The organism is Burkholderia sp. ABCPW 111, from assembly GCF_000773065.1.
Lineage (GTDB): Bacteria > Pseudomonadota > Gammaproteobacteria > Burkholderiales > Burkholderiaceae > Burkholderia > Burkholderia savannae.
In genome coordinates this window covers 1-49,916 of record NZ_JPWT01000082.1, presented here as the reverse complement: position 1 = coordinate 49,916, position 49,916 = coordinate 1, and the positions used below count along the sequence as shown (strand labels likewise).

Sequence of the window (49,916 nt, the reverse complement as noted above, 5' to 3'; positions counted from 1 at the left end):
GTTGATCAGCGCGCGGCTCGCGCGCTGGACGAACCTCGTCGATCTGTACCGCGCGCTGGGCGGCGGCTGGATCGAGCGCGCGGGCGACACGCCGCGCCCCGCGGATGCGCCCGTCGACTACGGACGTGCGGCCGTGCCCGCGGCGGCGTCGGCCGTGCCCGCCGCGTCCGCCGGCGCGACGACGGCCGGCTAAGCGGTCGCCCGCGCCGCTCGGCGAGCGAACGCGGTTGGTTCGCCCGTCGCGCGGTGCGTGAGCGGCGACGGATGCGTCGCGGCGTGAATGAAAGAACCCCGCGTTCTTCGGAACGCGGGGTTTTTGTTTGGCGGTCGCGATCCGATTCCCGCCGCCGTCGCGCCGCGTCGTCGATGCAACGTCGGCGCGGCCGCTGCGCGCGCAAGCGGCACGCCCGTATGTTCGATCGGCGCTTCGACTGCCGCATGGGGCGAAAACGAGAAACGCCGCGAAACGAGCCGCGCCATGAAGACCGGATTGCTCGCGGGCTTTTCGCCGCGCGCTTCACGAAGCGGGGTAGTCGTTCGATTCGCGGCGCGCGGCGCCGTACGCCGTGCAATCGCCACGCGATGATCGGATCGAGGCCCGACTTCGGCGAGGCGATTCAACGCGCGGCGTTCGTGTTCGATTGCCTGCACGGCGGCACGGCGGCACGGCGGCACGGCGGCACGCCGCGCGCCGCGCGCCGTCGATTCAATGCAGATCGGCGGGCCTTCCGTCGAAGTCGCGGCCTGCGCGGCGGATGTCGCAGCGCGCGTCCTGTTCGCCCTTCATCCCGTTGAACACGAGATTGAGCACGACGGCCGACACCGACGCGAGCAGGATTCCGCTGTGAAGGATCGGCGCGAGCGCGGCGGGCAGCTTCGAGAAGAAGTTCGGCGACACGACGGGCACGAGGCCGAGGCCGATGCTCACCGCGACGATGAACAGATTGTGATGGTTGCGCACGAAATCGACTTTCGACAGCACCTTCACGCCGTTCGCGGCCACCATCCCGAACATCACGATGCCCGCGCCGCCGAGCACGAAGGGCGGCACCGACGCGACGAGCTGCGCCATCTTCGGAAAGAGGCCGAGCAGCACGAGGATCATGCCGCCCGTCGCGCAGACGAAGCGGCTCTTCACGCCGGTCACGCCGATCAGCCCGACGTTCTGCGAGAACGACGTGTGCGGAAACGAATTGAAGATGCCGCCGATCAGCGTGCCGAGCCCGTCGACGCGCAGGCCGCGCACGAGCGTGTCCTGATCGACGGGCCGCTCGACCATGTCGCCGACCGCGAGGAACATCCCGGTCGATTCGATGAACGTGACGAACATCACGATCACCATCGTCGCGATCGCCAACGGATCGAAATGCGGGAGTCCGAAATGGAACGGCGCGACGAAGCCGAGCCACGGCGCCGCCGCGACGCCGTCGGTGTTCACGCGGCCCGCGGCGAACGCGATCGCGAAGCCGGCGACCATGCCGAGCAGCACCGAGATGTTCGCGACGAAGCCCCGGCCGAACTTGTTGATGAGGAGAATCAGCGCGAGCACGAGGAGCGACAGGCCGAGGTAGACGGGGTCGCCGTAGTTCGGATTGCCGACGCCGCCCGCCGCCCAGTTGATCCCGACTTCCATCAGCGACAGCCCGATCACCGAAATCACGGTGCCGACGACGACGGGCGGGAAGAATCGCAACAGCTTGCCGATCATCGGCGCGAGCACGATGCCGATCGCGCCCGCGGCGATCGTCGAGCCGAAGATGTCGAGGATGCCGAGGCCGGGGTTCGTGCCGATCGCGATCATCGGGCCGACGGCCGCGAACGTGCAGCCCATGATGACGGGCAGGCGGATGCCGAAGATCCACACGCCGAGCGTCTGGATCAGCGTCGCGATCCCGCACGCGAACAGGTCCGCGCTGATCAGGAATGCGATCTGGTCTTTCGGCAGCTTGAGCGCGCCGCCGACGATGAGCGGCACCGCGACGGCGCCCGCGTACATGACGAGAACGTGCTGTAGCCCGAGCGTCAGCAGCTTGCCGGAAGGCAGCAGCTCATCGCACGGATGGACCGTGTTCGATTGCATCTGTCTCACTCCATGATCTTGTTTTGAAGATGGTTCAACGTTATGCGCATTGACGAATCGCAACAAGAGCGCTGGTTTCTATTCCGTGCTTTGCTGCGTCGATATGCGCGCCGTGCGTCGGACAGCGGTGCGTTCATCACGGGGGCCTGCGGCTGGAGTGGGTGTCCCGGTTTTATCGCCGTTCAATATTGATCGGTCGACGTCGCCAAATATCGTCTGGTTTATGGTCTGTATCGGCTGGCCGGCATAGTGGCCGCGCGCGATGCGCGAAAGCCGCACTGGGTTAACCCGCGACGAGCCGCTTCCAGCCGGCTTGAACGCGCATCCGGGCCGCGGATGCCGATCGTGCGGGCGCGGCCGGGCAGGGCGGTTATCATCGGCGTCGGCTCATTCGAATCCATGTTCCGTTATGCGATTTCTCGGCATCGATCTGGGGACCGGTTCTCTCAAGCTCGCGATCGTCGACGGCGACGGCCGCGTGCGCGCGTCGTCGGGCGCCGCGTATGCGGTCGCGACGCCGCAGCCCGGCTGGGCGGAGATCGACGTCGCCGCGTGGTGGCGCGCGCTCGTCGACGCGGCCAGGCGGCTGCCCGAGCACGAGCGCGCGCAGGTGCGGGCGATCGGCTTGTCGGGGCAGATGCACGGCGTCGTGCTGGCCGACGCGTGCGGCCGCGCGCTGCGGCCCGCGATGCTGTGGCCGGACGCGCGCGCGACCGCGCTCGTCGCGCGCTGGCCCGCGTCGCCGAATCCCGTGTCGCCGGGCATGGCGGGGCCGCTTCTCGCGTGGCTCGCCGCGCACGAGCCGGATGTGCTGCGCGCCGCGCGCTGGGCGCTGCAGCCGAAGGACTGGCTGCGCGTCGCGCTGGGCGGCGACGTCGCGAGCGATCCGTCCGACGCGTGCGCGACCGCGCTCGCCGGCCCGGACGGAGACTGGGACGATGCGCTGATCGCATCGCTCGGCCTGCCGCGCGCGCTGTTCGCCGCGCCGCGTGCATCGGATGCGCGGTGCGGCGCGTTGTCGGCCGACGCGGCGCGCGCGCTTGGGCTGCCGGCAGGCGTCGCGCTCGCGACGGGCGCGGGCGACACGCCGTGCGCGGCGCTCGGCAGCGGCCTCGCGCGCGACGGCGACGCGCTGCTGACGACCGGCACGGGCGGCCAGATTGTCGTGCTGACCGCGCAGGGCGCCGCGCCGCGCGCGGGCCTGCACCGTTATCGTGCGGCGGGCGGCGCGCGCTATTACACGATGGCCGCGATGCAGAACGTCGGGATCGCGCTCGAATCGGCGCGCGGCTGGCTCGTCTATCCGGATTGGCGCGCCGCGTACGACGATGCGTTCGGTGCTCACGCGGCCGCGCAGATCAGCTTCCTGCCGTACCTGACGGGCGAACGCTCGCCGTGGATGAATCCCGCCGCGCGCGGCGGCTGGCTCGGCCTGTCGCTCGGCGATTCGCGCGGCGCTTTGATGCGCGCGGCGTTCGAGGGCGTCGCGTTCGCGCTGCGCGCGGGGCTCGATGCGATCCGCGCGGACGGCTCGCCCGTGCGCGCGCTGCGGCTCGCGGGCGGCGGCTCGGTCGATCCGCGCTGGCGGCAATTGCTGGCCGACGCGCTCGACGTCGAACTGCACGCAGTCGACGGCGCGGACGCCGCCGCGCGCGGTGCGGCGCTGCTCGGCGGCGTCGCCGCGGAACACTGGCGCGCGACGGAGCTCGTCGCGCTCGGGCCGGGCGCGACATGCGTCGCCAAGCCCGGGCACGATGCCGCGCTCGCCGCGCGCCATGCGCGCTTCGTCGATCTGTATCGGCGGACCGAAGCGTGGTTCGACACGGGCATTTGAATATGGCCGCCGCTGCGGCGGGCGGCGATGCCGATTCGGTCCGTGCGATGTGATCGTTGTCGTGAACGCGATGCGTGCGCCGCGTGCGCCGCGTGCGCCGCGTCGACGCGGTGCCGCGGGGAAGGCCGGGGTACCGCGGCGGCGCAGGCGTTTTTGCCGGCAGCATGCTCGGAGATCGGTGGTTCGGCACGGGCGCGCAAGCGTTGCCGGGGTGTTGCCGGTGCGTTGCGGTTGCGTTGCGGTTGCGTTGGCGGGGCGGCGACGGCGATGCCGGTCGGCGCGACACGCGCGTCGTCGTCGAATCGACGTATGCGCCGCGCGAATTGCATCGCCGCCGCGCCGCCGTCCGGGATTCCGGGAACCGTCGCCGCGCTCGCCGCGGCCCGTGCTTCAGTCCGTGAAGTCCGCGCCTTCGCTCGCGGCCGCGTCGCGCACGCCGGTGCCCGAGAAACGTTCGCGGTAAGCGCCGGGCGTCACGCCGAGGCGGCGCACGAACACGCGCCGCAGTTGATCGTCGGAATGGAACCCGCTGCGCACGGCGACCGTCTTGAGCGGCAGTTCCTCCTGCTCGAGCATGCGGCGCGCCTTTTCGAGCCGTGCGATTTCGATGAATTCGGCCGGGCGATAGCCGGTTTCCCGCACGAAGACGCGGATGAAGTTGCGCTCGCTCATCGCGGCGCGCTTCGCGAGTTGCGCGACGCTCAGACGCTCGCCGAGCGAATTCAGAATCCAGTCCTGAACGTCGCGGATCGACGAATGCGCGGTCATCTGGCTCGCCAGATACACGCTGAACTGCGATTGTCCGCCGGGCCGCTTCAGATAGATCACGAGATCGCGCGCGACGGCGAGCGCGATGTCGCGGCCGAGATCCTCCTCGACCATCGCGAGCGCGAGATCGAGGCCGGCCGTCACGCCCGCCGACGTCCACACGTTGCCTTCCCGCACGAAAATGGCGTCGGGTTCCACCTTCACGGCCGGATAGCGCGCCTGCAGCGTGTGGGCGACGCTCCAGTGCGTCGTCGCGCGGCGGCCGTCGAGCATCCCGGACTCGGCGAGAAAGAAGCAGCCCGAGCACAGCCCCACCATCCGGCCGATCCTGCCCGACACGTCGCGGCACCATCCGACGAGCATCGACGTGTCGCGCAGCGCGCGCTCGATATCCCGCGCGCCGACGACGATCGCCGTGTCCGGCACGGCGAGGGTGTCGATCGCCTTGGTCGCTTCGAGCACGATGAGGGTGTCGGACTTGACCGCGCCCTTCGCGGGCGCGGCGATCTGCAGATCGTAGACGGGCGGGAGCCCGGCGGCCGCGAGCCGCGCGTTCGCGTAATCGAACACGTTGATGACGCCGACGGCCTCGATCGCCTTGAATCCCGGATAGATCACGACATCGACGGTCGTCGTGCGATGTCGGAGGGGAATTTCCGCTGCCATGCTGCTTCACCATCGACTTGCCGAGACCGCGCCGATCTTAACCCACTTCATCGGTCGGGACGATCGCTTGCCGCGCCGCGCCACGCCACGCCACGCCGCGGCGCGTAGCGTAGCGGCGCACGGTTGCCTCGCTCGCGATTGCCGTCGCTCGCGAGCATGTCCGGCCGGCGGGCGCGGCCGGGGCCGGCGTTGGGCGCGATGCGCGCTTCGTCCGGCGCGCATCGCCCCTTGATCGCCGGCGCGCATGCGCGGGCTGCTCGTGCGCCTTCGCCGTCTGCCGCGCTCGTCCGCGTTCATTTCGTTCGCCCGTCTTTGCGCCGTTCAGCCGTATTGTGCCGATCACGCCGCTGACGGCCGGCCGCGCATTCGCGAGTTGGGGTGCAATCACCGGCCGCGCCTCCGGCCGGCGGGCGCGCGCGCTCGGCCGCACGCAGGGCGGCGCGAGCGGAACGGCCGCCGCGACGGCCGCCGGGCCCTGACAACTTTCCGCCGATTCCTGCCAATTTCCCACCCGCTGCCGCCGGGCCGGCCGCGCATGCGGATACACTTTGGGGCACTCAACCCAGTTATTTCTCCGGAGAACACGCATGAAAACGAAAGCCGCGATCGCCTGGAAGGCGGGCGAACCGCTGACGATCGAAGAAGTCGATCTCGACGGTCCGCGCGCGGGCGAGGTGCTGATCGAAGTGAAGGCGACGGGCATCTGCCACACCGACTACTACACGCTGTCCGGCGCGGACCCGGAAGGCATCTTCCCGGCGATCCTCGGGCACGAGGGCGCGGGCGTCGTCGTCGACGTCGGGCCGGGCGTCGGTACAGTGAAGAAGGGCGATCACGTGATTCCGCTCTACACGCCCGAATGCCGCGAGTGCAAGTTCTGCCTGTCGCGCAAGACGAACCTGTGCCAGAAGATCCGCGCGACGCAAGGGCGCGGCCTGATGCCGGACGCGACGTCGCGCTTCTCGATCGGCGGCAAGCCGATCTTCCACTACATGGGCACGTCGACGTTCTCGAACTACATCGTCGTCCCCGAGATCGCGGTCGCGAAGGTGCGCGAGGACGCGCCGTTCGACAAGATCTGCTACATCGGCTGCGGCGTGACGACGGGCGTGGGCGCGGTGGTGTACTCGGCGAAGGTCGAGGCGGGCGCGAACGTCGTGGTGTTCGGCCTCGGCGGGATCGGCCTCAATGTGATCCAGGGCGCGAGGATGGTGGGCGCGGACAAGATCATCGGCGTCGACATCAACCCGAAGCGCGTCGAGCTCGCGAAGAAGTTCGGGATGACGCACTTCGTCAATCCGAACGAGGTCGAGAACGTGGTCGATCACATCGTGCAGCTCACGGACGGCGGCGCGGACTATTCGTTCGAATGCATCGGCAACGTGAAGGTGATGCGCCAGGCGCTCGAGTGCACGCACAAGGGCTGGGGCCAGTCTTTCATCATCGGCGTCGCGGCGGCGGGCGAGGAGATCAGCACGCGGCCGTTCCAGCTCGTGACGGGCCGCGAATGGAAGGGCTCGGCGTTCGGCGGCGCGCGCGGCCGCACCGACGTGCCGAAGATCGTCGACTGGTACATGGAAGGCAAGCTCAACATCGACGATCTGATCACGCACACGCTGCCGCTCGAGAAGATCAACGACGGCTTCGACCTGATGAAGACGGGCGAATCGATCCGCTCGGTGGTGCTGTATTGATCGCGGGCTTCGGATGGGAGCGGGCGCGGCGCACAAGTCAGCGCAGCGTCCGTTCGGCATCCGAGCGACGGCTTCGCATGGGAGCCGCGCGCGAAGCGCTGGGCTGGAGCCGACGCCGACGCGCTCCCGGCTTTGCAGGGGCCGGACCCGGCGCTCGGTCGCTCGCTTCGGCCGACGTCCGGCCGATATCCGGCCGATATCCGGCCGACATGGGCGCTGCGGCGCCAACCGCTCTGAACGGGATCGGACTCGGCGCTCGAGCGCCGGGTCGACAGGAGAGAACGATGCTTGAACTCGTTTCGTCGCATGCATGTCATGGCGGCGAGCAGCGCTTCTATCGGCACGAATCGAAGACGATCGGACTGCCGATGAAGTTCTCCGCGTACCTGCCGCCGCAGGCGGCGCACGGCCGCGTGCCGGCGCTGTTCTACCTCGCGGGGCTCACGTGCACGGAAGAGACGTTCGCGATCAAGGCGGGCGCGCAGCGTTTCGCCGCGCAGCACGGGATCGCGCTCGTTGCGCCCGATACGAGCCCGCGCGGCGCGGGCGTGCCGGGCGAGGCCGACGCGTGGGACTTCGGCGTCGGCGCGGGCTTCTACGTGAATGCGACCGAGGCGCCGTGGGCCGCGCACTGGCGGATGGATTCGTACGTCGTCGACGAGCTGCGCGAGATCGCGACGGCCGAGCTGCCGATCGACGGCGCGCGGCTCGGCATCTTCGGCCACTCGATGGGCGGCCACGGCGCGCTCGTGCTCGCGCTGCGCAATCCGCACGTGTATCGGTCGGTGTCGGCGTTCGCGCCGATCGCCGCGCCGTCGCGCTGCCCGTGGGGCGAGAAGGCGTTGTCCGGCTATCTGGGCGCCGATCGCGCAGCGTGGAAGCAGTACGACGCGAGCGAACTCGTCGCGCGCGCGGGCGCGAAGCGCTTCGACGAAGGCATCCTGATCGATCAGGGGCTCGCCGACCAGTTCCTGCCGACGCAACTGAACCCGGACGTGTTCGAAGCCGCGTGCCGCGCGGCGGGACAGCCGCTCACGCTGCGCCGCCACGAAGGCTACGACCACGGCTATTACTTCATCTCGACGTTCATCGCCGATCACATCGCGCATCACGCGCGCGTGCTGGGGCGATGAACCGATGAGCGCGCGATAAGCTCAATAAGCCCAGCCCGATCGCGCGCCGCGATGCGGCAACGAAAAGCCCGCACGGCTCGAAGGAGCGGTGCGGGCTTTTTTCATCGGCCGGGCGCGGCGCGTGACGGCACGGCAGGACACCACGCGTGACGGCACGGCGCGCGCCGCCGCGCGCGTCATCGCGCGCCGTCGCGCGTCACGCGTGACGCCGTCTTCCGACGAGGCTCGCGCCGTACACGGCCGCCGACAGCGCGGTGATCCAGAAGCTCGTCGGCCAGTCGGTGTAGTACGCGAGCGTGATGCCGAGCCATGCCTGGCCGAGCGCGAACGCGGCCGCGAGCCAGACGCCCGTCGACAGGCGCGCCGCGAGGTTTTGCGCGGCGGCGGCCGGCCCGACGAGCAGCGTGAACACGAGCAGCACGCCGACGATCTGCGTGCACGCGGCGACGGCGAGCGCGCAGATCGACAGGAACAGGATCGACACGAGCCGCAGCGACACGCCTTTCGCCTCCGCGAGCTCCGGCTGCAGCGACGCGAAGAGGAGCGGGCGCGCGATCGCCGCGAGCGCGGCGAGGCTCACGGCGCCGATCGCGGCGAGCACGACGAGCGTCGCGTGGCTCACGCCGAGCACGTTGCCGAACAGGAGCGCCGTGACCTGCGTCGCATAGCTCGTGTAGAAATGCAGGAACAGCAAGCCGCACCCGAGCGCGACGGACAGGGTCACGCCGATCGCGACGTCGCGGCCCGCGAGCCGCTCGCCGAGCGCGCCCATGCTGATGCCCGCGGCGAGCGTGAAGCCGATCATCCCCCAGATCGGCGACAGGCCGAAGAGCGCCGCGCCCGTCGCGCCGGTGAAGCCGACGTGCGACAGCGCGTGGCCCGCGAACGTCTGCCCGCGCAGCACGAGGAAATAGCCGACGACGCCCGCGAGCACGGCGACGATCCCCGCCGCCGCGAACGCGTTGATCATGAATTCGTATTCAAACATCGTGTGTGCGCCTGCCGCCGTGTGAACGCGCATGCCCGCGGCCGTGCGCGTGATCGTGGCCGTGGCCATGATCGTGGTCGTGCTCGTCCTCGTGCCCGTGATCGTGCTTCTCGACTTCGACGTCGCCCGACATCACGAAGATGCGGCCGTTCACGCGCATCACGTCGATCGGCGAGCCGTACAGGCGCGACAGCACGGGCTTCGTGATCACCTCGTCGACGGTGCCGAGCGCCGCGACGCCGTTGCCGAGATACAGCACGCGGTCGAGCGCGTTCAAGAGCGGATTGAGCTCGTGCGCGGAGAACAGCACGGTGATGCCGAGCTCGCGCTGCACGCGCCGCACGAGCTCGACGACGCCGCGCTGATGGTTCGGATCGAGGCTGATGAGCGGCTCGTCGAGCAGCAGGAGCTTCGGCGCGCCGAGCAGGCATTGCGCGAGCAGCAGGCGCTGGCGCTCGCCGCCCGACAGCTCGGACAGCGGCCGCTTCGCGAGCGCCGTCGCGCCGACGAGCTCGAGCACGCGGTCGACGTCGGCGGCGATCGCGGCGCTCGCGTGGGGCAGCCCCCAGCGATGGCCGTCCGCCGCCGTCGCGACGAAATCGCGGCCGCGCACGCGGCGTCCGGCGAGCGCGCTGCGAACCTGCGGCATGTAGCCGATCGCCGGATTGCCGCGCGCGACGGGCTCGCCCGCGACGCGAATCGAGCCGGATTGCGCGGGCACGAGGCCGAGCAGCGCGCGCATCAGCGTCGTCTTGCCCGCGCCGTTCGGCCCGAGCACGCCGACGAATTCGCCCGGCTCGACGGCGAAGCTCGCGTCGCGCAGGATCGTGCGGCCGCCGAGCGCGAGCGTCACGTGATCGAGTTCGAGCGCATGCCTGGGGTGGGTCATGTCGTGGCCGTTGCTAGACGTTCGTTACGGGCGCTGGCCGAGCGCCGCCGCGAGCGCGTCGAGCTGGGCGAGCATCCATTGCTGGAAGGTCTTGCCGGCGGGCTGCGTCTCGGTGACGCTCACGCTCGGCACGCGCGCGTCCTGCGCGAGCTTCAACATCCGCTTCGTCATCGGCTCGACCGCCTGGCTGTTGTAGATCAGCACGCGCACCTGGCGCTTCTTCAGATCGTTCTCGAACGCGGCGACGTCGGCGGGGCTCGCCTCGGTATTGTTCATCGTCGCGAGCTGGAAGCGCTGATTGCGCATGTCGAGCCCGATCGCGTCGGCCATGTAGCCGAACACGGGCTCCGTCGCGGTCACGGGCGCGCCCTTGTAGCGTGCGCGCAGCTCGGCGACCTTCGCGTCGACCGGCTTCATCGACGCGACGAACTTCGCCAGATTCGCGTCGTACTCGGCCTTGTGCGCGGGGTCCGCCGAGCCGAGCGCCGCGGCGAGCGCGCGCGCGGCGGCGGGCATCGTCGCCGGGTCGTACCACAGGTGCGGGTTGTCGCCCGCCTTCCTGCCGACGAGCTCGGCGACGACGACGATCGTGCGCTTCGCGTTCTTCGACGCGGCGAGGAGCTTCGCCATCCACGGATCGTAGTCGGCGCCGTTGTAGATCACGAGGTCCGCGCGCTGCAGCTCGCGCGCGACCTTCGGGCTCGCTTCGAACAGATGCGGGTCCTGATCCGGATTGCTGAGGACGCTCGACACCGCGACGTGCGCGCCGCCGATCTGCTTCGCGACGTCGCCGTAGAAATTCTCGGCGGCGACGATCTTGACGGCCGCGTTCTGCGCGAACGCGGCGCCCGCGAACGCGAGCGCGGCGGCTCCGGCGGCGAGCGCGCGCGCCGCGCGCAGCAGCGGCGACGAGCGAAGCGTGAGCGGCGAGCGCGCCGGGCGCGATGAAGGGGCAAGCGCGCGCAGCGGCGCGCGCGACGTGGCGGCAAGGGTCATGCGGTCGATCCTCGATTCGGTTGACGAGATGAAAAGCCGGAAAAACAGCCGGAAAGCGCGGCGCAAGGACGCGGCGGACGGCTCAGCCGTGGGGCGCGTGCTTCGTCTTGCACTGCCCGCACAGGCCGGTGAGCTCGACGACCTGCCGGTGCACCTCGAAGCCGTGCGCGGGCGGGCTCGCCGACAGCTGCTTGGCGAGATCGCCGCCCGGAATCTCGACGGTCTCGCCGCATTCCTCGCAGATCAGGAACTGCCCTTCGTGCGGCTTGCTGATCTCGCAGCAGGCGATGAACGCGTTCTTCGATTCGATCCGGTGGATGAAGCCGTGCTCGACGAGAAACTCGAGCGCGCGGTAGACGGTCGTCGGCGGCACGCGGCCGCGCTGCGGCTCGAGCTCGGCGAGCAGATCGTATGCGCCGATCGGCCGGCCGGCGGCGAGCACGTGCTCGTAGACCTGCCGGCGCAGCGGCGTCCACGCGAGCCCGTGCTCGGCGGCGAACGCGTCGGCGCGGGAAAGGCGGGCGGCGAGGGAGTGGGTCGAGGCCATCGTGCGAACCGGTCGGGCGGGAGATGCGTGATGATATAACGTATCCGGGCGCGCTGCATCCCCGCGCCGCACATCCCGCCGCAACCCCTGCAAGCCTTGTCCCGTCTGGGCCGCCCGCCTCCGCGATGCGGCGGCGCATCATCGAAAGACCGATTTTCCGCCTTGACAGTGCCGGCTTCGTGGCCGATCATTCGTTCGCAATCAGAGCAAATGATCGGTTAATGAGCGAACGCTCGGTTTCGCGGCCGGCGGCGCGACGTATAACGAATCCGAATCGGAGACACCAGTGAGACTGCAGCGGAAAGTCGCGATCCTGACGGGCGCGGCAAGCGGTATCGGCGAAGCGGTGGCGCGACGCTATCTGGCAGAGGGCGCGCATTGCGTGCTCGTCGATCTGAAACCGGCCGACGGCTCCCTCGCGCGGCTCGTCGACGCGCATCCCGGCCGCGCGGTCGCCGTGCCGGCGGACGTCACGCGCCGCGACGACATCGCGCGCATCGTCGCCACGGCCGTCGAGCGCTTCGGCGGCGTCGACATTCTCTTCAACAACGCGGCGCTGTTCGACATGCGCCCGCTCCTCGACGAATCGTGGGACGTGTTCGATCGCCTGTTCGCGGTCAACGTGAAGGGCATGTTCTTCCTGATGCAGGCGGTCGCGCAGCGCATGGTCGAGCAGGGGCGCGGCGGCAAGATCATCAACATGTCGTCGCAGGCGGGACGCCGCGGCGAGGCGCTCGTGTCGCACTACTGCGCGACGAAGGCCGCGGTGCTGAGCTACACGCAGTCGGCCGCGCTCGCGCTCGCGAAGCACCGGATCAACGTGAACGGGATCGCGCCCGGCGTGGTCGACACGCCGATGTGGGAGCAGGTCGACGCGCTCTTCGCGCGCTACGAGAACCGTCCGCTCGGCGAGAAGAAGCGGCTCGTCGGCGAAGCGGTGCCGCTCGGCCGGATGGGCGTGCCCGATGATCTCGCCGGCGCGGCGCTCTTTCTCGCCTCGGCGGACGCCGACTACATCACCGCCCAGACGCTGAACGTCGACGGCGGCAACTGGATGAGCTGACATCATGGCCGCGATCGTCGTCGCGGGCGAACTGCTCGCCGAATTCGTCGCCGCGAAGCGCGGCCAGGGCTTCGACGCGCCGGGCGAGTTCGCCGGCCCGTTCCCGAGCGGCGCGCCCGCGATCTTCGCCGATCAGGCGGCGCGCATGGGCGCGTCGGTCGCGTATGCGGGCTGCGTCGGCCGCGATGCGTTCGGCGACGCGATCGTCGCGCGGCTCGCGGGCCACGGCGTCGACGTCGCGCGCATTCGCCGCGCCGCGCGGCCGACCGGCATCGCGTGCGTCGCGTATCGCGCGGACGGCGGCCGGCAATTCGTATTCAGCATCGAAGGCAGCGCGAGCGCGCTGCTCGAGCCGGCCGACGTCGATGCGTCGATGTTCGCCGGCTGCCGCTATTTCCACGTGATGGGCTCGTCGCTCACGAGCGAGAACGCGATCGCCGCGGTGAAGCGCGGCGTGATCGAGGCGGCGCGCGTCGGCGCGAAGATCTCGTTCGATCCGAACGTGCGCGCCGAGATGCTCGCCTTCGAGCCGATGCGCGCGGCGCTTCACGAGCTGCTCGACGCGTGCCACCTGTTCCTGCCGAGCGAAGTCGATCTGCCGTACTTTTGCGGGCCGCAGCCCGCCGAGCGCGCGATCGCGGGGCTGCTCGCGACGCATCCGCTGCTCGAGCGCGTCGTGCTCAAGCGCGGCGCGGCGGGCAGCGCCGCGTTCGACCGCACGGGCAGCGTCGCCGCGCCCGCGTACGCGACCGCCGAAGTCGATCCGACCGGCGCGGGCGACTGTTTCGGCGGCACGTTCGTCGCCGGCGCGATCGCGGGGCTGCCGGTGGCGACCGCCCTCATGCGCGCGAACGCGGCGGGCGCGCTCGCGGTGTCGCGCATCGGGCCGATGGAGGGCAACAGCATGCCGGACGACATCGACCGTTTTCTCGCCGAGCGGGGTGTGCGATGCGCGGCGTGAACGCGATCGCGCAACGTCCGCGCGCGAGCGGCCACGTGCAGCTCTTGCGCGAGATCTTCGACGCGAACCGCGCAGGCCGCGCGAGCGGCATCTATTCGGTGTGCAGCGCGCATCGCCTCGTGCTCGAAGCGGCGCTCGAGGCGGCGCGCGCCGACGAATCGCCGCTGCTCGTCGAGGCCACCTGCAATCAGGTCAATCACCGCGGCGGCTATACCGGGATGACGCCCGCGGATTTTCGCCGCGACGTCGACTCGCTCGCGCGTGAAGCGGGCTTTCCGGCGCAGGCGCTGATTCTCGGCGGCGATCATCTCGGCCCGAATCCGTGGCGGCACCTGGCCGCGCGCGACGCGATGCGCGAGGCGCGGGCGATGGTCGCCGCGTATGTGGCCGCCGGCTTCACGAAGATTCATCTCGACGCGAGCATGGCGTGCGCGGACGACGCCGCGCCGCTGCCCGACGCGACGATCGCCGAGCGCGCCGCGCAACTGTGCGCGGCCGCCGAAGAAGCGGCGGCCGGCGCCGGCGTGTCGCCCGTCTACGTGGTCGGTACCGAAGTGCCGACGCCGGGGGGCGAGGTGAGCGCGGCGCAGACGGAAACGGCAAACGATCCGGATGACGAAGCAAATCCGCCTGCGCGCCATGCGCGCGGCGGCGCGGCGGCCGACGACGGCGCGTTCGCGCGGATCGACGTCACGCGCGCGGCGAGCGTGAGCGCCACGCTCGCCGCGCACCGCGACGCGTTCGCGCGACATGGCTTGCTGGACGCGTGGTCGCGCGTGATCGCGATCGTCGCGCAGCCGGGCGTCGACTTCGACGATCGCCGCGTGCTCGACTACGATCCGGTGCGCGCGGCCGAGCTCGGCGCGAGCGTGCTGCGCGCGCCGGGCCTCGTGTTCGAGGCGCATTCGACCGACTATCAGACGGAAGGCGCGCTCGCCGCGCTCGTGCGCGATCACTTCGCGATCCTGAAGGTTGGCCCGGCGCTGACCTTCGCGCTGCGCGAGGCGTTGTTCGCGCTCACTTACATCGAGGATGCGCTCTTCGACGACGCGTCAGAGCGCTCGCAGCTGCGCGACGTGATCGACGCGGCGATGCGCGAGCGCCCCGAATACTGGGCGCCTTACTACCGCGGCGACGCGCTCGCGCAGCGGCTCGCGCGCCAGTTCAGCTACAGTGACCGGATTCGCTATTACTGGCTGCAGCCCGCCGTCGCGGCGGCGCTTGATCGCCTGCTCGACAACCTCGCGCGCCGCGCGCCGCCCGAGACGCTCGTCGCGCAATGGCTGCCCGACGCGTACGCGGCATGCCGGCGCGGCGAGCTCGCGCGCGAGCCGGTCGCATGGGTGCGCCATCGCATCCGGGACGTGATCTCGCGCTACGCGCGCGCGTGCGCATTGCAGCAAGGCGCTTGAAGCAGCCTGCCCGACAGGCGGCAACACGAAATCAAAACAGGAGACATGCCATGCAACGAAAGCCGTTCATCGCCGCCGCCGCCCGCGTTGCCGCCGGCGCCGCGCTCGCGTCGTCGGCGCTCGCCGCGCACGCGGCGACGCTGACGATCGCGACGCTCAATAACCCGGACATGATCGAGCTGAAGAAGCTCTCGTCCGCGTTCGAGAAGGCGAACCCGGACATCCGGCTCAACTGGGTGATCCTCGAGGAGAACGTGCTGCGCCAGCGCGCGACGACGGACATCACGACGGGCAGCGGCCAGTTCGACGTGATGGCGATCGGCACGTACGAAGCGCCGCAGTGGGGCAAGCGCGGCTGGCTCACGCCGATGACGAACCTCTCCGCCGATTACGATCTGAACGACGTGATCAAGACGGCGCGCGACTCGCTGTCGTACAACGGCCAACTGTATGCGTTGCCGTTCTACGTCGAGAGCTCGATGACGTTCTACCGCAAGGACCTGTTCGCGGCGAAGGGCCTGAAGATGCCCGAGCAGCCGACCTACGACCAGATCGCCGAATTCGCCGACAAGCTCACCGACCGCGCGAGCGGCACGTACGGAATCTGCCTGCGCGGCAAGGCGGGCTGGGGCGAGAACATGGCGTACGTGTCGACGGTCGTCAACACGTTCGGCGGCCGCTGGTTCGACGAGAACTGGAACGCGCAGCTCACGTCGCCCGAGTGGAAGAAGGCGATCAACTTCTACGTGAATCTGCTGAAGAAGAACGGGCCGCCCGGCGCGAGCTCGAACGGCTTCAACGAGAACCTGACGCTCACCGCGTCGGGCAAGTGCGCGATGTGGATCGACGCGACGGTCGCGGCGGGCATGCTGTACAACAGGCAGCAATCGCAGGTGGCGGACAAGATCGGCTTCGCGGCGGCGCCCGTGGCCGTCACGCCGAAGGGCTCGCACTGGCTGTGGGCGTGGGCGCTCGCGATCCCGAAGACATCGAAGCAGCAGGACGCGGCGAAGAAGTTCATCGCGTGGGCGACGTCGAAGCAATACGTCGAGATGGCCGGCAAGGACGAGGGCTGGGCGTCGGTGCCGCCCGGCACGCGCCAGTCGACGTATCAGCGCGCCGAGTACAAGGCCGCCGCGCCGTTCTCCGACTTCGTGCTGAAGGCGATCCAGACCGCCGATCCGAACGATCCGTCGCTGAAGAAGGTGCCGTACACGGGCGTGCAGTATGTCGGGATTCCTGAATTCCAGTCGTTCGGCACCGTCGTCGGCCAGGCGATCGCGGGCGCGGTGGCGGGGCAGATGAGCGTCGACCAGGCGCTCGCGGCGGGACAAGCCGCGGCGGATCGCGCGGTGCGCCAGGCCGGCTACCGGAAGTGAAGCGCCGCGCGCGCGGCGTGGCGCTCCTCGCGGGCGCGGCGCGCACGGCATCGCAGCAACGCGGGCGCGCGGCGGTGCGCTCGCCCGCGCATCGAAAGAGGTGGTTCCGATCATGCGTCACTTACGTCTTCCTCTCGCTCACTCGGCGCCGCTCGGCGATGCGGGGCCCGCCGCCGACGAGCGCGCGCGCGGCAAGCCGGCGCGCTGGCTCGTGACGCCGTCCGTCGCCGTGCTGTTCCTGTGGATGGCGATTCCGCTCGCGATGACGATCTGGTTCTCGCTCACGCGCTACAACCTGCTGAATCCCGACGTCAAGGGTTTCGCCGGCCTCGACAACTACCGCTTCCTCGCAACCGATCCGTCGTTCTTGCCGGCGATCTGGCACACGCTCGCGCTGATCGGCTCCGTGCTCGCGATCACGGTCGCGGGCGGCGTGCTGATGGCGGTGCTGTTCGATCGCAAGTTTTACGGGCAGGGCGTCGCGCGCCTGTTCGCGATCGCGCCGTTCTTCGTGATGCCGACGGTGTCGGCGCTCATCTGGAAGAACATGATCCTGCATCCGGTGTACGGGCTCGTCGCGCGCGCGATGCGCGCGCTCGGCATGCAGCCGATCGACTGGTTCGCGCAGTATCCGCTCGCGTCGATCGTGATGATCGTCGCGTGGCAGTGGCTGCCGTTCGCGTTCCTGATTCTGTTCACCGCGATCCAGTCGCTCGACCAGGAGCAGAAGGAGGCCGCGCGGATCGACGGCGCGGGCCCGATCGCGATGTTCTTCTACATCACGCTGCCGCACCTGAAGCGCGCGATCGCGGTCGTCGTGATGATGGAGACGATCTTCCTGCTGTCGATCTTCGCGGAAATCTACACGACGACGGGCGGCGGCCCGGGCGACGCGACGACGAACCTGTCGTACCTGATCTACGCGCTCGGCCTGCAGCAGTTCGACGTCGGGCTCGCGTCGGCGGGCGGCATTCTCGCCGTCGTGCTCGCGAACGTCGTGTCGTTCTTCCTCGTGAGAATGCTCGCGCGGAATCTGAAAGGGGAGTACGAAGCATGAGCGATCTGACCGCATCGACCACACACGGCGCGTCGCGCGGCGCGGGCGGCGGGCTGCCCGCCGCGCTCGGCGCCGCGAAGCGCGCGCTGCCGGGCGTGCTCGCATGGCTCGTCGCGCTCGCGCTGTTCTTTCCGATCTTCTGGATGGCGATCACCGCGTTCAAGACCGAGCAGCAGGCGTATTCGTCCGCGCTCTTCTTCGTGCCGACGCTCGACAGCTTCCGCGAGGTATTCGCGCGCAGCAACTATTTCGCGTTCGCGTGGAACTCGGTGCTGATCTCGGCGGGCGTCACGGTGATCTGCCTGCTGCTCGCCGTGCCCGCCGCGTACGCGATGGCGTTCTTTCCGGCCAAGCGCACGCAGAAAGTGCTGCTGTGGATGCTGTCGACGAAGATGATGCCGTCCGTCGGCGTGCTCGTGCCGATCTATCTGATGTGGAAGAACGCGGGCCTGCTCGACACCGTGTCCGGGCTCGTGATCGTCTACACGCTGATCAATCTGCCGATCGCGGTGTGGATGACGTTCACGTATTTCAACGAGATCCCGAAGTACATCCTCGAGGCGGGGCGCATCGACGGCGCGTCGACGTGGCAGGAAATCGTCTATCTGCTGATGCCGATGGCGCTGCCCGGCCTCGCGTCGACCGCGCTGCTGCTCGTGATCCTGTCGTGGAACGAAGCATTCTGGAGCATCAACCTGTCGAGCTCGAACGCCGCGCCGCTCACGGTGTTCATCGCGTCGTACTCGAGCCCCGAAGGGCTCTTCTGGGCGAAGCTGTCGGCGGCGTCGCTGCTCGCCGTCGCGCCGATTCTCGTCGTCGGCTGGCTGTCGCAGAAGCAGCTCGTGCGCGGCCTCACGTTCGGGGCGGTCAAATGACGGCGCATGCGAGCGGCGCGCGCGCGCTCGTCTGCGATTGCGACGGCGTGCTGATCGACAGCGAGGCGATCGCGGCCGACGTGCTCGTGCGCGAGCTCGAGGCGCGCTGGCCGGGCGTCGCGGTGCGGCCGATCGTGATGCCGCTCCTCGGCCTGCGCACGGAGCGCGTGCTCGACAGCGCGAGCGCGCGCGCGGGCCGCGCGCTCGCCGATTCGGATGTCGAAGCGATTCGGCGCAGCGTCGAGGCGGCGGCCGTCGAGGCGCCCGTCGTCGACGGCATCGACGCGGCGCTCGCGCGAATCGATCTGACGATCGCGTGCGCGAGCAACAGCCGCCGGCATTACGTCGACGCCGCGCTGCGACGCACGGGCCTCAAGCGTTTCTTCGGCGAACGAATCTTCTGCGCGGACGGCGTCGCGCGGCCGAAGCCCGCGCCCGACGTTTATCTGGCCGCCGCGCACACGCTCGGCGTCGCGCCGTCGCGATGCCTCGTCGTCGAGGACAGCGCGACGGGCGTGACGGCCGCATCGGCGGCCGGCATGACGGTGCTCGGCTTCGTCGGCGGCGGCCACGCGTCGCCGTCGCATGTGTGCGCGCTGCGCGGCATCGGCGCGCGGCGCGTGTTCGACGACATGCGCGAGCTGCCCGGACTCGTCGCGCAGTGGGTCGAGACGGGCGCGGTCGAGCCGCATTGAACGATCGTGCCGCGCGCGCATGGCGCGCCGCGCGGCCGCACAACTGAACGGAGACAAATCATGGCAAGCGTGCTCCTGCGCAACATCGGCAAGCGCTACGACGACAACGAAGTGCTGCGCAACGTGAACCTCGACATCGCGGACGGCGAGTTCGTCGTGTTCGTCGGGCCGAGCGGCTGCGGAAAATCCACGCTGATGCGGATGATCGCCGGGCTCGAGGACATCACGAGCGGCGATCTGCTGATCGACGGCGCGAAGGTCAACGACGCGCCGAGCGCGAAGCGCGGCATCGCGATGGTGTTCCAGTCGTATGCGCTCTATCCGCACATGACGCTCTACGACAACATGGCGTTCGGCCTGAAGCTCGCGGGCGCGAAGAAGCAGGAGATCGACGACGCGGTGAAGCAGGCCGCGAAGATCCTGCACATCGATCATCTGCTCGACAGGAAGCCCAAGCAGCTCTCGGGCGGGCAGCGGCAGCGCGTCGCGATCGGCCGCGCGATCACGAGAAAGCCGAAGGTGTTCCTGTTCGACGAGCCGCTGTCGAACCTCGACGCGGCGCTGCGCGTGAAGATGCGGCTCGAGTTCGCGCGGCTGCACGACGAGCTGAAGACGACGATGATCTACGTGACGCACGATCAGGTCGAGGCGATGACGCTCGCCGACAAGATCGTCGTGCTGTCGGCGGGCAGCGTGCAGCAGGTCGGCACGCCGAACGCGCTGTATCACGCGCCGGCGAACCAGTTCGTCGCCGGCTTCATCGGCTCGCCGAAGATGAACTTTCTCGCGGGCGCGATCGAATCGGCATCGGCCGACGGCGCGCTCGTGCGCTTCGCGACGGGCGAGACGCAGCGCGTCGGCGTCGATGCGGCGAGGCTGCGCGCTGGCGAGCGCGTGACGGTCGGCATTCGGCCCGAGCATCTGCAGGTCGGCGTCGCGGGCGGCGACGGCATCGTCGCTCGGACGATGGCCGTCGAATCGCTCGGCGACGCCGCGTATCTGTACGCGGAGTCGGCGGTTGCGCCGGACGGGTTGATCGCGCGCATTCCGCCGCTCGACACGCATCGCGCGGGCGAGATGCTGCGCGTCGGCGCACAGCCCGAGCATTGCCATCTGTTCGACGCAGACGGGCGCGCGCTCGAGCGCAAGCCGAAGCGCGCGCTGGCGGCTTGACGCGACGGCGAAGGCGCACATGCTGGTTCGTGACGTGACGTGACGTGATGCGATGCGATGCGATGCGATGCGTCGGGCTCGGCGCCGCCTTTCACGCCGGCGGCGGCGCACGCGAGCGAGCCAGGCCGCGTGCGCGATGCGCGCGACGCGACGCCGCCCGCGCGCCGTCGCGATCACGCGAGCAGCTTGGGATCGCGTTTGCCGTACTTGATCGAGCGCTCGTCGGCGACCATCAGCCCGGTGTTCTCGTCGCGCCCTTGCAGCACGAGCCGCGCGTTCTTCGCGCCGATCTGCTCGGCCGCCTTGCGGCTGTCGAGGCCGATCTCGCCTTTCTTCATCCGGTTGACGATCACGCCGACGGCGGTATCGTCGAAGTCGCGCAGCATCCATGCGTCGCCGTCGCTGTCGCCGAACACGAGAAGCGGCCCGTAGCCCTTCTTCGCCTGCAGTTCGCGGCGAATGCCGACCGTCTTGCCCGGCCCGTAGTTGAAATGCCAGTCCGGCAGGTATTCGTTCACGTACTTGCCGTCGGCCGTCACGAGCCGCATGCCGATCACGTTCTCGGCGGGCACGCCGTAGCCGAACGCCGGGTGGCCCGCGAACACGCGCACGACGTCGTCGAGCGACGCGGTGCTGACGTACACGTCGATGCCGTTCGAGCGCAGCGTGTCCATCACCGCGCGAATTTCCTCGTGGATGCGGATGCCGTGGAAGTGCGTCGCGGCGATGACGCCCGCTCGGCCCGGCAGCACGCGCGAGCTCTCGTACGTGACCTTGCGCAGCGCGTCGCCGAGATTCGCGACGTTGCTGTCGAACGCCATCGTCTGCAGTTCGTCGCGCGTCATGCCCGCGTACCAGTACATGATCCACTTGTAGCCGATCTCGACGGGATACGTGTCGCAGATCGCGTCGTACATGAAGTACAGCTTCGCGCGGAAATCCTTGAACTGCTCGCTGCGGTGGATCTCGTCGAGCGGCTTGTCGCCGGCTAGGCCCCGGTAGTTCGCGTGCAGCCAGCGATAGTCGGCGTCGACGTCGGCGGCGATGTCCTCCATGCGCACCGGCTTGCCGTCGACCGTCGTGTAGCCGAGCTTCGCATTGAACGGGCCGTCGGGCACGCCCTGGCGCAGGATCGCGGAGAACTGCTCGGGCGTGAGCCGGTAATGCAGCCCGTCGATCTGGTGCATCAGCAACGCCTCTTCGCAGTCGTTCATGATGCTCGTGTTGTCCCAGTCGAACACCGCGTACGGGCGGCGGTCGGCGCGGTAGCGCGCGCCCGTCGAGCCGTGCTCGGCGAGCACCGCGCGCAGCCGCGCGACGTTGTTCGGCGACCAGCGGCCCGGTGTGAGCGAGAGCGGGGCCGCGGGCGCGTCGGATGCGGCGCGCGCGGGGGACCATGCGGCGGCCGCGAGCGCGGCCGAGGCGCTCGCGACCGAGCGCACGAAGTGTCGACGTCCTGTTTTCATCGAGTTCTCCGAAGGGGATTCGCACGCCGAAGCCGGGCGGATTGCGCGGCCGCCCGCTGAGCCGCCGGAACAGGCGGGTGCCGCTCAGCATCGTTGCCCATAAAACGAATCGCCCGACAAAATCGGACATCCATGTGTCGAAATGCGACCGGGGCGGCGGCGCGCGCGGCTTCGCGCGGCCGGTTCGGGGAAATCCGTGGATATGTGTCGACGTGCGGGCGGTATCGGCACCGGCATTGGCCCGGCATCGGCACCAGCGCTAGCATCGGCATCCGCATCCGCATCCGCATCCGCATCGGCATCGGCATCGGCATCGGCCGCGCCGAGTACGAGCACGAGCACGAGCACGAGCACGAGCACGGGCGCGAGCCATCCGATCGCGCGCGGCCGGCGCGTCTCCATTCGCTCGCGGCCGGCGGCCGGCCGCGCCGCGGGAAATCCGTTGCTCGTCCCGTGCGGGCCGATCGACGACGTGCGGACAACGCGCGCGCCTGGCCTACGCGAACATGCGCCCGGCGATGAAATCGACGAACGCGCGCAGCTTCGGCGAAGCGTGCCGCCCCGACGGCCATAGCACGTAGAACGACTGCGAGCGCTCGACGTATGCGTCGAGCGCCGTGCGCAGCCGGCCGCTCGCGAGCTCGTCGCGCACGGCGAATTCCGGCACGCATGCAATGCCGCGCCCGCGCAACGCGAAGCACACGCGCGTCTCGACGTTGTTGCAGATCATCGACGTCGGCAGCTCGACGTCGGCGTCGCCGGGCGCGGGCCGCAGCGGCCAGCGCTCCAGCTTGCCGCTGCTCGGAAAGCGATAGTGGAGGCATGCGTGGCGCGCGAGATCGGCGGGCGTGTCCGGCGCGCCGTGACGCGCGAAATAATCGGGCGAGCCGACGATGACCTGCTTGTACGTGCCGAGCAGCCGCGACGACAGCCGCGAATCGCGCGGCTCGCCGCCGCGCACGACCGCGTCGAAGCCTTCGTCGATCACGTCGACGAGCCGATCGGTGAAATCGAGGTCGAGCAGGATGTCCGGGTAGGCCGCCATGAAGTCGGCGAGCACGGGCAGCACGGGCGCGCTGATCGCGGGCAGGCTCACGCGCAGCCGGCCGCTCGGCGCGTGCGCGCTGCGCGACAGCTCCTGCTCGGCTTGCTCGATTTCCGCGAGCACGCGCCGGCACCGCTCGAGAAAGCGCGCGCCCTCGGCCGTCAGCGCGATGCTGCGCGTGCTGCGATGAAAGAGCCGCACGTTCAGCCGCGCTTCGAGCCGCGCGATCCGCTTGCCGACGGCCGATGCGGATACGCCCAGCGCGCGGGCCGCCGCGACGAAGCTGCGAGTCTCCGCGACCTGCACGAACACGACGAACCCGCTCAGACTCTCCATTCGATCGCTCCCGATTGCGGACATCGATGTCCGCAGTGTCAGGAACTCTATCCTAGTTTTTCTTCATTCGCCGGCTGCCTACCATGAGCGCTTCATCCACTGCATGAGGAAGCGCCATGTCCCTTTCATCGTTGTCCGGGCTCGGCGGGCGGCTCGACGCGGCCATCGACGCCGCACTGACCGAGCGGCGCGTCGTCGGCGCCGTCGTGCTCGTCGCGCGGCGCGGCGAGCTCGCGTATCGGCGCGCGGCGGGATTGGCCGATCGCGAGGCCGGCGCGCCGATGCGCGAAGACGCGCTGTTCCGGCTCGCGTCGGTTTCGAAGCCGATCGTGTCGGCGGCGGCGATGCGCGCCGTCGCGGCGGGCAAGCTCGATCTCGACGCGAGCGTCACGCGCTGGCTGCCCGGGTTCACGCCGCCGCTGGCGGACGGGCGCCCGGCGCGCATCACGGCGCGACATCTGCTGTCGCATACGGCGGGCCTCGGCTACCGTTTTCTCGAAGCGCACGCGCACGGCCCGTATGCGCGCGCCGGCGTGTCGGACGGCATGGATCTCGCCGGCATTTCGCTCGCCGAGAATCTGCGCCGCATCGCGAGCGTGCCGCTGCAGTTCGAGCCGGGCGCGTCATGGGCGTATTCGGTCGCGACCGACGTGCTCGGCGCGCTCGTCGAAGCCGCGTGCGACATGCCGCTCGAGGACGCGGTGGCGGCGCTCGTGACGACCCCGCTCGGCATGGTCGACACGCGCTTTTACGCGCACGACGCGGCGCGGCTTGCAACGCCGTATGTCGACGCGTCGGGCGTCGCTGCGTCGGGCGTCGCTACGCCCGGCGAGCCCCGGCGCATGGCGTCGCTCGAAATCGCGCCGCCGTTTCCCGACACCGTCGGCATCCGCTTCGCGCCCGCCCGCGCGCTCGATCCGCATGCGTTCGCATCGGGCGGCGGCGGGATGGTCGGCACGGCGTCCGATGTCCTCGCGCTGCTCGAGGCGTTGCGCACCGGCGGCGACGGCTGGCTGCCCGCCGCGCGGATCGACGACATGGCGCGCATCCAGCCGGGCGCGGCCGATCTGCCGACGGCGCCCGGCTTCGGCTTCGGGCTCGGATTTTCGGTGCTGCGCGACCCGGTCGCCGCGCAATCGCCGGAATCCGCCGGCACGTGGCGCTGGGGCGGCGCGTATGGTCACGCGTGGTTCGTCGACCGCGCGGCCGGCTTGAGCGTCGTGGCGCTCACCAATACCGCCTACGAGGGCATGTCGGGACGCTTCGTCGCCGATGTGCGCGACGCGGTGTACGGCGTGGTTTGCGCCGCGCGGGAGCGTGCGGCATGAGCGACTGCACGACGCAATCCGTCGCGTTCGCGCGGCCGTCGCGCGCGGCGGCGCGCCTGCCGCTCGCCGGCCTGCTCGCGCTCGCGACGGCGGGCTTCATCACGATCGTGACCGAGGCGCTGCCCGCCGGGCTGCTGCCGCTGATGGGCCGCGACCTGCGCGTGTCGGAGGCGCTCGTCGGCCAGCTCGTCACCGTCTACGCGATCGGCTCGATCGTCGCGGCGATTCCGCTCGTCGCGATCACACGCGGCATGCGCAGGCGGCCGCTCCTGCTCATCGCGCTCGCGGGCTTCGTCGTCGCGAACACGGCGACGGCGGCGTCGCCGCATTACGCGTTCGTGCTCGTCGCGCGCTTTGTCGCCGGCGTCGCGGCGGGGCTCCTGTGGGCGCTGCTCGCGGGCTACGCGAGCCGGATGGTGGACGAGCGGCTGCGCGGCCGCGCGATCGCGATCGCGATGCTCGGCGCGCCCGTTGCGATGTCGATCGGGATTCCGCTCGGCACGACGCTCGGCGCGGCGCTCGGCTGGCGCGCGACGTTCGCCGGCGTGACGGCGCTCACGCTCGCGCTGATCGCGTGGGTGTGCGCGAGCCTGCCCGATGCGCCGGGGCAGCCGTCGGGCGGGCGGCTGCCGGTCGGCCGCGTGCTGGCGGTGCCGGGCGTGCTGCCCGTGTTGTCGGTGATGTTCGCGTATGTGCTCGCGCACAACATTCTCTACACGTACATCGCGCCGTTTCTCGCGAGCGCGCGGATGGGCGCGCGGATCGATGCGGCGTTGTTCGTGTTCGGCGCGGCGTCGTTCGTCGGAATCGGCCTGACCGGCGTGTGGATCGGCAACGGGCTGCGGCGGCTTGCGCTCGCGAGCATCGCGCTGTTCGCGCTCGCGTCGGCGCTGCTCGGCGCGGCGAGCGAATCGCCCGCCGTCGTCTATGCGGGCGTCGCCGCGTGGGGGCTCACGTTCGGCGGCGCGGCGACGATCTTCCAGACCGCGTCGGCGAACGCGGCGGGCGACGCGGCCGACGTCGCCCAATCGATGATCGTCACGGTCTGGAATCTCGCGATCGCGGGCGGAGGCGTCGCGGGCGGCGTGCTGCTCGAGCGGTTCGGCGCCCGCGCGATGCCGTGGGCGCTCGTCGCGCTACTCGTGCCCGCGTGGGTCGGCGCGTGGCGCGCGCGCCGGCACGGTTTTCCGGCGGCCCGCGCGTCGTGACGGGCGGAATGCGCGCGCGGCGCGAGCCCGGCCGGCGCGGTTATTCCGCGAGCGCGGCCCGCGCGCAAGTCTCGTCGGTCACGAGCCCCGACAGCCAGCCGCCGCGCAGCGCGGCGAGCACCGCGGCGCGCTTGCGCGGCCCGCCCGCGAAGCCGATCGTCGGCCGCTTCGGCGGCGCGTCGAGCGCAACGCTCGTCACGCGCGTGCTCGTCGACGCGACGATCGGCCGGCCCTGCGCGTCGATCGGCAGGCCGAGCATCTCGGCCACCGCGCCGAGCTCGACCATCTCGTTGAGCTCTTGCTCGGTGATGAAGCCGTCCTCGTACAGCGGGCAGTGCGCGCCGATGTTGCCGACGCCGACGAACGCGACGTCCGCCTCCGCCGAGAGCTTCTCGACGATCCGGTACAGCCGGTGATTGCACCACTGCGCGCGCTCGGCCTCGCTGTCGGCGAAGAGCGGCGCGGGCAACAGGAAGTGCTTGCCGCCCGTCTTCTCGGAGATGTGCTGCGCGACGTCGTACGGGTTCGACGAGCCGTCCTGCGCGATCGCGCCCACCATCGACACGAGCCGGTGCTGCGGCCGCTCGAGCTGCGCGATCTGCGCGACCGCGGCCTTCAGCGTGCGGCCGCTGCTCACCGCGATCACCATCGGCCTGTCTTCGTTCAGATAGCGCTCCATCACCTGCGCGCCCGCGACGGCGAGCTTGCGGTCGATCGCGTCGGGCGCGTCGCCGTCGATCGGCACGACTTCGCACATCGCGAGGCCGTAGCGCTTCGACAGCTGCGCGGCGAGATCGAGGCAATCGGCGACGCGGTGGTCGACGCGCACGCGAATCAGGTTTTTCTCGACCGCGAACGCGACGAGGCGCTGCGCGACGGGGCGCGACACCTGCAGCTTCTCGGCGATTTCGTTCTGCGTGTCGCCCGCGACGTAGTAGAGCCAGGCGGCGCGCGTCGCGAGATCGAGTTTTTCGGAGGACTTGGACACGGTAGGGCAATCTCAGGTCGGGCGCGCGCGACGGGCGCGAGGCGGGCTGTCGGGCGCCGGGAAAATTCGCACTTTAGCGCACCGCGCTCAAGCGAGCCGCTCGCGCGACGGCTCGAACAGCGGCCGCACGTGGCGATACAGCGCGCGGAACGCGTCGAGCCGCTCGCGCAGCGCCGCGTGGCGGGCCGGGTGCGGCGCGAACTCGTCGCGCAGCGGCGGCTTCGTCAGCACGTCGCGCGCGTCGCCGCCGACCGCGAGCCAGCCGAGCCGCGCCGCGCCGAGCGCCGCGCCCGTCTCGCCGCCGCCGTGCCGGCGCGTGCGCACGCCGAGCGCGTCGGCGATCAGCTGCGCCCAGTACGCGCTTCTCGCGCCGCCGCCGATCAGCGACAGCGCGTCGGTCTGCGTGCCGCCCGCGATCAGCGCGTCGAAGCCGTCGGCGAGCGCGAGCGTCACGCCTTCGAGCACGGCATGGCCGAGCAGCGCGCGATCGGTGCCGTGCGTCATCCCGAAGAACACGCCTTGCGCGTACGGATCGTTGTGCGGCGTGCGCTCGCCGGACAGATAGGGCAGGAAGATCGGCGCGTTCTCGCACGCGGCGGGCGCGAGCGCGGCGATTTCGGCGAGGAGCGCCGGCTCGTCGGTCGACGTGAGCTTGCAGACCCAGCGCAGGCAGCTCGCCGCCGACAGCACGACGCTCATCTGCTGCCAGCGGTCCGGAATCGCGTGGCAGAACGCGTGGACGGCCGAGGCGGGGTTCGGCCGGAAGCGGTCGCCGACGACGCTCAGCACGCCCGACGTGCCGAGCGACACGAAGCCGTCGCCCGGCTGAGTCGCGCCGATGCCGAGCGCGCTCGTCGCGTTGTCGCCGCCGCCGCCCGCGACGACGACCGTTGCGGCGAGCCCGAGCTCGCGCGCGACGTCCGCGCGCAGCGTGCCGGACGGCGCGTTGCCTTCGACGATCCTCGGCATCTGCGCGCGCGTCATGCCGCCCGCGGCGAGGAGCGCGTCGGACCAGTCGCGCTTGGCGGCGTCGAGCCACAGCGTGCCCGCCGCGTCGGACGGGTCGGACACCTTCGCGCCCGTGAGCTTCAGGCGCAGATAATCCTTCGGCATCAGCACGCACGCGATCTCGCGGAATACGTCGGGCTCGTGCCGCGCGACCCACAGCAGCTTCGGCGCGGTGAAGCCCGGCATCGCGAGGTTGCCGGCGATCGCGTGAAGATCGGGCGCGCGCGCGTCGAGCTGCGCGCATTCGTCTGCGCTGCGCATGTCGTTCCACAGGATCGCGGGGCGCAGCACGCGGTCGTCGCGATCGAGCAGCACCGCGCCGTGCATCTGGCCGGACAGGCCGATCCCGCGCACGTCGGCGAACGCGCGCGGATGCTGCGCGCGCAATGCGGCGAGCGCGGCGAGCGTGCCCGTCCACCAGTCGTCCGGATGCTGCTCGGCCCAGCGCGGATGCGCGCGCTCGACGGTAAACGGCGTGCCCGCGGTGCCGATGACGACGCCGTCGGGCGAAAGCAGCAGCACCTTCACTTCGGAAGTGCCGAGATCGATACCGAGATACATGGGCGAAAACGGTGCGTCGACAGGAAGCCGCTACTTTAGCCGCGCGCTCGCCGCCGTGCCAATGGCGATTTGACCCGAGTGACGCGCGCGGCCGATCAGCGGCTCGCGAGCCACGCGTCGACGCGCGCGAGGCCCGCGCGCAGCGCGCGCTCGAGCGCGGGCGCGCCGGCGAGCGTTCCCCACAGCGCGCGTTGCGCGGCGAGCGCGGCGACGGGGTCCTCCGCGCCCGCGATCGCGCGCGCGACCTCGGCGTCCATCACGCCGTCCTGATACGCGAACGGCAGCGCGCCTTGCGCCCAGCGCTGCAGAAAGCGCAGGAAGAGGGCGGGCAGCACCGCGGTCGACACCGGCTCGACGCCGCGCGCGATCGATTCGGCGAGCGTCGGCGCGATGAAGCCGGGGATCTTCGAGAAGCCGTCGGCGGCGACGCGCTGGTTCGTGTCGCGCACGTGCGGATTGCCGAAGCGTTCGAGCACGACGTCGCGGTAGCGCGCGAGATCGAGCGGGCTCGGCGCGAGGCGCGGGATCACGTCGTTGGTCACGTACGCGTGCGCGAAGCGGCGGATGCCGGCGTCGTGCGTGCCTTCGTGGATGTAGGCGTAGCCCGCGAGCGTGCCCGCCCACGCGATGCAGCTGTGCGTCGCGTTCAGGATGCGAATCTTCGCTTCCTCGTACGGATGGACGTCGCCGACGAGCTCCGCGCCCGCTTTCTCCCACGCCGGGCGGCCGGCCGCGAAGCGGTCTTCGATCACCCACTGGATGAACGCCTCGCCCATCACCGGGCACGCGTCGTCGACGCCCGTGGCCGCGAGCACGCGCTCGCGCACGTCGGGCGTCGGGCGCGGCGTGATGCGGTCGACCATCGAGCTCGGGCACGCGGCGTTCGCGTCGAACCACGCGAGCAGATCGGCGAGCCCGCGCCGCGACAGGAATTCGCGCATGCCCGCGGCAAAGCGCGCGCCGTTGCTGCGCAGGTTGTCGCAGCTCAGCAGCGTGACGGGGCCCGCGCCGCGCGCGACGCGCTCGGCGAGGAGCGCCGCGAGCGCGCCGTAGATCGTGAGCCGCGCGCCTTGCAGGTCGGCCGCGAGATCGGGGTTCGACGCGTCGAGCCGGTCGTGCTCGTCGAGGTAGTAGCCGCCTTCCGTCACCGTGAACGACACGATCCTGCAGGCCGGATCGGCGCCCGCGTCGACGAGCGCCGCGAGATCGATCGACCACGGCAGCACGCGCGCGATCGAGCGGATCGTCTCGTACGCGCGCTCGCCCTGCGGCGTGACCGTTTCGAGCGTGTAGACGCCGTGTTGCGCGGCGAGCGCCTCGCGGGTCGCGCGCATGTCGTCGCGGATGTCGCCGACGACGAGCGGCCACCGTTCGTGCGCCGGCGACGCTTCGTTGACGCGATGCAGATACCACGCCTGATGCGCGCGGTGAAACGAGCCGACGCCGATATGCAAGATCGCCGGCGCGGCGTTGGACGGACTGCTCATCCCGTGTCTCCTGACGGCCGGCTGGCGCCCGCCGAATCGCATATAGATCATTTGCTCTTAATGTGAGCGAATGATCGTATCGAGATGGGCGAAAGTCAAGGCGATCGAGCGGGGTTTCGATGCTGCGGCGCGCCAATCCGCGCACGACGCGCTCGACGCGCGCGGCGGCGACGCGCCGGCGCGACAGTGTCAGAACGGCTGGCGGGTCAGCAGCGCGAGCTGCTCGAGCAGCTTCGCGGCCGGGCCGGGCAGGATGCCGTGGCGGCGGCGGAACGCGGTCAGCGTGCGGGTCGCGGCGACGCCTTCGACGGCGAGCGTGTCGATCGTGCGCGCGCGGCGCTCCGCGCGGTACATCGGCTCGGCCATCCAGCTCAGGAAGCCCGCGTGCGCGACGAGGCTCTTGAGCGCGGTCACCGAACGGGTCTCGACCGCGATGTCGGGCGGCGCGAGCCCCTGCGCGTCGAACGCCGCGCGCATCTGCTCGTACGGCGCGGTGCCGCGCGGCGGGATCGCCCAGCGCGCGGCGCGCGTGTCGGCGAGCGTGAGCGGCGCGGGCGCGGCGCGCAGCGGATGGTCGGGCGCGGCGACGACGTGGCTCACGTCGTCCCATCGGCATTCGGGGATACCGACGATGTCGTCGGTATCCGGCACGCGCGTGCTCAACGCGACGTCGATCTCGTGCTTGAGGAGCGCGTCGACGAGCCGGTCCCACACGCCCTCGACGATCTCGACGCGCAGGTTCGGCCAGCGGTCGAGCACGCGCCCGATCGCCACGGGCAGCACGAGGCTCGCGATGCTGCCGACCGCGCCCACCTTGATCGTGCCCTTCGCGAGCCCGCGCAGCGCGTCGATTTCCTCGCGCGCGTGCCGAGCCTCGTGCTGCAGCAGCGTCGCGTGCGGCAGCAGCGCCTCGCCGATCGCGGTGAGCTGCACGCCCTTCGAGTGACGCTCGAAGAGCGGCGCGCCGATCTGGTCCTCGAGCCGCTTCAGGATGCGGCTCAACGCGGGCTGCGTGACGTGCAGCGCGTCGGCTGCGCGGCCGAGGCTGCCGCTCGCGGCGATCGTCGTGAAGGCGCGCAGTTGGCGCAGGTCGAAAGTCATGCTCTCACGTAATGGCTTATTGCAGAAAATACAGTATCGAGGAATGTGCGTGCCGCCGATACTGTGGAAACCGATGATGACGACGATGAGGAGACACGCCCGCATGACGCCCCCCGATCTTCGCGCCGACGCGCCGGCGCACGCGCGGTACACGGTTCGCGACGCCGTAATCGATCTGCTGCGCCGGTTCGGCATCCGCAAGGTGTTCGGCAACCCCGGCTCCACCGAGCTGCCGATGTTCCGCAATTTTCCCGACGATTTCGAATACGTGCTCGGCCTGCACGAGGCGGTCGCGGTCGGGATGGCCGACGGCTACGCGCAGGCGAGCGGCAACGCGGCCGTCGTCAATCTGCATTCGGCGGCGGGCGTGGGCAACGCGATGGGCGTGCTCTTCACCGCGTACAAGAACAAGACGCCGCTCGTCGTCACGGCCGGCCAGCAGGCGCGCTCGATCCTGCCGTTCGATCCGTTTCTCGCATCCGTGCAGGCGGCCGAGCTGCCGAAGCCGTACGTCAAATGGAGCATCGAGCCTGCGCGCGCCGAGGACGTGCCCGCCGCGATCGCGCGCGCGTATCACGTCGCGATGCAGGAGCCGCGCGGGCCCGTGTTCGTGTCGATTCCGGCCGACGATTGGGACCGCGCCGCCGAGCCCGTGCCCGCGCGCGCGGTGAGCAGCGAAGTGCGGCCCGCGCCCGACGCGCTCGCGCGCTTGGCCGACGCGCTCGACGCGAGCGAGCGCCCGGCGTTCGTGATCGGCGCGGCGGTTGCGCGCGCGGGTGCATGGGACGACGCGGTGCGGCTCGCCGAGCGGCATCGCGCGCGCGTGTACGTCGCGCCGATGTCGGGGCGCTGCAGCTTTCCCGAGGATCATTCGCTCTTCGCGGGCTTCCTGCCGCCGATTCGCGAGCGGATCGTCGAGCGGCTCGCGGGCCACGATTTCATTCTCGCGTTCGGCGCGCCCGCGTTCACGTACCACATCGAAGGCTTTGGTCCGCACGTGCCCGAAGGCGCGACGCTTCATCAGCTCGTCGACGATCCGTCGGTGGCCGCGTGGACGCCCGTCGGCGACGCGGTCGTCGGCAATCTGCGGCTCGCCGCGCGCGATCTGCTCGCGCGTACCGCGCCGCGCGCGCGGCCGATGCCCGCGCCGCTGGCGCCGCGCGAGCGCGTCGGCCCGGGCGTGCCGGGCGAGCGGATGTCCGCCGCGTTCGCGCTGCAAACGCTCGCCGACGTGCGCGACGCCTGCGACGTCGTCGTCGAGGAAGCGCCGAGCGCGCGCACGGCGATGCAGCGGCATCTGCCGTTCACGCGCCGCGACACGTTCTACACGATGGACAGCGGCGGCCTCGGCTACGGCATGCCGGCCGCGGTCGGCGTCGCGCTCGGCTCGCCGGGGCGGCGCGTGATCGCGCTGATCGGCGACGGCTCGAGCCTCTATTCGATCCAGGCGCTCTGGAGCGCCGCGCATCTGAAGCTGCCGGTCACGTTCGTGATCCTGAACAACGCGCGCTATGCGGCATTGCAGGATTTCGCGCCCGTGTTCGGCTTTCGCGACGGCGAGCCGGTGCAGGGCACGGCGCTGCCCGATCTCGATTTCGTGGCGCTCGCGCAGGGCATGGGCTGCGACGGCGTGCGCGTGCGCGACGCCGCGCGCCTGCGCGACGTGCTCGAACGCGCGCTCGCGTCGCCCGCGCCCGTCGTCGTCGACGTCGAGATCGCGTGACGCGCGCGGTTTGTCGCGCGGCCGCATTCCCGAGCATCACGAAGCATCCGAACGCATTCAGAAGGAGAACACACGCATGCAGGACATCTCGATGCTGATCGGCGGCGAGCGCCGCTCGGCCACGGGCGGCGCGACGTTCGAGCGCCGCAATCCGCTCGACGGCGAAATCGCGACGCGCGCGAGCGCCGCGACCGTCGACGATGCGCGCGCGGCCGTCGACGCCGCGTCGGCCGCATTCGCGCCGTGGGCCGCGCTCGGCCCGACCGAGCGCCGCGCGCTGCTCCTGAAGGCGGCCGCCGCGCTCGAAGCGAAGCGCGACGCGTTCGTCGCCGCGATGGCGGCCGAGACGGGCGCGTCGGCGATCTGGGCGCAGTTCAACGTGCAGCTCGCCGCGAACGGCCTGATCGAAGCGGCCGCGCTCACGACGCAGATCGGCGGCGAGCTGATTCCATCCGACGTGCCGGGCTCGCTCGCGATGGGCATGCGTCAGCCGGCGGGCGTCGTGCTCGGCATCGCGCCGTGGAACGCGCCCGTGATCCTCGGCGTGCGCGCGATCGCGCTGCCGCTCGCGTGCGGCAACACCGTCGTGCTGAAGGGCTCGGAGCTGTGTCCGGCCACGCACGGGCTCATCGTCGATGCGCTGCAGGAAGCGGGGCTGCCGCGCGGCGTCGTGAACTTCGTGACGAACGCGCCCGCCGACGCCGGCGCGATCGTCGACGCGATGATCGCGCACCCGGCCGTGCGGCGCGTGAACTTCACGGGCTCGACGCGCGTGGGCCGAATCATCGCCGAGCGCTGCGCGCAGTATCTGAAACCCGCCGTGCTCGAGCTCGGCGGCAAGGCGCCGTTCGTCGTGCTCGACGACGCCGATCTCGACGCGGCCGTCGCGGCGGCCGCGTTCGGCGCGTTCGCGAATTCCGGGCAGATCTGCATGTCGACCGAGCGGATCATCGTCGACGAGCGGATCGCCGACGCGTTCGTCGCGAAGCTCGCCGACAAGGCCGCGTCGCTGCCGTTGGGCGACCCGCGCAACGGGCCCGTCGTGCTCGGCTCGGTCATCGACATGCGCACCGTCGAGCGCTGCAACGCGCTCATCGACGACGCGCTCGCGAAAGGCGCGGTGCTGCTCTGCGGCGGCAAGGCGGCGAGCACGCTGATGCCCGCGACGCTCGTCGACCGCGTGAGCCCGGCGATGCGGATCTATGAAGACGAATCGTTCGGCCCGGTGAAGGGCATCGTGCGCGTGGCGGGCGAGGAAGCGGCGATCGCGTGCGCGAACGACAACGCGTTCGGCCTGTCGTCGGCGGTGTTCAGCCGCGACGTCGCGCGCGCGATGCGCGTCGCCGCGCGCATCGAATCGGGCATCTGCCACGTGAACGGGCCGACCGTCCACGACGAAGCGCAGATGCCGTTCGGCGGCGTGAAGGAAAGCGGCTTCGGCCATTTCGGCGGCAAGGCGGGCATCGCCGAATTCACCGATCTGCGCTGGATCACCGTGCAGACGGCGCCGCGCCGCTATCCGTTCTGAGCGATGACGACGATGAAGATCGCGATTCTCGGCGCGGGCGCGATGGGCTCGCTGTTCGGCGGCCTGCTCGCGCAAGGCGGGCACGACGTGACGCTCGTCGACGTGAATGCCGCGCACGTCGACGCGATCGCGCGCGACGGGCTGCGGCTCGACACCGATCGCGGCGAGCGGCGCGTCGCGCGGCTCGCCGCGCTGCGGCCGGACGACGTGCAGGCGGGCGCCGACGCGCCGCCCGAGCTGCTGATCGTGTTCACGAAGACGCTGCACACGCGCGCGGCGCTCGCGGGCGTGCGCGCGCTGCTCGGCCCGCAAACGTTCTTGCTGACGCTGCAGAACGGGCTCGGCAACGTCGAGGCGCTCGCCGAATGCGTGCCGCTCGACCGAATTCTCGTCGGCGTGACGACGTGGCCGGCCGATCTCGTCGGGCCCGCGCACGTGCGCTCGCATGGCGCCGGCTGGACCCGGCTGATGAGCGCGGACGGCGCGATGCGCCCGATCGTGCAGGCGTGCGCCGACGCGCTCGAACGCGCCGGACTGAACTGCGCGGTCGATGCCGGCGTGTGGACGACGATCTGGGAGAAGGTCGGCTTCAACGCGGCGCTCAACACGCTGTGCGCGCTCACGCGCTGCACGGTCGACGAGCTCGGCGCACGCGAGGACGGGCCGGCGCTCGCGCTCGCGATCGTCGCGGAGGTGGCGGCGGTCGCTCGCGCGAAGGGCATCGGCGTCGACGAGCGCAGGATGCGCGAGAACGTGCTGCATGCGATCCGCGAACATTCGGGGCACCGGCCGTCGATGCTGCAGGACGTGCTCGCGGGGCGGCGCACCGAGATCGAATCGATCAACGGCGCGGTGGTCGCGGCCGCGCGCGAGCTAGGCGTCGCGACGCCGCATGCGCAGACGCTGCTGCGGCTCGTCAGGCTGATCGACGCGCGGATCGGATGACGCGGCGGGCGACGGAGCGGGCGTGACGGCGCGGACGCGAGGAGACGGAACGGAGATCGCGCGTCGGCGGTGACATGGCGGTGACATGGCGAGGGCGTGACGACGATGCGGCGATGCACGCGCGGAATGCGCGTGCCTGCGGCGTCACGACGGGCCGCGCGGGCCGCGCGGCCCGCGGCATCGATCGATCGCGCGGCCGAGGCGACGCTTCCCGCACGCGTCGTCCGCCCGAGCCTGCATCGCGCGCATTCGTCTGGCGGATCGATGCGCGCCGCTGCGATGCGCTTGCCGTTCGACGTTCGACGGCCGCGCCGCGGCGGCATGCCAGCCGCGCTAGGGGTTTCCAATAATTCAACTAATCGAAATTAGTTTTACCATGCGTAAATTCGTGACCTTGCGCTAGATCAAAGTTTCATCGCGCGGACATCGCCGTCCGGCGTCGAGCGACGATCGCGCAGGGCCGACGAAGCCCTTGCGCCGCAGGGTTTGCCCGCGCCATCGCGAACGGTTTCGAAGAAAGCCGGGCGAGGCGGGGCCGCGCGACGCGCCGATCCAGAGGACATTCAGGAGACGACATGAAGCACACCCCGACCCCGTGTATCGCCGCGGCGCGCCGCCGCATCGTCGGCTCGGCCGCCGCGCGCCGGAGGCTCGCATGAGCGCCCGCCAAGGCCGCGCGCCGCTTTCGGTCGACATCGGCGCGACGCTCGACCATGGGCCGTTCACCGCGATGCAGCGCGTCGCGGTGCTGCTCGCCGCGTTCGCGATCGTGCTCGACGGCTTTGACAGCCAGCTGATCGGCTTTGCAATTCCGGTGCTGATCAAGGAGTGGGGGATCACGCGCGCCGCGTTCGCGCCCGCCGTCGCGGCGGGCCTGTTCGGAATGGGCGTCGGCAGCGCGTGCGCCGGACTGTTCGCGGATCGCTTCGGCCGGCGCTGGGCGATCATCGGCAGCGTGTTCGTGTTCGGCGCGGCGACTTGCGCGATCGGCTTCGCGCCGAACGTCGCGGCGGTCGCCGCGCTGCGCTTCGTCGCGGGCCTCGGGATCGGCGGCGCGCTGCCGACCGCGACGACGATGACCGCCGAATACACGCCCGCGCGCCGCCGCACGGTGATGGTGACGGCGACGATCGTCTGCGTGCCGGCGGGCGGGATGCTCGCCGGCCTGTTCGCGCACGAGGTGCTGCCCGCGTACGGCTGGCGCGGCCTTTTCTGGATCGGCGGCGCGCTGCCGCTCGCGCTCGGGCTGCTGCTCGTGCGCGCGCTGCCCGAATCGCCGCGTTATCTCGCGCGCGATCCGGCGCGCTGGCGCGAGCTCGGCGCGCTGCTCGCGCGGATGGGCCGGCCCGTCGCCGACGGCACCGCGTTCACCGATCTCGCCGAAGCACGCACGCACGAAGCGCAGCGGCGCGGCGTGCGCGCGCTGTTCTCGGTGGGCTACGCGCGCGACACGATCGCGCTGTGGTGCGCGTTCGGCATGTGCCTGCTCGCCGTCTACAGCGCGTTCAGCTGGCTGCCGACGATGCTGACGTCGCAGGGGCTGAGCGTGTCGGTCGCGGGCTCGGGGCTGACCGCGTACAACCTCGGCGGCGTGTTGGGCGCGCTCGGCTGCGCGCTCGCGATCGGACGCTTCGGCTCGCGCTGGCCGCTCGCGCTGTGCTGCGTGGGCGGCGCGGCGAGCGCCGCGTGGCTGCTCGGCGTCGATGCGGCGAGCCACACCGGCTGGCTGATCGTCGGCCTCGCCGCGCACGGCTTCTTCGTGAACGCGGTGCAATCGACGATGTACGCGCTCTGCACGTTCATCTATCCGACGCCCGTGCGCGCGACGGGCACCGCGGGCGCCGTCGCGTTCGGCCGCACCGGCGCGATCCTGAGCGCGTTCGCGGGCGCGTACGTGATCTCGGCGGGCGGCGCGAACGCGTATCTGACGATGCTCGCCGCCGCGATGACGGTCGTGCTCGTCGCATTGCTCGCGCTGCGCCGGCACATTCCACGGCTGCGTCGCGGCGGGCTGCCGGCCGGCGACGAACTCGCGCGCACCACGCCCTGAAGCGCGGCCGCGCGTGCGGGCGGCGCGCGTTACAGCGTCGTGCGCACGTGCCAGAGCTCGGGGAACAGCACGACGTCGAGCATCTTGCGCAGATACGGCGCGCCGCTCGTGCCGCCCGTGCCCTGCTTGAAGCCGACGATCCGCTCGACCGTCGTCACGTGGCGGAAGCGCCACTGGCGGAACGCGTCTTCGAGATCGACGAGCTCCTCGGCCATCTCGTACAGCTCCCAATGCGCGTTCGGCTCGCGGTACACGGCGAGCCACGCGGCTTCGACCGTCGGATCGTGGCGCGTCGGCTGCGTCCAGTCCGCGTCGAGGCGTTCGGGCGCGATCGGAAAGCCGCGGCGCGCGAGCAGGCGAATCACCTCGTCGTACAGCGACGGCGCCTTCATCGACGCCTCGAGATGCGCGTGGATCGCCGGCCGATGCGCGTGCGGACGCAGCATCTGCTCGTTCTTGTTGCCGAGCATGAACTCGAGCTCGCGATACTGATACGACTGGAAGCCCGACGACGCGCCGAGATACGGGCGCATCGCCGAATACTCGGACGGCGTCATCGTCGCGAGCACGTTCCACGCCTGCACGAGCTGCTCGAGCACGCGCGACACGCGCGCGAGCATCTTGAACGCGGGCGGCAGCGCGTCGCTGCGGATCGACGCGAGCGCGGCGCGCAGCTCGTAGAGCGCGAGCTTCATCCACAGCTCGCTCGTCTGATGCTGGATGATGAACAGCATCTCGTTGTGATCGGGCGAGCGCGGATGCTGCGCGTTGAGGATCGGGTCGAGCGACAGGTAGTCGCCGTAGCTCATCGACTGCGAGAAGTCGAGCTGGGCACGGTGCCAGCCGCCGGGCGCGTCGTCGCCCTCGGCGACGGGCACGTGCGGCGCTTCGTGCGCATGGACGCCGGCGAAAGGGCAGCGCGGCGCGTTGTCGTCGCCGGGCGGCTGCATGTGGCCTGAATTCACAATTGTCTCCGTTGAAAGTGCGTGGCGGTGCGAGCGGTCGGGCGTCGCGCGGATCGCGCGATGCGCGCCGGATCAGGTCACCGCGGCGCGCGTCGCGAATTCCGGCGCGCGCCAGGCTTCGGTTTCGAGAATGTCGCGCAGCGCCTCGACCGCGTCCCACACGTCGACGAAGCGCGTGTAGAGCGGCGTGAAGCCGAAGCGCAGGATGTGCGGCTCGCGATAGTCGCCGATCACGCCGCGCGTGATCAGCGCCTGCATCACTTCGTAGCCGTGCGGATGCTCGAAGCTCGCCTGCGAGCCGCGCTGATGATGCGCGCGCGGCGTGACGAGCTTGAGCGGCTGGCCCGCGCAGCGCGATTCGACGAGCGCGATGAACGCATCGGTCAGCGCGAGCGACTTGCGGCGAATCGCGTGCATGTCGGTTTGCGCGAATACGTCGAGCCCACATTCGACCATCGCCATCGACACGATCGGCTGCGTGCCGCACAGAAAGCGCGCGATGCCCGGATCGGGCTCGAACGCGGGCTGCATCGCGAACGGCGCGCGATGGCCCCACCAGCCGGACAGCGGCTGCTCGAACGCTTGCTGATGGCGCTTCGGCACCCAGACGAACGCGGGCGAGCCGGGGCCGCCGTTCAGATACTTGTACGTGCAGCCGACAGCGCCGTCCGCGAGCGCGCCGTTCAGATCGACGGGCACGGCGCCCGCCGAGTGCGCGAGATCCCACAGCATCAGCGCGCCGGCCTGGCGGACCGTCTGCGTGACGGACGGCATGTCGTGCATGTAGCCCGTCCGGTAGTTCACGTGCGTGATCATCGCGACCGCGGTTTCGTCGTCGAGCGCGTCGGGCAGGTCGGCGGGATCGTCGATCAGGCGCAGCTCGTAATCGCGATCGAGCTGCGCGATCAGGCCCTGCGCGATGTACAGATCGGTCGGGAAGTTCGAGCGCTCCGACACGATCACGCGCCGCTTCGGCGCATGCCGCGCCTGGTGGCGCAGCATCGCGGACAGCAGCTTGAACAGGTTGATCGAGATCGTGTCGGTAATCGCGATTTCGCCTTGCGCCGCGCCGATGAGCGGCGCGAGCCTGTCGCCCAAGCGGCGCGGCAGCGCGAACCAGCCGGCGGTGTTCCAACTGCGGATGAGGCCTTCGCCCCATTCGGCGCCGATCACCTGCTGCGCGCGGGCGGCCGCCGCGCGCGGCTGCGCGCCGAGCGAATTGCCGTCGAGGTAGAGCACGCCGCCGGGCAGCGCGAATTGGTCGCGCAGCGACGCGAGCGGGTCGTCGCGGTCGAGCGCGAGCGCTTCTTCACGTGTTTTCATGATGTCGAACCTGGTTGGGGAAAGGGGCCATGCGAGCGCGTCAGCGCGGCGCGCCGGGCAGCGCGCGCAGCACCGCGCGCACGGGGCTCGCGTCGAGCGTCGCGAACTTCAGCGGCAGCGCGATCAGCTCGTAGTCGCCGGGGGCGACGTCGTCGAGCACGAGGCCTTCGAGAATCGCCATCCGATGCGCGCGAATGCGGTGGTGCGCGTCCATCGTCTTCGATTCCTGCGGGTCGAGCGACGGCGTGTCGATGCCGACAAGGCGCACGCCGTGCGCGGCGAGCAGATCGATCGTTTCCGGCGCGACCGCGCAGAACGCGCTGTCCCACGCGCGCTGCGGCGCGTTCCGGTACGTGCGCAGCAGCACGCGCGGCGGCGCGCCGGCGAGCGCCGCGCGTACGTCGTCGGGCGCGACGACTGGGCCCGCGCCGATGCAATGGATCACGCGGCAGCGCCCGAGATACGCGTCGAGCGGCACCGCGCCGATCGGCGCGCCGTTCGCGTCGTAGTGCAGCGGCGCGTCCGCGTGCGCGCCCGTGTGCGGCGACAGCGTGACGCGCGCGACGTTGACGGGCGAGCCCGCCTCCATGCGCCACACGCGCTCGACGCCGACGGGCGTGTCGCCCGGCCAGACGGGCGTCGCGGGGGCGATTGACGGGGAGATGTCCCAGATCGTGTCCATGCGTTGTCGAAGAGCCTCGAATGCTTCGCATGATAGGCAAACACGCGAAGCAAGTGCTTGCGAAATAAGCATGGACAATCCACCAATATGGCAGATAATTCGAATTAGATCTAAAACGGAGACCAAAAATGCATGCGATCACGCTGGACGCAACCGATTGCCGTATTCTCGCGGTCCTTCAGCAGGAAGGACGGATCAGCAACCTCGATCTGGCCGAGCGCATTGCGCTGTCGCCGTCCGCCTGCCTGCGGCGGATGCGGCTGCTCGAAGAGCAGGGGGTGATCGAACGCTATCGCGCGTGCCTGAGCCGCGAGAAGCTCGGGTTCGAGCTGGAGGCGTTCGTGCAGGTGTCGATGCGCAACGACCAGACGCAATGGCACGAGCGCTTCGCGGAGGCGGTGCGCGAGTGGCCGGAGGTGGTCGGCGCGTTCGTCGTGACGGGTGAGACGCACTACCTGCTGCGCGTGCTCGCGCACAACCTGAAGCACTACTCCGATTTCGTGCTGAACCAGTTGTACAAGGCGCCCGGCGTGCTCGACATCCGCTCGAACATCGTGCTGCAGACGCTGAAGGACGAGGCGGGGCCGCCCGTCGCGCTCGCGCGCACGGGCGCCGTCAAAGCTTTGTGAGGCGGTGGAAGACGCCGTTCTGGAACACGAGCGGCGCGAGCGCCGCGGCGTCGGGGTGCACGCCGCAGCGCTCGACCTCGCCGACGAAGATCACGTGGTCGCCTTCGTCGTAGCGGCTGCGGTTGTGGCATTCGAACCACGCGAGCGCGCCGTCGAGCACGGGCATGCCGGTGTCGCCCGCCGCGTGCGACACGCCTTCGAAGCGGTTGCCCTTGAGCGTCGCGAAGCGCATGCACAGATCGTGCTGCGACGCGGAGAGCACGTTGACGACATAATGGCTGTTCGTGCGGAACACCGGCATCGACGCCGACTTGTGCGCGAGGCTCCACAGCACGAGCGGCGGATCGAGCGACACCGAGTTGAACGAACTCGCGGTGATGCCGATCAACTGGCCGGACGGCGCGCGCGTCGTGACGACGGTCACGCCGGTCGCGAACTGGCTGAGGGCTTGGCGGAACGCGGCGGCGTCGAAGTTCGGCGGGCTGGCCTGTGCGTGTTTCATCGTGTGACGGCCTCGAGCGACGAAGGCGTGGTGCGGTGAGCGGAACGGGCGGCGGCGCCGAATGCGCAATGGCGGGAAGTGAGCAGGACGGTCATCGGAATATTCGTCTGGTTGGGACCGATTTTAGCGGAATCGCGCGGCGCTGCGACGGGCCGTCGCGCCCGGCGAGTGGTCGATGCCACATTTTTCGCGGAATGCGGCGCGCGTCGATGTGCGAACGGCGCGTGCCGGCGCGGCGCGAACGCGCGTGCGGCCGCCGCAACGATGCGGCGCGCGGCGATGCTTGGCGCATGCGCTTCGAGCGCGTCCGCGCGCGGCGTGCGAAACGCACGTAACGAACATAACGAACGAAAGGAAACCGATATGAGCGAAGCAACGAACGAAGTCGCGACGCTGGGCGGCGGCTGTTTCTGGTGCCAGGAAGCGGTGTTTCTCGACATCGACGGCGTGACGGCCGTGGAATCGGGCTATGCGGGCGGCCACACGCGCAACCCCGGCTATCACGACGTGTGCGACGGCGACACGGGCCACGCGGAAGTCGTCAACGTCACGTTCGATCCGAGCCGGATCGGCTATCGCGACATCCTCGAAATCTTCTTTGCGACACACGATCCGACGCAGCTGAACCGCCAGGGCAACGACATCGGCACGCAGTACCGCTCGGCGATCTTCACGCACTCGGACGCGCAGCGTGACACCGCGCTCGACGTGATCCGCACGCTCGAGCGCGACAAGCTGTACGACGATCCGATCGTCACGCAAGTCGGGCCACTGAACGGCAACTACTGGCCCGCGGAGGCGTATCACCAGAACTACTACGCGCAACATCCGGGGCAGGGCTACTGCGCGGTCGTGATCGGGCCGAAGCTCGCGAAGTTTCGGCAGAAGTTCGCGCATCGGCTGAAGTCGCGCGGCGCGTGACGGCGCGGGCGGCGGCGCCGCGCGCTACGCCGCCTCGCTGCGCCAGCGCGCGCACGCGGCCGCGATTTCCTTCGCGAGCGCGATGCACGACAGCGGCGCCGACCCTTCCGCCTTGTTGTTCACGGTGATGAGCACCGGCTGCCCCGCGAGCACGTAGCGCGCCGCGAGTTCGGCGAGCGCCGAGCGCGTGTGCGGGTCCTCGTCGACGAGCCGGTCGAACGGCTCGTACTTCGCCTTCGCCTGTTCGTACTTGAAGCCGCCGTGCAGGCTCCAGCGCACGATGAGCGGGCCCGACGGATCGCCGTCGAGGAGCGCGAGCGCCGCCGCCTGGCGCAGCGGGTCCGGCATCTTCGCGTGCAGCCCGACGCAGTAGCGCACGCCCGCCGCCGCGAGCGCGCGGATGAAGCGCGGCGTCAAAAGGCTCGCGTCGCGGATCTCGACCGCGTAGCGCGGGCCGTCCGGATCGTCCGGCAGCGGCGGCAGCGCGCCGAGGAACGCGCTCAGGCGATCGACGAGCGCGGCCGGATCGGCGAGCAGCGTGTCGGGCAGCGGCGGGAACTGGAACACGAGCGCGCCCGCTTTGTTGCCGAGGCCTTCGAGGCACGGGCGCACGAATTCGTCGGCGGCGAGCCGCGTGTTCAGGAACGCCGGATTCGGGCCGGTCGGCTCGCCGCGCGCGCCGCGCAGCACGGCGTCGGTGACGAGCGCCGGCGCCTTGACGACGAAGCGGAAATCGTCCGGCACCTGCTGCGCATAGCGCAGATAGTCGGCCACCGTGAGCGGCGCGTAGAACGAGCGGTCGAGACTCACGCTCTTCAAAAGCGGATGCGCGGCGTACGCTTCGAGGCCTTCACGCGACAGCTTCGACTGCGCGTAGTCGTCGCCGTAGACGATGTCCTTCCAGCCGGGGAAATACCACGACGACGTGCCGAGCCGCACGCGCGGCGGCAGCTCGCGCGCGGCGGCGGCGACGTCGTCCGAGATCGCGGCGGGCGCGACGCCGCGCCGGCGTGCGCGCTTTTTCGGCGGGGCGGGACGCGGCGTGTCGAAGCCGGGGAGCGTGGGCGTCGCGCCGGCGTCGGCCGGCGCGTCGGCGCGGTCGGCTTCCGTTCCGGGTTGGGGATCAGCGTCGGCGTCGGCATCGGCATCGCGGCCGCCGTTCGCACCGTCGCCCGCGTCTGTACCGGCGTCGGCCGCGGGCCCGGCAGTCCGCGCGGCGGCCGGCGGCGTATCGCTTGACGCCGCGTCGCGCTTCGCGTCGCGCGGCTTGCCGCCCGGTGCGCGCTTGCGCTTCGCGCCTGACGCGGAATCTGACGAGGACGAGGACGGCGAAGCAGGGCCCGGCGAAGCAGGCGGCAGCGGCTGCGCCCCGAACAGGTCGAACTGATCGCCTTGCGCGTCTTCTTGTCGTGTCGGCGGCGCAGGTTTGCGCCGCGTGCTGCCGTCACCCATCCGTCATCGCTGAAAGGCGCCGCCCTTCTAGCGCGGCAGCGCGTGTTGGTACATGTAGCGCCGCGACCACGGCAGCGTCTTCGCGCTCTGCCCGGCCTTGCGGCACACGATCTGGAAGATCGACACGTCGTCGTGCTCGAACGCATACGCGCAGCCGGCCAGGTACACGCGCCAGATGCGGAATTTTTCGTCGTCGACGAGCTTTCTGGCTTCCTCGGCCTTCGCCTCGAAGTTCTCGGTCCAGATGTCGAGCGTGCGCGCATAGTGCCGCCGCAGGCTCTCGACGTCAATCGCCTCGAGCCCGCCGCGCTGCGCCGCTTCGAGCGCGAGGCTGATGTGCGGCAGCTCGCCGTCCGGGAACACGTAGCGGTCGATGAACTCGCCGCCGCCGAGCGCCGTCTCGCCGCTTTCCGCGTCCGTCGACGTGATGCCGTGGTTCATCGCGACGCCGTCGTCGGCGAGCAGCTCGCGGATGCGCGAGAAGTAGAGCGGCAGGTTCTTGCGGCCGACGTGCTCGAACATCCCGACGCTCGTGATCCGGTCGAACTGGCCTTCGACGTCGCGATAGTCCTGCAGCCGGATCTCGATCTTGTCTTCGAGGCCCGCCCGCTTCACGCGCTCGGTCGCGAGATCGAACTGGTTCTGCGAAAGCGTGACGCCGACGCAGCGCGCGCCGAACTTGCCCGCCGCGCGCAGCACGAGCGCGCCCCAGCCGCAGCCGATGTCGAGCAGGCGCTGGCCCGGCTGCACGTGGATCTTCGTGAGGATGTGGTCGATCTTCTTGATCTGCGCGGTGCCGAGGTCTTCGTCGCCGTTCTCGAAATACGCGCACGAGTAGACCATGTTCTCGTCGAGCCACAGCTTGTAGAACGCGTTCGACACGTCGTAGTGATACTGGATCGCCTTCTTGTCGGAATTCTTCGAGTGGTTGAAGTAGCGCCGCACGCGCGCGAGCTTGCTCGCGTTCGTCACCGTGCTGCGCGCGAGCGAATAGCCGATGTTGATGATGTCGGCGAGCTTGCCTTCGATGTCGATCTTGCCCTTCACGTACGCCTCGCCGAGATTGTCGAGGCTCGGCTCGAGCAGCAGCGGCAGCGCCGACGCGTTGTTGACCTTCAGCGTCACCTGCGGCGCGGCGAACGTGCCGAAATCGAGCTGCTGTCCGTTCCAGAGGACGAGGCGCGCCGGAATGTTCGACGTCTCCCGTACTTCGTCCGCCCACTGTGCCAGTTTCTTTTCCCAGAACATTTGGAATCCCCTTTTGTTCGTTGAAACGAAATACAGCCAAGTTGTCGGGCGGGCGGCCGGCGTGCGAAAACGCCGGCCGCCCGCGAGCAAAACGAAATGCACGGCAGGGCGGACGCGGGCGCGCCGCGGCGAGTTACGGCGCGAGGCGCGAGATTTTCCAGCCGCTCGCCGACGCGCCATCGCGCGCGTACAGCAGGCGGTCGTGGAGCCGCGACGGGCGGCCCTGCCAGAATTCGATCGAGCTCGGCACGAGACGGTAGCCGCCCCAGTGCGGCGGGCGCGGCGGATTTTCGCCGAAGCGCGTGCTGATTTCCTTCTCGCGCGCTTCGAGCGACGCACGGTTCTCGATCACCGCGCTCTGGTCGGACGCCCACGCGCCGATGCGCGAGCCGAGCGGCCGCGATGCGAAATAACGGTCGCTTTCTTCTTCGCTCGTCTTCTCGATGCGTCCTTCGACGCGCACCTGCCGCTCGAGCTCGATCCAGTAGAAGAGGAGCGCCGCGTGCGGGTTGCGCGCGAGTTCGCGCCCCTTGCGGCTCTCGTAGTTCGTGAAGAACACGAAGCCGCGCTCGTCGACGCCCTTGATGAGGACGATCCGCGCGGACGGCCGGCCGGATTCGTCGACGGTCGCGAGCGTCATCGTGTTGGGCTCGGGCAGTTGCGCGCTGAGCGCTTCCTTGAACCAGACGTCGAACTGGACGAACGGATTCGGGTTCACGTCCGCGACGTCGAGCGACGCGCGGGAGTAGTTGGTGCGGAGATCGGCAAGTGTCGTCATTGGTGTGCGAACGCTCAATCGGGGCCAGTATAGCGAAGGTGGAAAAATCCTGCGTTGCAGTGGTTCGGCGTGTGTTCGCCGCCGGCCGATCAGGCAAAATAGCGGGCTGTCCCTCGCCTTTCGTTCAGCTTGTATGTCACGTACCGACGCCATTGCGACGCCTCACGATCTTACTCCGCAGCCATCCGGGCAGCTTGACGCCGATCGGGCGCGGCGCTTCGGCGGCGTCGCGCGGCTCTACGGCGCCGGCGCGCTCGCCGCGTTCGAGCGCGCGCGCGTCGCCGTGATCGGCATCGGCGGCGTCGGCTCGTGGGCGGCCGAGGCGCTCGCGCGCAGCGCTATCGGGGAACTGACCCTGGTCGACCTCGACAACGTCGCTGAAAGCAACACGAACCGGCAGGTCCACGCGCTCGACGGCAACTACGGCAAGCCGAAGGTCGACGCGATGGCCGAGCGGATCGCGCTCATCGATCCGGCTTGCCGGGTCGTGAGGATCGAGGATTTCGTCGAGCCGGATAATCTCGACGCGCTGCTCGGCGGCGGCTTCGATTACATCGTCGACGCGATCGACAGCGTGCGCACGAAGGTGGCGCTGATCGCGTGGTGCGTCGCGCGCGGGCAGCCGCTCGTCACGGTCGGCGGCGCGGGCGGGCAGCTCGATCCGACCCGCATCCGGATCGACGATCTCGCGCAGACGATCCAGGACCCGCTGCTGTCGAAGGTGCGCGCGCAGTTGCGCAAGCAGCACGGCTTTCCGCGCGGGCCGAAAGCGAAATTCAAGGTGAGCGCCGTCTATTCGGACGAGCCGCTCATCTATCCGGAGGCGGCCGTGTGCGACGTCGACGACGTCGCGCAGCACACGGCGACGCACGCGCACGCGCCCGGGCCGACGGGGCTCAATTGCGCGGGCTTCGGTTCGAGCGTGTGCGTGACCGCGAGCTTCGGGTTCGCGGCGGCGGCGCACGCGCTGCGGGCGCTCGCGGCGCAGGCGGCGCGGGCGGGGCAGGCGGGGCGGTAACGCCCGCGGTGGCCGGCTGGCGCCGCCGGATTTGCCTTCGGTGTTCGTTGAAATGGCGTTGGCGGCGCGCACGCACGACGCGCGGCGCGCACCGTCGGCCTCACGCCGGCGTGCGCGCCTTCGCCGCACATGCAGCGCCGGGCGGCGCAACCCTCGCGCAATTCTGCTGCGCAACGACTGAGCGACGGCCGAGCAACGACCGAGCGACCGCCGCGCAATCCCGCCGAAAGAAAAAAGCGGCGGACGCGCAACGCGCGCGCCGCCGCATGGCCGCTCCGGCCTTAGCTTGTCGTTACCCGTTTGGTCAGTTCAGCGCCGCGCTCAGCCTGCGCCGCCACGCCGATACGAGCGCGGGCTCGTCCGCCGCGAGCTCGAACACCGAAATCATCGTCTTGCGGCCGACGTCGTCGCCGAACGTCCGGTCGCGCCGGACGATTTCCAGCAACTGCTCGAGCGCGCCTTCGTACGCGCGCCGCGCGATCAGGCTCTGCGCGAGGTCGAAGCGCGCTTCGAGATCGCCGGGGTTGCTCGCGATCCGCGCTTCGAGCGCGTCGGTCGGGGGCAGATCGGCCGTCGCGTCGAGCGCGTCGAAGCGCGTCTTGATCGCCTGGTAGCGCGCGTCGGCGCCGCCCGTCGCTTGCGGCGACAGGCGCGCGGCTTCCGCGCGCGCGTCGTCGATCCGGTTCAGCGCGAGCAGCAGCTCGACGAAATCGAGGCGCGCTTCGTCATAGCCGGGATTCAGCGCGAGCGCGTTCTCGAGGTGCGAAATCGCGTCGTCGATCCGCTCCTCGGCGAGCGCGACCTGCGCCGCGCGGCGCTCGGCCTCGTCGGGCGCGGGCACGAGGCGGTCGAGGAACGCGCGCAGCTGCCCTTCGGGCAGCACGCCGACGAACTGGTCGACGGGACGCCCGTCCGCGAACGCGATCACGTGCGGAATGCTGCGCGTCTGGAAGTGCGCGGCGAGCTCCTGGTTCTCGTCGACGTTCACCTTGACGAGCTTCCAGCGGCCTTCGTACTCGCGCTCGAGCTTTTCGAGCAGCGGGCCGAGCGTCTTGCACGGGCCGCACCAGGGAGCCCAGAAATCGACCAGCACGGGGGCGGCAAGCGATGCTTCGATGACGTCTCGTTCGAAAGTGGCGAGCGTGGTGTCCATGGCGTCCTCGTTAGGGTAGGTGGATGCACAGTGAGGGTGCGCGGCCGTTTTTTCAATGCGCGCGACGCTCGGGCAGCGCGATCCAGTCGGCTTCGCCGGGTACGGTCCCCATCTCCTGCGCCGTCCACGCGCGCTTTGCGCGCTCGATCAGCTCGCGCGAGCTCGCGACGAAATTCCATTCGATGAAGCGCTCGCCGTCGAGCTTGTCGCCGCCGAGCAGCATCGCGCGCGCGCCGCCCGCGCTCGCGAGCGCAATCCGTGCGCCCGGCGCGAGCACGGCCATCTGCGCGGCCTCGAGCGGCGCGCCGTCGACCGTCAGGTCGCCGTCGACGAGATACACCGCGCGCTCTTCGTGATCGGCGTCGAGCGCGAGCGAGGCGCCCGGCGCGAACGCGGCCGCGACGTACAGCGTGCGCGAGAACGTCGTGACGGGCGAGCGTGCGCCGAACGCGTCGCCCGCGATCACCGTCAGCGCGACGCCGTCGCGCTCGAGCTTCGGCAGCGTCGCGGCCGCGTGATGCTCGAACGACGGCTCGCGGGCTTCGTGCTCGAGCGGCAGCGCGACCCAGGTCTGGATGCCGTGCACCGTTTGCCCGCGCGCGCGCTCGTCGTCGGGCGTGCGTTCCGAGTGGACGATGCCGCGCCCGGCCGTCATCCAGTTGACGTCGCCCGGCACGATCTTCTGCACGGAGCCTAGGCTGTCGCGGTGCATGATCGCGCCGTCGAACAGGTAGGTGACGGTCGCGAGGCCGATGTGCGGATGCGGGCGCACGTCGAGGCCCGCGCCCGGCGGCTGCGCGGCGGGGCCCATGTGGTCGAAGAAGATGAACGGGCCGACGGTGCGCGCGGCGAGCGCGGGCAGCGTGCGGCGCACGGTCAGGTTGCCGATGTCGCGGACGTGCGGCTTCAGGAGGGCTTTGATCGAGTCGGTCATGGCGGGAGGCGTTCGAAGCGTTCGGGGCGTTTTGAGTGTTCGTGCGGCGGATGGGGGATGCGGTCCATTGTAACGGCGTCCCGGCCGATGCGGCGGCGCGCACGCACGCGCGCGCCGCCGCCGCCGCCGCCGTCTGCAAGCTTGGCGAAACGCCGGTAGACTCGACGATTCGCGCAAAAAAAACGCATGGAGACGACGATGGCCCCGAAAGACCTGTTGCTGGCGCTGGTGGTGATCCTGGCGTGGGGCGTGAACTTCGTCGTGATCAAGGTGGGGCTGCACGGCGTGCCGCCGATGCTGCTCGGCGGGCTGCGCTTCCTGCTCGCGTCGGTGCCCGCGGTGTTTTTCGTGCGCCGGCCGCAGATTCCGTGGCGGCTCCTCGCGCTGTACGGATCGACGATCCTGCTCGGCCAGTTCGTGTTCCTGTTTTCCGCGATGTACGTCGGGATGCCGGCCGGGCTCGCGTCGCTCGTGCTGCAGGCGCAGGCGTTCTTCACGCTGTTCTTCGCGATGCTCGTGCTCGGCGAGCGGCTGCGCGCGCAGAATCTCGCGGGCCTCGCGATCGCCGCGATCGGCCTCGTCGCGATCGCCGTGCAGGGCGGCCGCGGCATGACGCTCGCGGGTTTCCTGCTGACGATCGGCGCGGCGGCGCTGTGGGCGCTCGGCAATGTCGTGACGAAGAGGATCGGCAAGGTGGATCTCGTGTCGCTCGTCGTCTGGGCGAGCCTCGTGCCGCCCGTGCCGTTCTTCGTCTTGTCGTACTGGTTCGAGGGGCCGCAGCGGATCGAGGCCGCGCTGACGTCGCTGTCGGGCGCGTCGATTTTCGCGGTCGTCTATCTCGCATTCGTCGCGACGCTGCTCGGCTACGGGCTGTGGAGCCGCCTGCTGTCGCGTTATCCGGCCGGGCAGGTCGCGCCGTTCTCGCTGCTCGTACCGGTCGTCGGCCTCGCGTCGTCGGCGCTGCTGCTCGGCGAGCAGCTCACGCACGCGCAGCTCGCGGGCGCCGCGCTCGTGATGGCCGGGCTCGCGGTCAATGTGTTCGGCGATCGCGTCGTGCGGCGGTTCTTCGCGGCGGCGTCTTGAGCGCGGCGCGGGTTTCGGCTGCGATGGGCGAGTAAGCAGGCAGGGCAAAGGTGGGGTGCGGCTCGGCGACGTGCGGCGGGCGCGCCGGTTCGGCAATCGCGGCGGGATCGGCCGATCAGCGCATCGGCCGATCTCGGCTCGGCATCGGCTCGGCATCGGCATCGGCATCGGCATCGGCATCGGCATCGGCATCGGCATCGGCATCGGCATCGGCATCGGCATCGGCATCGGCATCGGCATCGGC

Annotated in this window: 43 protein-coding genes and 2 pseudogenes; 23 read left to right on the top strand and 22 right to left on the bottom strand. The window is 70.4% G+C overall.

Annotated elements, in window-relative coordinates; genetic code table 11:
- Both X946_RS19265 and X946_RS34125 read left to right on the top strand, forming a co-directional pair.
- Positions 1-193 (top strand): annotated as a pseudogene (locus tag X946_RS19265) (multidrug transporter); the annotation flags it as partial.
- An 87-nt stretch (positions 194-280) separates the two neighbouring features.
- On the top strand, positions 281-586 hold the full coding sequence (locus tag X946_RS34125; RefSeq protein WP_152611747.1) for a hypothetical protein: 306 nt from the start codon (positions 281-283) through the stop codon (positions 584-586).
- Positions 587-706: 120 nt separating this feature from the next.
- On the opposite strand, the gene X946_RS19255 is transcribed toward X946_RS34125, so the two are convergent.
- Positions 707-2,080, bottom strand: coding sequence for a nucleobase:cation symporter-2 family protein (locus tag X946_RS19255; RefSeq protein ID WP_038750869.1), 1,374 nt, complete (start codon positions 2,078-2,080; stop codon positions 707-709).
- Positions 2,081-2,489: 409 nt separating this feature from the next.
- Here X946_RS19255 and X946_RS19250 point away from each other — a divergent pair, with 409 nt between their 5' ends.
- Positions 2,490-3,914: a xylulokinase gene (locus tag X946_RS19250; protein ID WP_038750867.1), complete on the top strand. Its 1,425-nt coding sequence runs from the start codon at positions 2,490-2,492 to the stop codon at positions 3,912-3,914.
- A gap of 390 nt (positions 3,915-4,304) precedes the next feature.
- Here the strand turns inward: X946_RS19250 and X946_RS19240 are convergent, their stop codons facing one another.
- On the bottom strand, positions 4,305-5,348 hold the full coding sequence (locus tag X946_RS19240) for a GlxA family transcriptional regulator (RefSeq protein ID WP_038750863.1): 1,044 nt from the start codon (positions 5,346-5,348) through the stop codon (positions 4,305-4,307).
- A 587-nt stretch (positions 5,349-5,935) separates the two neighbouring features.
- On the opposite strand from X946_RS19240, the gene X946_RS19235 reads away from it, so the two are divergent.
- Both X946_RS19235 and fghA read left to right on the top strand, forming a co-directional pair.
- Positions 5,936-7,042 (top strand): S-(hydroxymethyl)glutathione dehydrogenase/class III alcohol dehydrogenase, encoded by a 1,107-nt coding sequence (locus tag X946_RS19235; RefSeq protein ID WP_038750861.1) that lies wholly within the window; start codon positions 5,936-5,938, stop codon positions 7,040-7,042.
- Positions 7,043-7,326: 284 nt separating this feature from the next.
- On the top strand, positions 7,327-8,175 hold the full coding sequence (fghA, locus tag X946_RS19230) for an S-formylglutathione hydrolase (protein ID WP_038750860.1): 849 nt from the start codon (positions 7,327-7,329) through the stop codon (positions 8,173-8,175).
- A gap of 196 nt (positions 8,176-8,371) precedes the next feature.
- Here the strand turns inward: fghA and X946_RS19225 are convergent, their stop codons facing one another.
- From X946_RS19225 to X946_RS19210, 4 genes are all read right to left on the bottom strand, one after another.
- Positions 8,372-9,163: a metal ABC transporter permease gene (locus tag X946_RS19225; RefSeq protein ID WP_038750884.1), complete on the bottom strand. Its 792-nt coding sequence runs from the start codon at positions 9,161-9,163 to the stop codon at positions 8,372-8,374.
- Entirely contained in the window at positions 9,156-10,052 is an 897-nt protein-coding gene (locus X946_RS19220) for an ABC transporter ATP-binding protein (protein WP_038750858.1), read from the bottom strand. Before X946_RS19220 ends, X946_RS19225 begins: the two co-directional genes overlap by 8 nt.
- 24 nt (positions 10,053-10,076) lie before the next feature.
- The gene (locus X946_RS19215) at positions 10,077-11,048 is read right to left on the bottom strand and encodes a metal ABC transporter solute-binding protein, Zn/Mn family (RefSeq protein ID WP_038750856.1); all 972 of its coding nucleotides are present in this window, start codon (positions 11,046-11,048) and stop codon (positions 10,077-10,079) included.
- Between the two features lie 82 nt (positions 11,049-11,130).
- A complete protein-coding gene (locus X946_RS19210; protein WP_038750855.1) occupies positions 11,131-11,595 on the bottom strand; it encodes a Fur family transcriptional regulator in 465 nt (154 codons plus the stop codon).
- 286 nt (positions 11,596-11,881) lie between these two features.
- On the opposite strand from X946_RS19210, the gene X946_RS19205 reads away from it, so the two are divergent.
- The 8 genes from X946_RS19205 to X946_RS19170 all read left to right on the top strand — a co-directional run bounded on the left by X946_RS19205 (position 11,882) and on the right by X946_RS19170 (position 20,210).
- Positions 11,882-12,658 (top strand): L-iditol 2-dehydrogenase, encoded by a 777-nt coding sequence (locus X946_RS19205; protein ID WP_038750853.1) that lies wholly within the window; start codon positions 11,882-11,884, stop codon positions 12,656-12,658.
- Positions 12,659-12,662: 4 nt separating this feature from the next.
- Complete coding sequence (locus X946_RS19200; protein WP_038750851.1) at positions 12,663-13,619, top strand: sugar kinase; 957 nt, start codon at positions 12,663-12,665, stop codon at positions 13,617-13,619.
- Positions 13,607-15,031: a D-tagatose-bisphosphate aldolase, class II, non-catalytic subunit gene (locus tag X946_RS19195; RefSeq protein WP_038750849.1), complete on the top strand. Its 1,425-nt coding sequence runs from the start codon at positions 13,607-13,609 to the stop codon at positions 15,029-15,031. Before X946_RS19200 ends, X946_RS19195 begins: the two co-directional genes overlap by 13 nt.
- Positions 15,032-15,081: 50 nt before the next feature.
- Positions 15,082-16,410, top strand: a complete 1,329-nt coding sequence (locus X946_RS19190) for an ABC transporter substrate-binding protein (protein WP_038750847.1) — start codon at positions 15,082-15,084, stop codon at positions 16,408-16,410.
- 112 nt (positions 16,411-16,522) lie between these two features.
- Positions 16,523-17,467: a carbohydrate ABC transporter permease gene (locus tag X946_RS19185; protein ID WP_038750846.1), complete on the top strand. Its 945-nt coding sequence runs from the start codon at positions 16,523-16,525 to the stop codon at positions 17,465-17,467.
- Entirely contained in the window at positions 17,464-18,342 is an 879-nt protein-coding gene (locus tag X946_RS19180) for a carbohydrate ABC transporter permease (protein WP_038750844.1), read from the top strand. The genes X946_RS19185 and X946_RS19180 overlap by 4 nt, the downstream gene beginning before the upstream one ends.
- On the top strand, positions 18,339-19,037 hold the full coding sequence (locus tag X946_RS19175) for an HAD family hydrolase (RefSeq protein ID WP_038750842.1): 699 nt from the start codon (positions 18,339-18,341) through the stop codon (positions 19,035-19,037). The genes X946_RS19180 and X946_RS19175 overlap by 4 nt, the downstream gene beginning before the upstream one ends.
- 60 nt (positions 19,038-19,097) lie before the next feature.
- Positions 19,098-20,210, top strand: a complete 1,113-nt coding sequence (locus X946_RS19170; protein WP_038750840.1) for an ABC transporter ATP-binding protein — start codon at positions 19,098-19,100, stop codon at positions 20,208-20,210.
- A gap of 173 nt (positions 20,211-20,383) precedes the next feature.
- Here X946_RS19170 and X946_RS19165 read toward each other — a convergent pair whose 3' ends face one another.
- Both X946_RS19165 and X946_RS19155 read right to left on the bottom strand, forming a co-directional pair.
- Positions 20,384-21,676 (bottom strand): haloacid dehalogenase-like hydrolase, encoded by a 1,293-nt coding sequence (locus tag X946_RS19165; RefSeq protein ID WP_038750837.1) that lies wholly within the window; start codon positions 21,674-21,676, stop codon positions 20,384-20,386.
- 496 nt (positions 21,677-22,172) lie between these two features.
- Positions 22,173-23,057, bottom strand: a complete 885-nt coding sequence (locus X946_RS19155) for a LysR family transcriptional regulator (protein WP_038750831.1) — start codon at positions 23,055-23,057, stop codon at positions 22,173-22,175.
- 116 nt (positions 23,058-23,173) lie between these two features.
- Here X946_RS19155 and X946_RS19150 point away from each other — a divergent pair, with 116 nt between their 5' ends.
- A complete protein-coding gene (locus X946_RS19150; protein ID WP_038750828.1) occupies positions 23,174-24,385 on the top strand; it encodes a serine hydrolase domain-containing protein in 1,212 nt (403 codons plus the stop codon).
- Entirely contained in the window at positions 24,382-25,593 is a 1,212-nt protein-coding gene (locus tag X946_RS19145) for an MFS transporter (protein WP_038750883.1), read from the top strand. Before X946_RS19150 ends, X946_RS19145 begins: the two co-directional genes overlap by 4 nt.
- Positions 25,594-25,633: 40 nt before the next feature.
- Here the strand turns inward: X946_RS19145 and X946_RS19140 are convergent, their stop codons facing one another.
- The 4 genes from X946_RS19140 to X946_RS19125 all read right to left on the bottom strand — a co-directional run bounded on the left by X946_RS19140 (position 25,634) and on the right by X946_RS19125 (position 30,738).
- Positions 25,634-26,581, bottom strand: coding sequence for a sugar-binding transcriptional regulator (locus tag X946_RS19140; protein ID WP_038750826.1), 948 nt, complete (start codon positions 26,579-26,581; stop codon positions 25,634-25,636).
- Positions 26,582-26,668: 87 nt separating this feature from the next.
- The gene (gene xylB / locus X946_RS19135) at positions 26,669-28,150 is read right to left on the bottom strand and encodes a xylulokinase (protein WP_038750823.1); all 1,482 of its coding nucleotides are present in this window, start codon (positions 28,148-28,150) and stop codon (positions 26,669-26,671) included.
- Positions 28,151-28,245: 95 nt separating this feature from the next.
- A complete protein-coding gene (dalD, locus tag X946_RS19130) occupies positions 28,246-29,688 on the bottom strand; it encodes a D-arabinitol 4-dehydrogenase (protein WP_081989818.1) in 1,443 nt (480 codons plus the stop codon).
- 138 nt (positions 29,689-29,826) lie between these two features.
- The gene (locus tag X946_RS19125; RefSeq protein ID WP_038750818.1) at positions 29,827-30,738 is read right to left on the bottom strand and encodes a LysR family transcriptional regulator; all 912 of its coding nucleotides are present in this window, start codon (positions 30,736-30,738) and stop codon (positions 29,827-29,829) included.
- A 103-nt stretch (positions 30,739-30,841) separates the two neighbouring features.
- On the opposite strand from X946_RS19125, the gene mdlC reads away from it, so the two are divergent.
- The 3 genes from mdlC to X946_RS19110 all read left to right on the top strand — a co-directional run bounded on the left by mdlC (position 30,842) and on the right by X946_RS19110 (position 34,934).
- Positions 30,842-32,461: a benzoylformate decarboxylase gene (mdlC, locus tag X946_RS19120; RefSeq protein ID WP_038750881.1), complete on the top strand. Its 1,620-nt coding sequence runs from the start codon at positions 30,842-30,844 to the stop codon at positions 32,459-32,461.
- 76 nt (positions 32,462-32,537) lie between these two features.
- Positions 32,538-33,989 carry an aldehyde dehydrogenase gene (locus X946_RS19115; RefSeq protein WP_038750879.1) on the top strand — a complete coding sequence of 484 codons (1,452 nt, stop codon included), beginning with the start codon at positions 32,538-32,540 and terminating at the stop codon, positions 33,987-33,989.
- Positions 33,990-34,001: 12 nt separating this feature from the next.
- Positions 34,002-34,934 (top strand): ketopantoate reductase family protein, encoded by a 933-nt coding sequence (locus X946_RS19110; RefSeq protein WP_038750877.1) that lies wholly within the window; start codon positions 34,002-34,004, stop codon positions 34,932-34,934.
- Positions 34,935-35,338: 404 nt separating this feature from the next.
- On the opposite strand, the pseudogene X946_RS36715 reads toward X946_RS19110, so the two are convergent.
- Positions 35,339-35,520, bottom strand: a pseudogene (locus X946_RS36715) (hypothetical protein).
- Between the two features lie 9 nt (positions 35,521-35,529).
- Here X946_RS36715 and X946_RS19100 point away from each other — a divergent pair.
- The gene (locus X946_RS19100; protein ID WP_038750815.1) at positions 35,530-36,984 is read left to right on the top strand and encodes an MFS transporter; all 1,455 of its coding nucleotides are present in this window, start codon (positions 35,530-35,532) and stop codon (positions 36,982-36,984) included.
- 29 nt (positions 36,985-37,013) lie between these two features.
- Here X946_RS19100 and kynA read toward each other — a convergent pair whose 3' ends face one another.
- The 3 genes from kynA to kynB form a co-directional block, all read right to left on the bottom strand.
- Positions 37,014-37,934 carry a tryptophan 2,3-dioxygenase gene (gene kynA / locus X946_RS19095; protein WP_038750812.1) on the bottom strand — a complete coding sequence of 307 codons (921 nt, stop codon included), beginning with the start codon at positions 37,932-37,934 and terminating at the stop codon, positions 37,014-37,016.
- Positions 37,935-38,021: 87 nt separating this feature from the next.
- Positions 38,022-39,272 (bottom strand): kynureninase, encoded by a 1,251-nt coding sequence (kynU, locus tag X946_RS19090; RefSeq protein WP_038750810.1) that lies wholly within the window; start codon positions 39,270-39,272, stop codon positions 38,022-38,024.
- 40 nt (positions 39,273-39,312) lie between these two features.
- On the bottom strand, positions 39,313-39,954 hold the full coding sequence (gene kynB, locus X946_RS19085; RefSeq protein WP_038750807.1) for an arylformamidase: 642 nt from the start codon (positions 39,952-39,954) through the stop codon (positions 39,313-39,315).
- 128 nt (positions 39,955-40,082) lie between these two features.
- Between kynB and X946_RS19080 the strand changes: the two genes are divergently transcribed.
- Positions 40,083-40,583, top strand: coding sequence for an Lrp/AsnC family transcriptional regulator (locus X946_RS19080; protein WP_038750805.1), 501 nt, complete (start codon positions 40,083-40,085; stop codon positions 40,581-40,583).
- On the opposite strand, the gene X946_RS19075 is transcribed toward X946_RS19080, so the two are convergent.
- A complete protein-coding gene (locus tag X946_RS19075) occupies positions 40,570-41,085 on the bottom strand; it encodes a flavin reductase family protein (protein ID WP_038750802.1) in 516 nt (171 codons plus the stop codon). The two genes, X946_RS19080 and X946_RS19075, sit on opposite strands and share 14 nt — an antisense overlap.
- 363 nt (positions 41,086-41,448) lie before the next feature.
- Here X946_RS19075 and msrA point away from each other — a divergent pair, with 363 nt between their 5' ends.
- Positions 41,449-42,006, top strand: coding sequence for a peptide-methionine (S)-S-oxide reductase MsrA (gene msrA / locus X946_RS19070; protein WP_038750799.1), 558 nt, complete (start codon positions 41,449-41,451; stop codon positions 42,004-42,006).
- Positions 42,007-42,030: 24 nt separating this feature from the next.
- Here the strand turns inward: msrA and X946_RS19065 are convergent, their stop codons facing one another.
- From X946_RS19065 to pdxH, 3 genes are all read right to left on the bottom strand, one after another.
- On the bottom strand, positions 42,031-43,458 hold the full coding sequence (locus X946_RS19065; RefSeq protein ID WP_038750796.1) for a DUF72 domain-containing protein: 1,428 nt from the start codon (positions 43,456-43,458) through the stop codon (positions 42,031-42,033).
- Between the two features lie 27 nt (positions 43,459-43,485).
- Entirely contained in the window at positions 43,486-44,706 is a 1,221-nt protein-coding gene (locus X946_RS19060; RefSeq protein ID WP_038750794.1) for an SAM-dependent methyltransferase, read from the bottom strand.
- Between the two features lie 133 nt (positions 44,707-44,839).
- Positions 44,840-45,484 (bottom strand): pyridoxamine 5'-phosphate oxidase, encoded by a 645-nt coding sequence (gene pdxH, locus X946_RS19055; RefSeq protein ID WP_038750791.1) that lies wholly within the window; start codon positions 45,482-45,484, stop codon positions 44,840-44,842.
- A gap of 133 nt (positions 45,485-45,617) precedes the next feature.
- On the opposite strand from pdxH, the gene tcdA reads away from it, so the two are divergent.
- Complete coding sequence (gene tcdA, locus X946_RS19050) at positions 45,618-46,502, top strand: tRNA cyclic N6-threonylcarbamoyladenosine(37) synthase TcdA (protein WP_038750788.1); 885 nt, start codon at positions 45,618-45,620, stop codon at positions 46,500-46,502.
- 304 nt (positions 46,503-46,806) lie between these two features.
- On the opposite strand, the gene trxA is transcribed toward tcdA, so the two are convergent.
- Entirely contained in the window at positions 46,807-47,655 is an 849-nt protein-coding gene (gene trxA / locus X946_RS19045; protein ID WP_038750786.1) for a thioredoxin, read from the bottom strand.
- A gap of 52 nt (positions 47,656-47,707) precedes the next feature.
- The gene (locus X946_RS19040) at positions 47,708-48,589 is read right to left on the bottom strand and encodes a pirin family protein (RefSeq protein ID WP_038750783.1); all 882 of its coding nucleotides are present in this window, start codon (positions 48,587-48,589) and stop codon (positions 47,708-47,710) included.
- Positions 48,590-48,787: 198 nt separating this feature from the next.
- Here X946_RS19040 and X946_RS19035 point away from each other — a divergent pair, with 198 nt between their 5' ends.
- On the top strand, positions 48,788-49,672 hold the full coding sequence (locus X946_RS19035) for an EamA family transporter (protein ID WP_038750875.1): 885 nt from the start codon (positions 48,788-48,790) through the stop codon (positions 49,670-49,672).
- The last annotated feature ends 244 nt before the right edge of the window (positions 49,673-49,916 follow it).

Coding starts and splice junctions, on each gene's coding strand:
- X946_RS19145 (WP_038750883.1), top strand. CDS start 24,382: ATGAGCGACTGCACGACGCAATCCGTCGCGTTCGCGCGGCCGTCGCGC.
- X946_RS19210 (WP_038750855.1), bottom strand. CDS start 11,595: ATGGCCTCGACCCACTCCCTCGCCGCCCGCCTTTCCCGCGCCGACGCG.
- X946_RS19200 (WP_038750851.1), top strand. CDS start 12,663: ATGGCCGCGATCGTCGTCGCGGGCGAACTGCTCGCCGAATTCGTCGCC.
- X946_RS19150 (WP_038750828.1), top strand. CDS start 23,174: ATGTCCCTTTCATCGTTGTCCGGGCTCGGCGGGCGGCTCGACGCGGCC.
- X946_RS19065 (WP_038750796.1), bottom strand. CDS start 43,458: ATGGGTGACGGCAGCACGCGGCGCAAACCTGCGCCGCCGACACGACAA.
- X946_RS19215 (WP_038750856.1), bottom strand. CDS start 11,048: ATGACCCTTGCCGCCACGTCGCGCGCGCCGCTGCGCGCGCTTGCCCCT.
- X946_RS19075 (WP_038750802.1), bottom strand. CDS start 41,085: ATGAAACACGCACAGGCCAGCCCGCCGAACTTCGACGCCGCCGCGTTC.
- X946_RS19235 (WP_038750861.1), top strand. CDS start 5,936: ATGAAAACGAAAGCCGCGATCGCCTGGAAGGCGGGCGAACCGCTGACG.
- kynB (WP_038750807.1), bottom strand. CDS start 39,954: ATGGACACGATCTGGGACATCTCCCCGTCAATCGCCCCCGCGACGCCC.
- X946_RS19185 (WP_038750846.1), top strand. CDS start 16,523: ATGCGTCACTTACGTCTTCCTCTCGCTCACTCGGCGCCGCTCGGCGAT.
- X946_RS19040 (WP_038750783.1), bottom strand. CDS start 48,589: ATGACCGACTCGATCAAAGCCCTCCTGAAGCCGCACGTCCGCGACATC.
- X946_RS19180 (WP_038750844.1), top strand. CDS start 17,464: ATGAGCGATCTGACCGCATCGACCACACACGGCGCGTCGCGCGGCGCG.
- X946_RS19080 (WP_038750805.1), top strand. CDS start 40,083: ATGCATGCGATCACGCTGGACGCAACCGATTGCCGTATTCTCGCGGTC.
- X946_RS19175 (WP_038750842.1), top strand. CDS start 18,339: ATGACGGCGCATGCGAGCGGCGCGCGCGCGCTCGTCTGCGATTGCGAC.
- kynU (WP_038750810.1), bottom strand. CDS start 39,272: ATGAAAACACGTGAAGAAGCGCTCGCGCTCGACCGCGACGACCCGCTC.
- X946_RS19060 (WP_038750794.1), bottom strand. CDS start 44,706: ATGTTCTGGGAAAAGAAACTGGCACAGTGGGCGGACGAAGTACGGGAG.
- xylB (WP_038750823.1), bottom strand. CDS start 28,150: ATGTATCTCGGTATCGATCTCGGCACTTCCGAAGTGAAGGTGCTGCTG.
- X946_RS19240 (WP_038750863.1), bottom strand. CDS start 5,348: ATGGCAGCGGAAATTCCCCTCCGACATCGCACGACGACCGTCGATGTC.
- X946_RS19220 (WP_038750858.1), bottom strand. CDS start 10,052: ATGACCCACCCCAGGCATGCGCTCGAACTCGATCACGTGACGCTCGCG.
- X946_RS19125 (WP_038750818.1), bottom strand. CDS start 30,738: ATGACTTTCGACCTGCGCCAACTGCGCGCCTTCACGACGATCGCCGCG.
- trxA (WP_038750786.1), bottom strand. CDS start 47,655: ATGGACACCACGCTCGCCACTTTCGAACGAGACGTCATCGAAGCATCG.
- X946_RS19155 (WP_038750831.1), bottom strand. CDS start 23,057: ATGGAGAGTCTGAGCGGGTTCGTCGTGTTCGTGCAGGTCGCGGAGACT.
- X946_RS19035 (WP_038750875.1), top strand. CDS start 48,788: ATGGCCCCGAAAGACCTGTTGCTGGCGCTGGTGGTGATCCTGGCGTGG.
- msrA (WP_038750799.1), top strand. CDS start 41,449: ATGAGCGAAGCAACGAACGAAGTCGCGACGCTGGGCGGCGGCTGTTTC.
- dalD (WP_081989818.1), bottom strand. CDS start 29,688: ATGATCTATATGCGATTCGGCGGGCGCCAGCCGGCCGTCAGGAGACAC.
- kynA (WP_038750812.1), bottom strand. CDS start 37,934: ATGCAGCCGCCCGGCGACGACAACGCGCCGCGCTGCCCTTTCGCCGGC.
- X946_RS19115 (WP_038750879.1), top strand. CDS start 32,538: ATGCAGGACATCTCGATGCTGATCGGCGGCGAGCGCCGCTCGGCCACG.
- X946_RS19165 (WP_038750837.1), bottom strand. CDS start 21,676: ATGAAAACAGGACGTCGACACTTCGTGCGCTCGGTCGCGAGCGCCTCG.
- fghA (WP_038750860.1), top strand. CDS start 7,327: ATGCTTGAACTCGTTTCGTCGCATGCATGTCATGGCGGCGAGCAGCGC.
- pdxH (WP_038750791.1), bottom strand. CDS start 45,484: ATGACGACACTTGCCGATCTCCGCACCAACTACTCCCGCGCGTCGCTC.
- X946_RS19190 (WP_038750847.1), top strand. CDS start 15,082: ATGCAACGAAAGCCGTTCATCGCCGCCGCCGCCCGCGTTGCCGCCGGC.
- X946_RS19255 (WP_038750869.1), bottom strand. CDS start 2,080: ATGCAATCGAACACGGTCCATCCGTGCGATGAGCTGCTGCCTTCCGGC.
- X946_RS19195 (WP_038750849.1), top strand. CDS start 13,607: ATGCGCGGCGTGAACGCGATCGCGCAACGTCCGCGCGCGAGCGGCCAC.
- mdlC (WP_038750881.1), top strand. CDS start 30,842: ATGACGCCCCCCGATCTTCGCGCCGACGCGCCGGCGCACGCGCGGTAC.
- X946_RS19170 (WP_038750840.1), top strand. CDS start 19,098: ATGGCAAGCGTGCTCCTGCGCAACATCGGCAAGCGCTACGACGACAAC.
- X946_RS19110 (WP_038750877.1), top strand. CDS start 34,002: ATGAAGATCGCGATTCTCGGCGCGGGCGCGATGGGCTCGCTGTTCGGC.
- X946_RS19250 (WP_038750867.1), top strand. CDS start 2,490: ATGCGATTTCTCGGCATCGATCTGGGGACCGGTTCTCTCAAGCTCGCG.
- tcdA (WP_038750788.1), top strand. CDS start 45,618: ATGTCACGTACCGACGCCATTGCGACGCCTCACGATCTTACTCCGCAG.
- X946_RS19225 (WP_038750884.1), bottom strand. CDS start 9,163: ATGTTTGAATACGAATTCATGATCAACGCGTTCGCGGCGGCGGGGATC.
- X946_RS34125 (WP_152611747.1), top strand. CDS start 281: ATGAAAGAACCCCGCGTTCTTCGGAACGCGGGGTTTTTGTTTGGCGGT.